Origin of the sequence: Nocardioides taihuensis, assembly GCF_042657275.1 — a bacterium.
In the GTDB taxonomy this organism is placed as follows: domain Bacteria; phylum Actinomycetota; class Actinomycetes; order Propionibacteriales; family Nocardioidaceae; genus Nocardioides; species Nocardioides taihuensis.
In genome coordinates this window covers 1-54,906 of sequence record NZ_JBHSKD010000028.1, presented here as the reverse complement: position 1 = coordinate 54,906, position 54,906 = coordinate 1, and the positions used below count along the sequence as shown (strand labels likewise).

Here is a 54,906-nt window from a genome sequence, read left to right as displayed (position 1 = left end):
GCGACCGGTTGCAGGACGGGCCCGCTCGACCTCATTCGACCTGGGCGGAAGGTCTTTCCGCGCCGACAGGCGGCGGTATGACGCGGGTCTTGAAGGGCACGACCAGGGGCGTGACCGGATGGCCGGTGGCGTGAGCGATGACGCTGCGACTACCCGTCCGCCGGCCGGCGGCGCCCCCGCCACAGTTGCACGATCGAGGCCGCGAGACCCACGACGCAGATCGCTACCAAGATCTCACCGAAGTCTGTCCATCCTCGCGAGATCATCCACGCGCCGACGAGGATCAGGAGCAGGTCGACGACGATCCCGACCCAGGCATAGGCCGCTTTCGACTCGGACGGCACGCGACGAACGCTAGCGTCCGACGTGATGGGGAGTCCAACGATCGCTCATCGGACACGGGGGGTCGCCCCCGGCCAGAGCGCGGCATGACGCTCCTGGTCCGAGAGCTGCCGGGGCGGAGATCCGGTACCTGATCGAGGGCGAGACCGGCAACATGATCCATTCCACCGGTCTTGCCAGGTCAGGTGAGCCGGGCGACCGTCCGCGCCACCGTGAGCGAGCTCTGGCACGTTCTCTCGGACGACGGGCAGATCTGGCGACGCGACGGCACCGGCGAGGAGAGGACGGTCCTGGGGAGAGGCGTCTCCATCGACATCCCTGTCGGGACGGCCTTCCAGTATCGCTGCACCGGTGTCGATCGGCTCGAGTTCCTCTGCATCTCCATGCCGTGCTGGCCCGGGGACGAGGAAGCGACGTTCACCGAGGGGCCGTGGACGCCGACTGCTCCCGGCAGTTGACTGCCGACACGCACCCGACTCGGCAAGAGCGGGAGGGCGCGGCCACGCCGGCCGGCGGGGGGATGACTCGCGCTGTCACCGGGCGTGGCTGGTCATTCGCCAGCAGCGACTCCGTCGGAAGCCAGCACGGCCTGGACCAGCTCGGTGAAGCTTCCACGCGCCAGGTCCAGCTCGTTCTCCACGACCGGGCCGACGATGGTGGCGAGCTCGTCACGCCCGATCAGGTCGAGAATGTGCATCATCGCGACCATGCCGTCGAGGACGAGGATGATGCGCCACGCCGACTCGCGAGGGTCCGGGCAGGCGAACTGCCCCACCTCGACGCCTGCGCGGACGAGCCCCTCCACGTGGGCGAGGTAGTCCTCGCTGAGGCTCCTCGCCCGCGCGCGCAGCTGCGAGTAGCGCGAGGCGGTGCTCAGCGCGTCGTGCCAGATGCGTTGGTCGGGTGACAGGTTGGCCACGGTGAGGGCCAGGGCGACCCGGGGGGAGGCGCCGGCCGAGATCTCCTGCAGCTGCCTGAGGGAGGAGTCCGCCCACGAGCCGAAGGATTCGGCGAGGAGCTCGTCCATGCTCGGGAAGTAGTGGTGGATCAGCCCCGGGGCGACGCCGCACCGCTCGGCGACGTCCCTCACGCTCACCGCGTCCAGGCCGCTGTCGGACCCGATGGCGATCACCGCGTCGAGGATCTCGCGCCGACGCACCTCGGGCGACTTCCGCTTCCGGCCAGCTGGCACGTCGCATCCCCTCGTAACTGGTTGTGTGTCCAACAAGGCTATCGCCCGACCGACCTCGCCACTGCGTGAACTTTGCATGAACCCCTTGACAGAGCCCGAGCGGGTGCGCACGATGACTCTACCTGATATTGGTCGGACGTCCAATAAGGAGTCGTGGTGGACAAGGTCTCGACGCAGAAGCGTGTTCTGGCAACCGTGGTCACGGTGGCTGCGCTCGCGGTCCTCGGTGGCTGTGGTGGCGGCTCCACCGACTCCCCGAGCGCCGACGGCGCCACCCCGACCCCAGGCGGCGACCTCGTGATCGTCCAGGGGAAGGGCACCAAGACGCTCGACCCGGTGGCCGCGATCTCGCCCGAGGACATCGCCCCGATGTACGAGCTCTACGACACGCTCTACCGCCTCTCGGCCGACGGGCAGGAGCTCCAGCCCTCCCTGGCTGCAGCGGCGCCCCGCAGCTCGGCGGACGGGACGAAGTGGACGATCGAGCTCCGCGACGACGCCAGCTTCTCCGACGGCTCCCCGGTGACGGCCGCCGACGTGGCGTATTCGCTGAACCGGGCACGGACGGCGAACGGTGCGTTCTCCTTCCTGCTCGGTGCCATCACCGCGGTCGACGCCCCCGACGACCACACCGTCGTGATCACCACCGGCGAGCCGAGCGCGACGCTCGAGGCCGTGCTCGGCTCCTGGATCGCGTCGGTGCTCCCTGCCGACCTGGGCGGCCAGCCGGAGAAGGCGTTCTTCGAGGACCCGGTCGGCAGCGGGCCCTTCCAGCTCGACGCGTGGGACCGGGGCCAGTCGCTGCGGCTGACCAAGAGCACCGACTACTGGCAGGAGGGCAAGCCCTACCTCGACTCGATCCAGTGGACGACGGTGCCCGACGCCAACACCCGGGTCTCCCAGGTCCAGAGCGGCCAGGCCGACGTCGCGAGCGACGTGCCGTTCTCCCAGGTGGCATCCCTGGAGTCGGCGGCCGACGTCACGGCCGGCACCTTCCCCGCCGCCTACACCTCGATGCTGATCTTCAACCAGGAGTACGGGCCCTTCGCCGACGTCCACGTACGGCGGGCGATCGCCCAGGCGATCGACCGCGAGGCGGTGACCACCAGCACGCTCTTCGGTGCGGGCGTGGCGGCGTGCTCGATCCTCCCGCCGTCGATGCGCTTCGCCTCGGAGCCCACCTGCCCCACCTACAACCCCGAGGCGGCGAAGGCCGAGCTCGCGAGGTCGGCGTACCCCGACGGGTTCGACGTCGAGCTCACCATCGACAACCTGCCCGAGTCCTCGACGGTCGCCCAGGCGGTCCAGTCCCAGCTCGCCGAGCTGGGGATCAACGTCGACATCAAGGTGGTCGACTCCGGCGAGCTGTACACCGTGTTCTTCCAGGAGGCCTACCAGATGGGGCTGGCTGCCTGGGCCTCTGACATCGCCGACCCCGACGAGCAGCTCTCCTACATGCTCGACCCCAACGCCGGGGGCAACGCCTACTACACGGGCTTCGACGACCCCGAGGTCACCCGGCTCATCGAGCAGGGCCGCACGACGCTCGACGACAGCGCGAGGGCCGACGACTACGCGCAGGTGCAGCAGATCGTGGCCGACCAGGTCCCGCAGCTCCCCATCTCCCACCGGGAGAACGCCTACGTCTGGAACCGCGACCTCGCCCAGTTCGAGGTCAACCCGATGGGGATGATCGACCTGGCCAGCGTCGGGATGGTGCAGCAGTAGCGACATGGGAAGTCCGATGTCGATCCACCGGCTCCTGCGGGCGCTGGTCGCGATCCTGCTGGTCGTCGTCGTGACGTTCCTGTTCGTCCACATCGTCCCCGGCGACCCGGCACGGGCGATCCTCGGGCCGCAGGCCTCACAGGCGTCGGTCACCGCGCTGCAGGAGCGCCTCGGCCTGCAGGACCCCCTGGCGACGCAGTTCCTCGACTACGTCTCGGGGCTCGTGCGCGGCGACCTCGGGACCTCGGTCGCCCAGGACGTGCCGGTCACGAGCCTGATGGCCAGCCGGACGTGGCCCACGGTCGCGCTGATCCTGTACGCGGCGCTGCTCACCGTCCTCCTGACGATCCCGGCCGCCGCCCTCGCGGCGCGCCGGCCGGGATCCGTCGTCGACCACGCCGTGCGCACCGTTCCCCTGCTGGGGCTGGGTCTCCCGGCCTTCTGGTTCGGCCTGGTGCTGATCCAGTTCTTCGCCGTCCGCCTGGGGTGGTTCCCCGCGGGCGGCTACGGCCAGACCCCTCTCGAGCACCTCCACGCACTCACCCTCCCGGCGCTGGTGACCGCGGTGTCGATCCTCCCCTTCACCATCCAGAGCCTGCGCGTCGCGATGATCGAGGCCCACGACGCGGACTACGTCGCCGCGGCCGAGGCCCGCGGCGTCCCTCCGCGCCGGGTCTTCACCCGCTACGTCTTCCGCAACGCCTGCATCCCCGCGGTCGTCGTCCTCGGCCTCAACATGGGCTGGCTGGTGGGCAACACGCTCATCGTCGAGAAGGTCTTCGCCATCCCCGGCATCGGGTCGCTGCTCGTGGACTCGACGCTGTCGCGTGACTTCCCCGTGGTCCAGGGGCTCGCCCTGGTGGTCGCGCTGCTCGTCATCGGCACGAACCTGCTCACCGAGGTCGCGCGGATCGGCCTCGACCCCCGGCTGCGCGTCTCGCGGGAAGGAGCCCGATGAGTGCCGGGGTCCTGGCGGTCGCGACCTACGAGCGGCGCCGGGCGCGGCGGCTGAACGGCACGCTGGTGGCGGCCCTCGTCTTCCTGTCGGTGATCGCGGTCGTCGTCCTCGTCGGCCCGCTGTTCCTGCCCTCGCCCACCCAGCAGGACCTCACCGACATCCTCGCCCCGCCCTCGCGGGAGGCGCCTCTGGGCACCGACCAGCTCGGGCGCGACGTGCTCTCCCGGGTCCTGGCCGCGATCCGCCTCGACGTTGCGATCGGCGTGGCCGCGCTCGTCGTGCCGTTCGTGCTCGGGTCGGTGCTCGGGGCGCTGGCGGCCTGGCGGCGGGGCTGGATCGACGAGGTCGTCGGCGTGGTCGGGGACGTCGTCCAGGCGTTCCCCTACTACCTCTTCATCCTCGTCCTGGCGTTCTTCCTCGGGGCGGGGGTGCCGAGCATCTTCGTCGCCGTCGCGGCGATCGCGTGGGTCTCCTACATGCGGATCGTCCGCGCGGAGGTGCAGTCCGCGATGCAGCAGGACTACGTGCAGGCGGCCGTCGGCGCCGGCTACTCCGAGCGCCGGGTGCTGCTGCGGCACGTGCTCCCGAACGTCTTCCGGCAGCCGCTGACCTACGCGGTCACCGACGTCGTCGTCGTGATCGTCAGCACGGCCACGCTGAGCTACCTCGGGGTCGGGGTCACCCCGCCGACGCCGGAGCTGGGCGCGATGGTCGCGGACGGCCAGCAGTTCGCGACCATCCGACCGCTGCTGACGCTGGCTCCCGGGTTCGCCGTCGTGCTCATCGGTGCCGCGCTCGCGTTGCTGGGCAATGGTCTCGCGCGTCAGCTGGACGAGTCGTGAACGCCCCGGCGCCGCTGCTCGAGGTCACCGGGCTCACCGTGGCGATCGACGCCCCGGGCGGGACGACGTACCCGGTCCACGACGTGTCGCTGCGCGTCGCGAACGGCGAGGTCGTCGGCGTGGTCGGTGAGTCGGGGTGCGGCAAGAGCACGCTCCTGCGCGCCGTCGCGGACGTCCTGCCCCGCGGCTTCTCGCCGGTCGCGGGAGAGGTCCGCCTCGACGGCCATCGGGTCGAGCGGCGCTCCGGTGCCGTGGCGATGATCTTCCAGGACCCGATGACCGGCCTGAACCCGGTCATGACGGTGGGCGAGCACGTGACGGAGGTGCCCCGGCGGCGCGACGGGCTCGGTCGGTCGCAGGCGCGGGACCTGGCGATCCACCTGCTCAGCGAGGTCGGCATCGAGGACGCGGAGGAGCGGCTGGGCGCCTACCCGCACCAGCTGTCCGGCGGGCTCCGGCAGCGGGTCCTGATCGCTGCCGCCCTTTCCGGCAACCCCGAGCTCCTGCTCTGCGACGAGCCGACCACGGCGCTCGACGTCACCGTGCAGGCGAGGTTCATCGCCCTGCTGCGTCGCATCGTCGCGGACCGTGGCATCGGCATCCTCTACGTCACCCACGACCTGCCTCTCCTCGGCACGATGTGCGACCGCATCAACGTCATGTACGCCGGCCAGGTCATCGAGCGCGGCTCGGCCATGGACGTGCTCCGGGACCCCGCCCACCCCTACACGGCGGCCCTGCTCGCGGCCGCGCCCCGGCTCGGCGCACGGGAGCAGGCGCTCGCCAGCATCCCCGGCCAGCCACCGGCCCTGACGGAGGGCCTGACCGGCTGCCGGTTCGCCCCGCGGTGCCCCCACGTCGCGGACGGGTGCGAGGCGGCCCGGGGTCTCGGCGCCCCGGGCGAGGGCCACGAGTCGGGCTGTGTCCGCGTGGCCGAGCTGGCTCCCCTGACCGGGCGGGGTGCGCGATGAGCGTCGTCGAGGTGCGGGGCCTGTGCGTCGAGTACGCGCCCCACGGGCGAGCCGCTCGCCGCTCGGGGCAGCAGACCCGGCTCGCGGTGCAGGGCGTGGACCTCACGCTCGAGCGCGGCGAGATCCTGGGTGTCGTCGGCGAGTCGGGATCGGGCAAGACGTCGGTCGCGCGGTGCGTGGCCGGCTACCAGACCGCCACGGCCGGGACCGTCGCCGTCGACGGCACGGTCCTGACCGCGCGGCGCGAGCCCCGCGACCGCCGTCGGGTGCAGATGATCTTCCAGGACCCGTACTCGTCGCTGAACCCGGCCATGACCCTGCGCCAGGCGCTGCGTGAGCCCATCGCGGTGCACGGGCTCCGGCCCCGGCAGGGGGTCGACCAGCGGGTCGAGGAGCTGATGACCCTGGTCGGGCTCGACCTGCGGCACCTGGACGCGAAGCCGCGCCGGCTCTCGGGTGGCCAGCGCCAGCGGGCCAGCATCGCCCGCGCCCTCGCCCTCGAGCCCGAGGTCCTGGTGGCCGACGAGCCCGTCTCCGCCCTGGACGTCTCCGTGCAGGCGGTGATCCTCAACCTGCTGGCCGACCTGCGGTCGAGGCTGGACATGTCCATCCTCTTCATCTCCCACGACATGTCGGTCGTCGCCCACCTCTGTGACCGGGTGGCCGTGATGACCAAGGGCCGGATCGTCGAGACCGGCCCCGTCGACGAGGTGTTCCGCTCGCCCCGCGACCCCTACACCCGGGAGCTCCTGGCCGCCGTGCCACCCCATCCCTGGGCCGAGGTGCCCGCAACCGACACCGACGCCGCTCTCCCCGATCCCACTGGCCAGTGAAAGGACGACCCCCCATGCGAGTCGCCATCGACGCCGGCGGAACGTTCACCGATGTCGCGATCATCGACGAGTCCGGCCGCATCTCCTCCCACAAGGTGCTCAGCCACCCGGAGGACCCCGCCATGGGGATGCTCCACGCCCTCGACGAGAGCGTGGACGTGCGCCATGCCTCCGCGGTCGTGAACGGCACCACCGCCGGCCTCAACGCCGTCCTCGCCCGCACGGGCACCCGGGTCCTGGTCGTCACCACGGCGGGCTTCGAGGACGTCGTCAGCATCGGCCGGGCCCACCGGGTCGACGTCTGGGAGCTGCGCTACCCGCGGCCCGAGCACCTGGTCGCCACCGGGGACGTGTGCGGGATCGGAGAGCGCATCCGCGCCGACGGCACCGTCGAGCGCGCGATCCCGGTCGACGACCTGGCGGAGGTCTCGTCCCGGGTCTCCCGCGAGGGCGTCCGGTCCGTGGCCGTCTGCCTGCTCCACGCCACGAGCAACCCCGCCCACGAGCTCGCCGTCCGGGACTTCCTGGCCGCCGAGCACCCGGGGCTGAAGATCTCGGTGTCGCACGAGGTGGCCCCGGAGGTGGGTGAGTTCGAGCGGTTCTCCAGCACCATCGTCAACGCGTACGTCGCCACCACGGTCGGCGAGTACCTCTCCCGCGTCACCGACGGCCTCGCGACCCGTGGCTACGACCGCCCGCTCCTGGTCATGCGCTCCAGCGGCGGGGTCACCTCCGCGGCGAGCGCGCAGCGACGCCCGATGCAGACGCTGCTGTCGGGTCCGGCCGGTGGAGTGATCGGCGCCCAGGCGATCTCCCGGCACCTGGGCCGGTCGCACCTGCTCGCCCTGGACATGGGCGGCACCTCGCTCGACGCCAGCGTGGTGGTGGACCAGCGGCTCGCCGTACGCGCCGACCTCGACATCGCCGGCATCCCCGTGCTGATGCCCGTGGTCGACCTGGTGACGGTCTCGGCGGGTGGCGGGTCGATCGCGTGGGCCCAGCACGGCGCCCTCCACGTGGGGCCGCAGAGCGCCGGGGGCAACCCCGGCCCGGCCTGCTACGGCCTCGGCGGCACCGAGCCGACCGTCACCGACGCGAACGTCGTCCTGGGACGGCTCGGCCACGCGGCTCTGGCCAACGACGCCGTCGCCCTCGACCGCACGGCCGCGGTCGGCGCGCTGGCCCCGCTGGCGACCGAGCTGGGCATGTCCGTCGAGGCCCTGGCGCAGGCGATCGTCGACATCACCGACGCCCGCATGTCCGACGCCCTCCGCACGCTCACCGTGCGGCGGGGCCACGACCCGCGGGACTTCTCCATCCTCGCCTTCGGCGGTGCCGGGCCGCTGCACGCGGCCGCGCTGGCGGACGAGCTCGGCATCACCTCGGTCATCGTGCCGCCGGCGGCGGGCGTGTTCTCGGCGTGGGGCATGCTGCACGCGCCGGTGCGCCACGACCTGTCCGAGCCCCTGCTCGTCGGCTCCGGCGACCTCGCCGACGCCGACCTGGAGGAGGTGCACGCCCGGCTCCTGGTGCGGGCGCGCGAGCTGGTCGCCGCGGACGGCGTCGACCCCGATGCGGCCGGCTACGTCACCTCGGCCGACGTGCGCTACGCGGGCCAGCAGTTCAGCATCACCGTCGAACTCCCGCTGGGCTCGCCGGTGGGGGCCTGGGACAAGCTGTTCCGCGAGCGCTACGAGCGGACCCACGGGACCGTCGCCGGCCACCCGTCGACCGAGTTCGTCAACGCCAGGGTCACCGCCGTCGGGCCGGACGTCGGGGAGTACGCCGCGGCGGAGCTGATGCCTGACAGCGTCGTCACGACCGGCACGGTCGTCCACCACGGGGCACCGGTGGAGGCCGTCTTCTGCAACCGCGGGCTCCTCGGCGACCGCCGCGAAGGGCCGGCGGTCGTCAGCGACCCCGGATCGACCATCTACGTCCCCCCGGGCTGGTCGGCCGCGGCCGGCCCGATGGGCACCGTGCTCCTGAGCCGAATCGAGGAACGACCGTGACCACGCCCGACCCCGCGACCCTCGAGATCATCCGCAACCGCCTGCTCGCGGCGGCGGAGGACATGCGCGTGACGCTCGTGCGCTCGGCGTACACCCCGACCATCTACGAGAGCGAGGACTGCGCGATCGGGTTGCTCGACCGCAACGCCGAGGTCATCGCGCTCTCCACCGGTCTCCCGATCTTCCTCGGGAACCTCGGCCAGGCGGTGGTCGAGTCGGTGAAGGTCCGGGGCGGGGCGCAGGCGATGCGGCCCGGCGACGTCTACCTCCTCAACGACGCCTACCTGCAGGGCGCCCACATGCAGGACTGCACGTCGTTCGCTCCCATCTTCTTCGGCGACGACCTGATCGGGTACGCCGTCGCCCGTGCCCACATGGTGGATCTCGGCAGCAGCGAGCCCGGTGGCGGGATGGCCGCGACGAGCATCTTCGACGAGGGGCTGCGGCTCGGGCCGGTGCGCATCTTCGAGGGCGACCGGCCCTGCGACGACATCTTCGACGTGCTGCGGCACAACACCCGCAGCCAGGACGAGCTGGTCGGCGACGTGCTCGCGATGGCGGCGGCGGTCCGGGCCGGTGCATCTCGCCTGACGGAGATCGTCGAGCGCTGGGGCATGGAGGTCTTCGACGCCGCGTGCGCCGCGATCTTCGAGTACAGCGAGCAGGAGACCCGGGCGGCCATCCGGGCGGTCCCGGACGGGACCTACACGGCGACGGGCGCGATGGACGACGACGGGATCGACGTCGGCGTTCCCGTCGTCATCAATGTCTCGGTGACGGTCGCGGGTGACCAGGTCAGCGTCGACCTGGCGGGGACGGGCCCGATGGTGCGTGGCGCCATCAACTGCGGCGTCGCGCAGACGGTCTCGTCGGTGCGGGTCGCCCTCCGGCTCCTCCTGGGCGGCACCCGGCCCCCGGACGGCGGCACCTTCCGCCCGGTGTCGGTCAGCGTCCCGCGCGGCTCGTTCCTCTACGCCGAGGAGCCGGCCGCGTGCGGCAACTACGCCGCCTCTGCCGTGCTGCTGATGGACCTGGTCATGCGCGCTCTCGCCGACGCCGTACCCGACCGGGCGTGCGCCGGGCAGTACGGCGACACGATCAGCGAGCTGGTGTGGACCGACGCCGCGGGCAAGCACCTGATGCTCGGCGAGGCGCACGCCGGCGGCTGGGGCGCGGGGGAGGGGTACACAGGGGCCGACGCGACGATCGACCTCACCAACGGCCAGTTCCGCAACTTCTCGGTCGAGCTCCTCGAATCGCGCTACCCCGTGGTCGTCGAGGAGTACGGCTACCGCGAGGGCTCGGCGGGCGCCGGCCGGTTCCGCGGCGGGCGCGGGATCGTGCGCCGCTACCGGCTCGAGGAGCCGGCGCTGTTCTACCTGTGGATGGACCGCGTGCACACGCCGCCGTGGGGGCTGCACGGCGGGCACGACGGGGCCACGGCGTTCGCGCGGCTGCGCACGGCGGACGGCGTCGAGGACGTGCTGAAGTGCGAGGGCCGCCAGCTCAGCGCCGGCGACGAGGTGACGATCTACACCGCCGGCGGAGGTGGCTACGGGACGCCCGTGGACGCCGAGGGAGGCGACGGCTCGGTGCCGCGCGAGGTGGCGACGACGGGGCGGGCGCGATGAGCACCGGCGTCCTGCTCGCCCACGCCCAGGTCATCACGGGTGCCGACGACGCACCGGTCCGCGACGGAGCTGTCCTCGTCGAGGGGGGACAGGTCCGCGCGGTCGGTGTGGACGTCGAGGCCCCGAGCGACGCCGTCGTGATCGACTGCACCGGCAAGACCGTGCTGCCCGGTCTCGTCGACTGCCACGACCACCTCCTGGGCCGCAGCAGGTATGCGGAGGGGACCAGCGACCTCGGGGAGCCCGACGCGACGTGGGCCGTGGTGCTCGCCCACTACGCGCAGCGCAGCCTCGACCAGGGGGTGACCACGGTGCGGGTGCCGGGCACCCGCCACGCCATCGACCTCGCCGTACGCCGGGCCTTCGACGAGGGCTTCCTGGCCGCACCCCGCATGGTGTGCGCGGGCGAGGCGATCACGATGACGGGAGGCCACGGCACCGGCGCCGGCGTCGAGGTCGACGGAGCCGTCGAGTGCACCCGGGCGGCCCGCGCCCAGCTCGCCGGCGGGGCCGACTTCCTCAAGGTGATGGCCAGCGGCGGCGTCGGCACGGTGCGCGTGGGCGAGGACCCGACCCACCCCGAGCTCGACGTCGAGGAGATGGCCGCCGTTGTGGCCGTCGCGCGGGCGGCGAGGAAGTACGTCACCGCGCACGCCGACGGGGTCGAGGGCATCGAGAACGCCCTCCGCGCCGGCGTGACCTGCCTCGAGCACGGCATCTACCTCACCGCCGAGCAGGCGGCCGACATGGCGGCTCGCGGCGTGCGCCTCGTGCCGACCCTGTCGACGATGGTCAACATCGCCCGCCGCGGCGCCGAGTGGGGCCTTCCCCCCGAGTGGATCGGGATCGCGGAAGGCGTCCTCGAGGTGCACCGCCAGTCCTTCCGGAACGCCCTCGACGCCGGAGTCGTCTTCGGCACCGGCACCGACGGCTACGGCGACATCGTCGACGAGATCATCGAGTTCACCACCTACGGGGTCTCGCCGATGCGGGCCCTGCAGGCCGCGACCCGTGACGCCGCGCAGATCGCCGTCCCCGGCGCCGAGTTCGGCGTCCTGGCGGCGGGTCGCCACGCCGACATCCTCGTCGTCGACGGCGATCCCCTCACCGACCTCACAACGCTTCGGCAGGTGGTGCTCGTCATGTCCGCGGGTCAGATCGTTCGGCAATCAGGCTGACCCCCGGCACCGATGAGCGCTGACGATCGGAGCATGGTGGACGTCATCGCCGAATCGCTGGCGCCGCCCAGATGGCGGGAGTCGGTGCTGTCGACGTCCAGGTCGTCCGTGGGGGCTGAGCACTTGCGGCGGAATGGGTCAGGTCGGTGCGTCAACCAACCCGGGCAGAGAGCGAACTCCAAGATATTGCTCAGGGAGCCTCCACAGCAAAGTCGACGTACTCATACGACGTTCCGCTGTGCTCGGTTGATGCTATGACCATCTCGGCTGGGCCGGCCGGCAGATCACTAGGCAAGGTGCAATCAATTACGAAAGCGCCCTCGCTTCCGACTTGGGTCGAACAAACGTCACTGAAGTCTTCTTCGGTCACCTCGGACGTGATGTCGACCGAGATCAGCGCACCGGCCTCGAAATTGGCGCCGATCACGCGCACCTTGGCTCCGACCGAGGGCAGTTTCGGGTTGATCGCGACCGATGGATCAAAGCTGAGGCCCGGGAGACGGTCGGCCAGGTCGTAGAAGGCGCCCGCAGCGAGGAGCCCTCCCGCCATAAGCCCAGAGATCGCGGCGATTGCCACGGGACGAACTCCAACTGGTTGCCTGAATCGTGCTGACTCGCCCGACGTAACGTCGACTCGTACGTCGACCAGATCGTGGCGAGCGTTTGGTTCCCGCTCGGTGGATGGTGGACCGGTCAATAGTTGGATGTGTATCGCCTGCCCGCGCGAGATCAGCCCCGGTCCAAGATCAATGCCTTCGCCGTTCGCCGTCACCGGGGGTGTTGTTCCTCGCTGTGGCGTCGCGGTCACACCGAGGACCTTGACGACTGGCGATCCGATCTCGAGGTGCAAAGGTCGTCCCGCCTCGAAGTTTGACGACGCAATGTCATGCCTGCCCTTAGCGGTCACGACAACGGTAACCATGTGTGGGTCAGGCTCGATGGTCTCTCCGTCGACCCGCAGCTCGAACCTGTTCGCAGAGGTCCCGGTGTCAAGGAGGCTTCGACTCGGAAGAACCGTGACGTCCAGAGCTCTAGCCGCCGGGAAAAGTGCGCGGTACGCAAAGAACGCTCCCAGTGCCGCGGCAACCAGACCTAATACGGTCAAGATCAGCGTGGTCATGGTCGACAGTCTGTCGGTGGGCGGTCCTCGCCGCATGCCATCGCGAATACCGACCATCGAGTGTCGGATCGATTTGGGAGGCGGGACGCCAGTCGCATCGGCCCCGAATGTTCGAGGCTGCTTGGGTGTTGGCAGGTTCGGAGTGTGATGCGGCGGAATGACGCTCCGCGCGCGGACTAGCATCCGAATGTGACGCGCGACGAGCGGACCGATTCTCGAACTGTTGGCTTTCTTCAGCTGGCCAAGTTCCTCGAGGGCGGGCGCCTCAAGGGAGTAGTCGCCGAACTGGAACACGAACTCGCGTCGGCGAGCGGCGCCGAGGTCAGCCAAGCGACGGAGGAGGTGGGCATGGGGGGTGAGCCGGGGATTGCACTGTTCACGGCAGCGGTTCAAACGCGTCAACGGCTCGGCCGCCTGAGCGACCTCATCCATGCGACCGGGATCGCCCTCATGCTTCCCGCCCTGCTTGAGCCAGACGAGCGGCTCACGAACCGGCCATCGCTTGCTGCCGGCAACGACCCTTCTCGCCCGTTCGACGTGGAGACTGACCGACGAATCATGGAGTTCAAGTTCGGTGTTTGGCAGCCAGGCTCAAATGCGGATCGGAAGCGTGGCGTCTTCCATGACCTCCTGCACCTCGCCGCGGATCCTTCTGGGCGACGGCCTGAGCTCTACGTCGTCGGACCGCAGGCTGAGAAGTTCCTTCTGGGGACCACCTCGAAGGTTGCTTGGGCCCTCAACCGGCAAGCCGAGAAGAGCCGACAGTTGTTCGAGGAACGGTTCGGCTCCGTCGACATTCCGATCCCGGAGTTCACGAGAGGGCCCGCGGCTCATGTCCAGATCGTCGATCTGGAACAGCGCCTGCCCGTGCTTGGCGCGGCCCTGAGTACCTAGCCGGACTCTCCATGGTCGGATTGGACGGTCGGTCCCCGGAGCGGCGGATAACGCATGTCCTAAGGGCAGGGCCGGGCTCGTCGAGGTCTGCGCGCCTGTCGCGCCTCTGAGCGGTGATGAGGGCCATCCGAGTCAATTTGCGACGAGGCTCGCTGCGGAGTGGCATCTCCAGGGGCGTGAACCCCGTCGACTCGGTCATCAAGGAGCGTGGCGCGGCCCTCGATGAAGACAGTTCACTGTTCCGCACGGCTGTCGACATCGCCACCCGCCAACCAGACCTCGACCCACGGATGTTTCAGATCCGCGTTGCCAATGCCGGTGGAGTCGAGAAGCGAGCTGTTCAGCGCTTGCTTGAGAACCGAAAGGACGTCTTCACGATCGGACCTGGGCGCGCGTCGAAGAGCTCGGTGCGCCTGCGTCCTGAATGGCGACCTTCGTCGGGGCAGTGGAACGTCATCCGTTCGAGGTTTCGGGACGGTAGGACCACCACCGCGATCCTCCATTTCCCCGCAGGGCGGCGTTTGATCCCGCCGGTGGTGACGATCGATCGCGTTGCTCACGATGACGAACTGGAGGCGTGGGTGACGATCCGAGTGCAGGAGGCGCTGCTTTGGGCACGTTGGTCAACGGGGGCCTGCTGTCCGAAGGGGACATGGAGTCTTGGCCTGCCTTTGGACCCGGCTCCAACCAACGGAATGCCCGGGCAGGAGGGCCTACTGTGCTGGCGAACGGCAAGCGTGGTCGCCGCCACGCAATATTTGCAGCGCATTCTCATCGAGGACCTCCGACTGTCTCCCGAGAACATGACCGTCTCGTACCGAATCCGCAGCGCCATGATCGGAGGGGCAACTAATGGTGGAGCTAGGCGGCGCAAGCGGCCCGGCAAGTGGTGCTCGGAGTGTGGACAACCGCTGACGACGCCTGCGTCGATTCGAGCGGGGATGGGACCGACGTGTTCGCACCGGGCACGGCACGGCGGGTCCAGGGAGGGCAGTCGGGGGGACACGGCATTGGGGCCGTCCGAATGGCAGCAGTCGATCGCCGCCGTGTGGGAATGATGACGCGCCAGCGTCGCGCCGGGGTTGAGCCAGGATCGGCCCCCGAAGGCCGCTGCTGGCGTGTGGCGCCTGCGGGTGCATGGCAGACGTCTGGCAGGCGGCGGAAAGACGCGAGGGCGAAGCGCGCCCTCAACGGCAGAGGTGTATCCGTGTGGGTGGGTGCGGGGGAATGCGGCAAGATCGTCGAGGTCGAGCCCAAGTACACATGTCTCGGTCGGCCCAGCGTGATCCAATGCAGTCCATGCCCAACGCAGCAAGCCTCTCGGTCATCTTTACGGGCAGTGTCGCGCTCGGCTCGCTGGCTGTGACCGCGCTCGGTGCGCGGGCCCAGCGCAAGCACGAGGCCGGGCTCGCCTACCAGGAGCGAGTGTGGGATGCCAAGAGCGAGGTGCTGCTCAACGCCATCCGCGTCAGCCTCTCCATCGTGCGCGTGGTCGGGGCTCGCGCGGAGATGAGGCATCTCGCCGAGTCATTGGTGGCGGCCAGGGAGTACATCGACGAGTTCTCGGCCGAGATCGAGGCGTACGGCTCCGAGGCGACCCGGAAAGCGCTGCGCGACCTAGAGGCCAAGATCCAACTGACCCTGATCCAGTCGAATTCGGCTGGGATGCTTCGATCGGTTCGCGCCTGGAAGCTCAGCAAGGTGGAAGAGCAGGACTACGACGAGGCGCGGAAGGCGAGCGCGGACGAGCGCAGCATGCTAGACGCGATCGCCCATAACCTGACCGAGGACCCGCCGGTCTACCGCGACGCAGCTCAAGCCCTCATCGACTCCGCCCGCAAGGACCTGCGGGACCCAGACGTGTGAGCCGAGGGTCGCTGTCAACGAGCCCTCCGCGTCCCACTCCACGATCCTCGGGTGCTCGAAGGGCGACGAAGCCGCGTACCAGCAATGCGTAGTTCCACGGCCCGAGCCGGCGCTGAAGGCCGCTAAGCCCCACGGCTACGTGGCGCGGACTTCGCCCGTACTTGTAGCTGGTGAAGATGGGCATTGGGACTGCTCTCGTTTGAGGTCAGTGTCTGGCGGGACGGCGCGCGCGCGAGTGCCACTCGAAGATCTCACACGGATCGATGCCTAGGCTCGGGGGAACCGATCAAGACATGCCCGGAGTCACCACATGGGGTGAGTCGCGGCCGGTTGTCGGGAGATCCGGGCGTGCGACAAGCCGTGCCGAGCCGTACAACGTTCAGGCGACAGTTGGCGGAGGCCTACTTGCGCAACGACAACGCCGCCCCCAATCAGTCCGTCTGCGCGTCCGAGACAGCTCTTCTCCGGCCCGAGACTGGCCGCTCCCGCAGCCACAGGAATCAATGTGGCTCGCCGAGGCTGCTGATCGCGCGGCCTTCGACACGTTCGCAGCCAAGGTCAGCTTCAAGGGCAAGAACGCGCTTGACCTGTTCATCTCGGTCAACGGCTTCACGAAACCCGCGCTTGATCGCTACTCCGAGAAGGCCCGTCCATTGCAATGGACGGTGGCGACCTGTTTGCGGTCCTTGACGGCCGCGTGCGACTGGACGATCTCGTGAAGGCCAAGTTGCGGTACCCAAACGAGACGGGATCGTGCTTTCTGCCAAGTTGGTCTTGTCGTCTGACTGACAATCCCAACCGCGCTTGTCCCTGGGATGTCGACGGGATGCTCGATACGCAGGCCGTTATGCCGAAAGGAGCACGTCGGCTAGTGCCTCGGGGAACTTGTCAATGGCTCCGCTCGCAAGGGAGATGGTTCGCAAGTTCCGCCAAAGGTTTGGTCTGACGTGCTCGACGGGCTCATTCCAGATCTCCGCAAGCAAGACCTCCAGCGCGTGGGTGTCGCCTGGCGCTACCGCGCCAACGCGCTTCGCAGGAAAGTCGGTCTCCGGCAGAATGCGGTCCCTTGGAAACGCGGAGATGAGATCACCTGGCATCGCTGAGTTCACGGAGAAATAGGCGCCCGCCTTGACTGCGCGTGTGCACAAGTCCTGAGCCCCGAGGAACCAGTGGAGGACTACGCCCTTGAGCGCGTGTTGCTCCACCCTCTCCACGACCTCGCGAGTCCGTCCGGTGGAGTGTACGGAGATCAGAACCGGCAGGTCCACGCATGCGGTTAGAACATCGTCGAAGACTCGCTCTTGGTCTTCGCGAACACCTCGTCGGTCAAGGCCAACCTCGCCGACTACTGCGAAGCGGGATGCGACAGAGCGGAAGAGCGTGGGGTTGTACTGCGCGAGAGCATCTGGCCGGCCGGGGTGTGCGCCGACCGCCCACGTGAGCTGGCGGTCCGAGCGGGTCGAGGCGTAGTTCGCTTCGGCCAGGCTGCGGGTCATCGCTACGACATGCACATCTCCGAGGCGTTCGATCTGCCGATCGGTGACGTCGGGCGCAATGTGGGCGTGACAGTCCAGAAGGGGGAGCCCTGCCGGGAATGTCACGGCAGGTCGACCATGCCAAGTTCGCGCAGGCCGCGGGCGACAAGATCTTCGGCTCGGTCAAGGTCGTACCCGACTGGCCACGTGCCGGCGTCGATCGCGTTGCCGTCGACGCCTGCAGCAGCGGCTGAGCGGACTGCCTCGATGTCGCCGCGGCGGACTTCGATGAGATGGCCTCTGGGTGCCCCGGTGATCTCGTTGACGAGGTACCGAGTGCTGTCCTTGACCCCGCTGGCGATAAAGGTGCCCCGGCGCACCAGGCAAGGCACGCAGAGGCCGCAGTTGATGTTCGGTGACCCTTCGAAGAAGTTCCCGCCCAGCTTCCCGCAGGAGACGGTCAGAGCGGCCATGGCGTCCCACCCTCCCGGCGGGTCGCCGGCGACGACGGCCGTCATCGCCTCGCCCTTGGTCATCCACTCGAAGGGGTTCTCGATGGTGACGTCGATGCCGAGTGCCCCAAGTAGCCGCTGAACGCGGTCGAACGTGACCGGGTGCGTCGAACGAGTGGAGAGCGCGCCACCGCGGTTCGCCCGAAGGGGAAGGTTGATGCTCGTGTAGCCGTTCTCGGCGACAACGAGGCGGTTCGTGGTCGTGCTTACTGCTGCGGCGACTCCGAGGCTCTGGAACATGAAGGCGCGGCTGCGGCTCGTAGGTTCCGGGCGGACTGTGCCGGAGATCGCGAACCTCGCGTACGACGGTGCCGGCGAGTACTGCTGGCCGAGCCACGTGCCGACCGCGCCCTGCGCGTGCCGGATGGCGGTCGAGGTGTCCTTGTGGCCGAGGAACATTGGCCGTGCTCCGGCGCCGAGGTGTGTGATAGCTCCGAGGAACGAGTCCAGACCGCCGCTGAGAAGGCTGACCGGCTCGAGCGTGGGCACGGAGAACGTGCCCGGGAGGTCGACCGGTGCGGCGGGTGTCACCGAGAGCTCCCACTCGTCGCCGGTGAGCCACGCGAGGAGGTCCGCCGCAGCTTCGAGCGTTGTGGAGTCCCAGAGGTCTGGGTCGAGGGCGGCCAGGCGCAGCGACAAGCTGCGCGAGAAGCGGACGCCCCTTCGCGTTCGACGGTCGGCGAGGTAGGCGCCAACGGCGAGGTGGACCAGGTCCGCGACGGCCGGCGTCACACCGGGGAGAGGGGTGAGGTCCCAGCCCAGGTCAGACTCGACCGCCTTGGTCGCGCTATTGGCGAGTCGTGGCCACGCCAGCGCGACGTAACCGGGTTCGTCTGCCGCATTGTCACTCGCGGCACGGATGGTGTACTTCCCGCCGGTCGCCATGTCATTTCCCCCTCAGGAGCCGGAGGACATCCGCGCTCATCTGCCGGGCCACCTGGTGCATGTCGCTGGTCGACACCATCCCGTACTTGGCAAGACTCAGGCCGCGTGCCTTCGCACGAACGAAGGTGCGCAGGCTCGCCTCTCGAGCGGCTACTTGTTGGGGAGTGAGTTCCTGGGCGAGGTACTGGTCGCGGAGCTCGATGATGCCGATGCGCACCAGCAGTTCGGAGATGAACCCTCTGATCGCCTCCAAACCAGAGACGGCTGGCGCGTCCGCGGGAGTGTTGAGGATGGCCTTCATCTGCTCAAGGGCGGCGTGCCGCATGGCCTGCTCGTCAGGATGGCCAGCTTCGCCGATGGCCACGTCCAGGATCCGCGCACACCGTTGTCGGGGCGAGAGAGCGTCGAGCTCCTGGAGCGTGAGACCGAAGCCGGCCAAAGCCTCGGCATCCCGGTCCCGGTACGCGGTCGCTGCGCCAATCGCGCTACCGCCCCGGGCCGCCTGGCTGGTGATTCGGCGACCGGTGCCCGATGATCCACTTCCCGAGCGGCTGCCGCCCCCGCCGCCCCCGCCGCCCCCGCCACCCCCTGAACTGCCACCTCGTCGCGGAAGGACCTGGGACAGCGGGACGGTCGGCACCTGGGGGCGTGCGGCGGCCGCGTCCTCGGCGATGAGGGCTTGGGCGATCGCTTCGATAAGGCTGTCGGCAGGACTCGGCACTGTCTGGTCATCGCCCGTGTCGGTTGACGTATCCGAGTCGGCGCTTCCGCCGCTGGAGGAGGCGTCGAGCGCCATCCACTCGTCGCGAACCGTCTCCCACGGCGCGGCCCCGCTTCCGCCGTAGGCGGCGTTGGTGCCCATCTAGTCCTCCAGGAACATGGTCGCGGCCGTTTGCACCATGTCGTCATGCCCGGTGTCCGCGGCGATGCGTTCGGCGAGCGGTCTGTAGCTGTCCACCTGTTGCGCTTGCGACATGTTGACGAGCGCTCCTGGCGTGAGGCGGTCGTAGTGCTCCTCAGCTGCTGCGAGGACGAGGTCAACCAACGCGGGCGTCCTGTCGGCCCACGTGATCACGACCTCGAACAGGCGGTCGAGGTCCTCGAGCTTCCGGCCCTGAAGGATCGCGAGCTCCATCGCCGCACGCTGCTCGGGCTCGGCAAGCTCGGATAACGTCACGGCGGCAGCTTCGCGGACGGAGTCGTTGGGGCCCAATAGATCGCCGACAAGCCGGATGGTCGCGTCACTGGCCTGGGCTCCGGAGCGCACGTTGAGCAGGGACGCGGCCAAGTCGATGTATGAGGCGAGGTCGACGTCGGCGAGCGAGGGCTCGGACGCAGCCCAGTGACGGGTGTCTTCCGCGATCCCGGCGGGCAGCTTCGGAGGAGCTGCGGGCTTGCTGGGCGTGGACTTCTTCACCGTCGGGGCGGTCGGTTTGCCGGTCGCCTTTGCCCACGCCTCCCAAGCGGTAAGCAGGGCGCCGCGCTCAGGTCGAGGAGTCGCGGCGAGAGTCTGGAAGGAGGTGCCGTGGAGGTCCTCGAGCAGAAGGAGCTTCATCAGTGCCGCCGGAGGGATAGGGACGCTTCGCGCGGTGGCGAGGGCCCGGCGCACCCCGTAGGCGTTGAGGAACCTCTTGACCTGGCGCGGGTTGGCGAGCCTGTCTGCGGAGAGTCCGTCGGTCAGTTGGGCCGCCAGCGCGAGGGTCGGGGCCGACGGTTTCCAGTCCAGCGTGTCGAGGCCGCCCAAGAACGGTGTGAGGCCGGCATCTCGCCGCTGTCCGCAGTGCTCCGCAAGCGCAAGTGCTTGCGCCGGGGTCGGGTCGTCCTCGGCCGCGAGGAGCATTCCGATGTACGCCTCGGCATCCAGTGGTCCGAGCCGTGGCAATGCGACGGGGAGCTGAACGATCTTCTCCAGGTAGCGCAGGGCGAACGCGGCGCTTCGGTTTGTCTCTCCGAGGCTGGCGGCGATCGATTCTCGGACCATGTCCTGGTCGGCGGCGATCACGAACACCATCCGGGGAACCGCGAGGAAGAGCTTGATGCCTTCGAGGGTTGCCATCACGGCGGCGGGTATGCACCGGTCAAGGTCGTCGACGAGAACGACTACTCGGTCGACGTCGGGGAGCGCGTCGACGAGCTCGGCGAACTCCTTCTTGAAACCGGCCATTGACCGGTCGTCGGCACGTCCTCGTGGCGAGAACGCGTCGACGAGCTCTTCAGGATTCCACTGCATGAGTAAGGCGCCCTTGCCGAGAGCCATCCCGATGCGTCCCCAGCTCAGGCGTTTCCGCAGGTCGTTCAGTTTGGCCTTGACTGTCGCGTCTTCTTTGAACGCGGCCGCGACCTGGTCAAGGATCTCGGCAATCAGGTCGCCGCGTACGTCGTGGTGGTTGTCGTACTGCCACGGGTCGGAGCGGACAACGAGCACCTTCGCGTCCTCCCGGAGGGCGTTCTCCAAGAGGTTGAGGACAGTGGACTTGCCGCCTCCCCATGGGCTGTGAACTCCAATCGCCAAAGGCCCAATGTCTGGGGTTCGGCTGGCCTGCAGGACGGGCTGGACGACCGCGTCAAAGCCCAGCAGGTCGATTGGGCTCGGATTGTCGTCCCAGATGCGAAATGGTGATGCGCTCATTGGTCGCCGTTCGGGTTGAGGTCCGTCGGTGAGTGGGTGCCGCCACGGTAGACCGTGGGACGGACACCCTCGGGACATTCAGCGTGCCGCTGTCTGACTGGTCGATGCGACCGGGCACCGCTGGTCCGGAAACGCCAGCTGGGCGGGTGCGTCTTTGTGGGCGATAGGGGCTCCTCCGAACCAGTCGTCGACGGGTCCCGGGCAGTGGCCCTGTCACCCCGAGCGTCCCGACTGGTAGGAACGACGCATGGGAGTTCCTGGTAATCCGCCGCCGGCTGGGCTGGCTGAGACCGAGCTGTTCGCAGTCGATGCGTATCGCACCGAGTTCGACGCGACCGTGGTCGAGGTCGACCGCGAGGGTGGGCGGCTGCGGCTGGCGCGGACGGCGTTCTACCCCGTCGGCGGTGGGCAGCCGGCGGACACCGGCACGCTGCAGACGCCGGGAGGAGCGATCGCGGTGACCGGCGTACGGCGGGAGAAGGGCGCGATCTGGCACACCGTCGACGTCGGGGACGTCGGGCTCCCGGACGTCGGGGCGGAGGTGCAGGGGGAGATCGACTGGGACCGGAGGTTCCGGTTGATGCGCACCCACACGGCGCTGCACGTGCTGTGCGGGGTGATCTGGGCCGACTACGGGATCCCGGTGACCGGCGGCAACATGGAGCCGATGAAGGGGCGGCTCGACTTCCCGTTCCCCCACATGTCGGCCGACCTGGGGGCGCAGGTCGAGCGGCGGATCAACGAGGAGATCGCGAAGGCGCACGAGATCGTGGTCGACTTCCTGCCGCGCTCGGTGGCCGACAGCGACCCGGCGCTGATCCGTACGAGCGCCAACCTGATCCCGCAGGAGATCGACCCGCTGCGGGTGATCGACATCGTCGGGCTCGACCGGCAGGCCGACGGCGGCACCCACGTGCTGTCCACCGCCGAGGTCGGCAAGGTCCGGGTCGCCGGCACCGAGAGCAAGGGCAAGGACAACAAGCGGATCCGGCTCGAGGTCCTCGACCCCGAGGAGTAGCCACTCAACCTTTCCGGGGTCCCGTTCGTGGAAGCAGGTGAGGGGCCACCAGCGGCCCCGGACCCGAGGAGCACGATGAGTGCGGACGCTGACGCCGAGTTCGAGGCGTTCGTGCGCGGCACGTGGCCCACGCTGCGGCAGGCCGCGTTCGCGCTGACCCGCGACCGCACCCAGGCCGAGGACCTGCTGCAGGACGTGCTGACCCGCACCTACGCCCGCTGGCGCACGGTCGGGCGCGGCGACCCCGTCGCGTACGTCAGGCGCGCGCTCGTCAACGCGTACGTCGACACCTGGCGCCGCAGTCGTCGGATCCGCGAGGAGCCGACCGACCCACCGCCGGACCGCCCGGCGCACGACGGCACCGACGACCGCCTCGCCGCGCGGGCCGACGTCGAGGACCTGCTGGCCAACCTCACCCCACGCGAGCGGGCGATCGTGGTGCTGCGGCACTACTTCGACCTGCCGGAGGCGGAGGTGGCGGCGACGTTGGGCTGCTCGGTCGGCACGGTCAAGAGCACCTGCTCGCGCGCCCTGCAACGGCTCCGGGTCCTCGCCGCGCCCAGCCAGGAGGAGCTGTCATGACCGACCTCGAGCACCGCTTCCGCGCGGGCGTCGACACTCTCGACTCCGGTCTGCCCGCGGAGCCCGACATCGACGCCCTCCGCGCCGGCGGGCGCCGGCTGCGCCGCCGGCGTGCCGCGCTGGTGGCCATCGCCGTCGCGTCGGTCGCCGTGGCGCTCGCACTCCCCTTCGCCCTGGTCGGTGGCACCGACGGGCCGGACAGGGCCCCGGTGGCCACGGACCCGACGCCGAGCCAGACGCGCATCCCCGACCCGGGAGACGCCAACAACCCGCCGAGTGCCGAGGCCATGTCGGCCGCGGTCGTCGAGCGCGTCCCCGAGGCCGAACCACGCGGGGAGCTCGCGCCGGTGCACAGGTACGCCGTGATCCAGGACGGACCCCTCCACTGGACGGGCACCTTCGACTGGGAGCAGCCGTACGACGTCACGGGGCTGTTCGACCTTCGGGTCACGGTACGGCGGCTCGCGCCGGGCGACGTGCGCGAGGACCCGTGCACCGCCTCGGCCCCGCTCGGGGGTGTGTGCTCGTCGGAGACGGTCCAGCAGGGCACCGTCTTCACCCGCGAACGCGCCCACCTGCCCGGCGACGGCTTCGAGAACTACTGGACGCGGCAGGTCACGTTCCTGCGGGTCGATGCCGCGACGGGAGTCGCCACCCTCGTGCAGGTGCGGGCGACCGCGGTCGTGGACACCTGGCGGGGTGCCGAGCGCCTGCTGCCCCCCCGCGAGGCGATGGTGGCGCTGGTGACCGACCAGCGGTTCGACCCGCCAGTGCGCACCGGGGTGGACCCGCCCGGCAACGGCTGAGCGGCGGGTGCCGCACCGCGCGGCCATGTGCAAAAGTGCGGGCATGAGCGACCGCGCGCACCTGATCGGCCTGCTGCTCGGCGCGGAGGAGGACTGGCCGCGCGCCTTCGAGACCCTGCTGCGCCGCGTCGGCCCGATCACCCAGGACGGCGTCACCCACACGCTGGCCACCGAGCGGCTCACCATCGAGCCCTTCCGCCTCGACGACCCGGTGCGCACCGAGCTGGTCATCGACCGTCTCGCGCACTGGTACTACCACCCCCGCGAGTGGCTGAAGAAGGCCGCGCTCGTCAACGGCACCTACCTGCTCAACAGCCCCTTCACCTTCCAGGCCATGGAGAAGCACAGCGCCTACTGCGCGCTGGTCCGCCTCGGCCTGCAGGTCCCGCCGACGACGCTGGTGCCCTACAAGAACCCCGTCGACAACGTCCGCTGGGCCTACACCTCGGAGAAGTACAACCAGTCCTTCGACCTCGACCGGCTCGCCGACGAGCTCGGCTACCCGCTCTACATGAAGCCCTTCGACGGCGGCGGCTGGCGCGGCGTCTCGCGGGTCAACGACCGCGCCGACCTCCACCGGGCGTACGACGAGTCCGGCGAGATGCTGATGCACCTCCAGGCCACCGTCGACTACGAGCACTTCGCCCGCGCGCTCTCGATCGGGCCGGAGACCATGGTCATGGACTTCCGCCCCGACCAGCCGATGCACCGGCGGTACGCCGTGTCCCACGACTTCCTCACCGAGAAGGCCGGGCACCAGGCGGTCGCGATCAGCCGCATCGTCAACGCCTTCTTCCGCTGGGAGTTCAACTCCGCGGAGATGCTGGTGACTGGCGACGACGTCTACCCGATCGACTACGCCAACGCCTGCCCCGACGTCGCGGTCACCTCGCTGCACTACTACTTCCCGTGGGCGATGACGGCACTGGTGCGTTGGACGACGTACTGCGTGGTCACCGGGCGGCGTAGCGGCGTCGACCTCGAGAGCGCGCGCTACTTCGAGATCGCCGACGACGACGCCCTCGACTACGACGCCAAGCTCGAGGCCTACCTCGCGCTGGCCGACGACTACTTCGAGACCGACCGCTACTGGGAGTGGTGCGCCGAGCACCTGCCCCACCTGCCCGAGCAGGTGCACGACTGGGTGACGTCGGAGGAGTTCGACCGGCTCCTGCGCGACACCGTCGCCGCGACGTACCCGCCGCACGAGCACGACGAGTTCATGGCCCACTTCCGTGGCCTGATCGGGCTGTGGGCCGACGACCAGGCGGCTGGCGCACCGACCTCCTGAGTCAGTGGCGGCGCGTGCAGCCGCAGCCGTTGTCGGCCTTGGCGGCGGCGAGTGCCGCCCGCTCGATGTGCTTGCGCTTGGCCGGTGTGGTCTGGGAGTCGGGGCCGGTCTTGTCCCAGGTCGTCTCGCCGGCGCGGAAGGTGCGCACGACGTTGGCGAGGGCGAGCTTGCGCATCGGCACGACCGTCGCGTCGACGTCGAGGATCTGCAGGTCCGCGTCCTTGCCGACGACGACCGTTCCGGTGACGGCCTCCTGGTACATCTGGTGGGCGGAGCCGCGGGTGTGCATCGCCAGCGAGGCGTCCAGGGGGAGCGCCTGGTCGGGATTGAGCGGTAGGCCGGTGCCGCCGGCACCGCTGGAGGGCAGGCCGCCGAGGCCGATCCGGTCGACGGCGGTGGCGACCTGGTTCCACGGCGCCAGCGGGTCGACCGGCCAGTCCGAGCCGCCGGCGAGCGCGCCGCCGGCGTTCCAGACGCTGCGGGCGGGGTAGAGCCGCGCGTAGCGGTCGTCGCCGATGTAGGGGTGGAGGGCCTCGTTGGTCCAGTAGTCGCTGCAGGCCCACTGCAGCTGGAAGTCGGGGATCACGCCGAGCGTGGCGAACCGGCCGTAGTCGGCGGGGTCGATCAGCTGCAGGTGCGCGATCGTGTGGCGTACGGCGGAGCCGTGGTTGGCCGCCCGGGCCGCGGCGACACCGTCGAGACCGGTGCGTACGGCGCGGTCACCGATCGCGTGCATGTGCACCTGCCAGCCGGCCCGGTCGAAGACGGTGATGATGCGCGACAGCGTCGCGGTGTCGACGTACAGGTTGCCGCGGTTGCTCGTCGGCGTGCCGTCGGCGTCGAGGTAGGGGTCGATCAGCGCGGCCGTCTGGGCGGGGTACTCCATCACCCCGTCGAGGAAGATCTTGATCGTCCGGATCGAGAGCCAGGGCGTGCCGGCGTACGCGGAGGCGAGCCCCTCGGCCCAGGCCAGGCCGCCGGCCGGGTCGTCGAAGTACTCCTCGGGCAGCAGCAGCATCGCCTGCGCCCGCTGCCGCAGCAGGCCCTGCGCGCCGGCGAGCGCGTAGAGGTCGAGCTCGGCCGGGGTGACGTAGGCGTCCTGGAACGACGTGATCCCCATCGACGCCATGTAGCCGGAGATCGCGCCGAACCACGGCAGCTGCTCCTCGGCCGACAGCGACGGGATCTTCGCCATCACGAGGTCCTGCGCGGTGTCGACGAGGACGCCGGTCGGCTCGCCGCTGGAGTCGCGCACGATCACGCCTCCCGCCGGGTCGGGGGTGTTGCGGTCGATGCCCGCGATCTCGAGGGCGCGGCTGTTGACGAAGGAGTTGTGGCCGTCCGAGCCGCGCAGGATGATCGGCCGGTCCGACGGGTTGGTGAGCTCGTCGAGGTACTGCTTGACCGCGGGCAGTGCGTCGACCGGGCAGGCGACCGGGTTCCAGCCGAGCACGAAGAGCCAGTCGCCGCGGTAGACCGTGCTCGGGCTCGCCAGGAAGCCGTTGAGCGCCGACTGCATCTCCGCGAGGGTGAGCTGGGCGTCGTCGAGCGTCGGGTAGATCAGGTACTGCACGACGGCCGTGGGGTGCACGTGCCCGTCGTGGATGCCCGAGATCACGGTCCGGCCCGCGGCCGAGAGCACGACGGTGCGGTTGCCGACGTACCGGCCCATCGCCCGGCTGGTGCCGACGCCCATGATCCTGCCGTCCTCGCCGATCGCGACCGCCTCGGCGATGCCGCCGGTGCCCGTCCACACCCGCGCGTTCTTGATGACCGTGGCGGCCTGGGTCGAGCCCGGCCCGGACGAGGCGCGCGCCGCCGTACCCGTCGCGGTGGTGAGCGTGGTCGCGGCGGCGCCGGTGGCGGCGGCGCCGAGGAGGTGGCGACGGGTGAGCTGGGTCATGGGGTTCTCCTGCTGGGTGGGGCTATGCGGGGCGGTGGGCGGCGATGCGGGCCTCGATGCCGTCGAACACCAGGTCGAGCGCGATGTCGAAGGCGTCGTCGAACTCGTCCAGGTAGGGGCGGGCGGCGTGGAGGTGGGGGAACTGCTCGGGCGGCAGGGTGCGGTACGTCGTGTCCCACGCGGCGGCGTCGCGCGACTTCGCGCTCTCCGGCAACGCCTCGAAGGCAGCCGTGAACGCCGACCACGCGAGGATCGTGTCCGCGAGGGCGCGCTGGACCGCGACGACCTCGCGCGTCGGCAGGCCGGTCGCCGCGAGCGTGGCGAGGCCGCGCTCGATCGCGACCGCCTCGTTCGCGCCCTGGGTGATCCGGATGCTGACCAGCCGGGCCAGCTCGGGGTGGCGCACGAGGGTGTCGCGGATGCTGTGGGCCGCGACGCGGTTGACCGTGCGCCAGTCGGCATCGGGAGGCGTGGCGGTCAGCACCGGGTCGAGAGCCTCGCCGAGCAGGCGGTCGCCGAGCGCGAGCAGCAGCTCGTCCTTGTTGCGGAAGTGCCGGTAGGCGGCGGTGGGGTCGGCGCCGAGCTCGGCCCCGAGGCGCCGGAAGGTCAGGGCACCGTCGCCCTCGCGGTCGATGAGCGCCTGGGCCGCGTCGAGGATGCGCTCCCGTGAGAGCTCGGGGCGCGGGGCGCGCTCCGGGGCGCGGGAGGGTCGGGTGGTGGCGGCCACCACCGGAGTCTCGGGGTGGTCACCGGTGGAGTCAACGCTGTTGACTCGGCGGTCTGGACGCCCCTGGCGTCAGCGCAGCGCGCGGTGCACGGCGATCGCGCCGAGCGCGCAGACGACCCCGGCGGTGACCAGCCCTGCCGGCACCTGGCCCCGGGTCCGTCGGCCGAGCAGGGCGCGCCGGGCCTGGCTGGAGAGGACGGACCCGTCGCTCTGGTGGGAGAACGCCGAGCCCCGGCACTGGTGGGAGAACAGCGACGTCACCGACATCGATGACCCGATCGAGCCGGCCGACGCGAACGAACCGATGCTCGCGAACGACGCCACCGAGGCTGCGCTGCCGATCGAGAGCACGGAGTCCTGCGAGGCGATCGACAGCAACGAGTTCTCCGACCAGATCGACCACACGCCTGCGAGCGTAGTCGCGGCTAGGCCCCGCCCTCGTGCTGGCGGCGCTCGTGCAGGCGCTGCTGCGCGGCGGGCAGGTAGGCCAGGCACGGCGCCTCGGCGTCCGGGTGCTTCTCGACGAGGTGGAAGATCCAGCGGTCCATCGCGGCCATGAAGCCGTTGTCCTGGCCGGCGCGGTAGGTCGCCCACGGCCGGTCGCCCTTGGTGGTGCAGGTCGTGCAGGTGACCTTGTAGACGTACTTGTCCTGGGCGTCGACCTCGATCCGCACCGTCGCCAGCGGGCCCGCCTCGACCGCGGCCTTCCGCTCCCGCGCGGACCGGCTCGCCACCATCTCGTGCTCCTTCTCCTCGGCCACGGGGAGCCTACGCGCCGGCGGTGGTCCAGCCCGGCGGGCGTCAAACGGTGCGTCAAACGGTGTCGCGGTCTGCTGGTGCCACGACCACCGGCGGACCGCGCCGGCGGCGTGATCAGAAGGAGGAGCACGATGCCGTTGTTCATGGACGTCCACACCGTCCCGGGTGGCGTGGCCGCCGGAGACGTCGCCCAGGCCCACCAGGCCGACCTCGCCACGCAGGGCGCGTTCGGCGTCGACTACCAGCGCTACTGGGTCGACGAGCAGGCCGGGAAGATCTTCTGCCTGGTCGAGGCGCCCGACGCCGAGGCCGCCCACGCCGTGCACCGCGAGGCGCACGGGCTCGTGGCCGACGAGATCTTCCCGGTGAGCGAGCACGCCTGACGGCCGGCCGCCGACAGGAGACCATGGGGCATGAGCGCGAGCCGGGTCGGGACGACGTGAGCCTGGTCGTGCAGCTGCTGGGGCAGCCGGCCATCACCCGCGACGGCGACGAGGCCTACCAGCCGCGCAGCCGCAAGACGTGGTGCGTGCTGGCCTACCTGCTGCTGTGCCAGCGTCCCCCGACCCGGGCGCAGCTCAGCTCCCTGCTCTTCTCCGGCGCCGACGACCCGGCCCGGGCCCTGCGCTGGAGCCTGACCGAGATCCGGCGCGCGCTCGGGCCGGGCGCGACCGTCGACGGCGACCCCGTCGTGCTCCGCCTGCCGGACCACGCGGTGGTCGACGCGTCGCTGCTCACCCGCGGGGCCTGGCTCGAGGCGGTCGACCTGCCCGGCCTGGGCCTCGACCTCCTCGAGGGCACCAGTGTCCGCGACGCCCCGGGGTACGACGCGTGGTTGCTCGCGCAACAGAGCCATCTGCGGGCCGCGGGGGAGGCGGTGCTCCACGAGGCGGCGCTCGGGTCGATGGCCGTCTGCCAGCTCGACACCGCGCTCCGGCACGCGACGCGCCTCGTCACGCTCGACCCCCTCGACGAGGGCCACCAGGCGCTGCTGATCCGGCTCTACCGGATGACCGGCGACGACGACGCGGCCGCCCGCCAGCTGGCCTCGGTCCGCGAGCTCTTCGACCGCGAGCTCGGCGTGGAGCCGGGCGACGTGGTCGAGCGGGCCGGCCGCGCCGGCCGGCAGGACTCCGCGACCGCCGCCGACACCGCCTCCGTCGACGCGCTGCTCGAAGCCGGCTCTGCCGCGATCTCCGCCGGCGCCCACGACGCCGGGATGGCCGCGCTGACCGCGGCGGTCGCGCAGGCCGACGCCACCGGTGATGCCGTACGACGGGTCGCTGCGCGCGTCGCCCTTGCCGAGACCTGCATCCACGCGCTACGGGGCCTCGACGAGGAGGGGCTGCCCCGGCTCTTCGAGGCCGACCGGATCGCCCACGACCACGGCCTGCGGCAGGGCGTCGCCGACGCGCGCTCCGAGCTGGGCTACGTCGACTTCCTGCGCGGGCGCTACGACCGGGCCGAGCGATGGCTCGGCGAGGCGCTCGTCTACGCCGGCGGCGCGGTCGCCCCCACCGCCCGCGCGCTGGCCTACCTCGGCTCCGTGGTGAGCGACCAGGCCGACTACCCGCGCGCCGTCGGGCTGCTCGCCGAGTCGGTGGCCCTCGCCGAGGAGGCGGGGGAGCCCCGGCGCGCGGCGTACGCCCTGTCGATGCTCGGCCGGGTCGCGATGCTGCGCGGCGACACCGCGGAGGCGGCGACGCAGCTCGACCGGTCGATCGCCGTGGCGGAGGCCGACCGGTGGCTGGCCCTGCTGCCGTGGCCGCAGGCGCTACGGGGCGAGCTCCACCTGCTCGCCGGCGACCGGGACGCCGGCGCCGCGATGATCGAGCAGGCCTTCGCCCGCGCCTGCCAGCTCGGCGACCCGTGCTGGGAGGGGACGGCGACCAGGGCCCGGGCCCTGGTGGCGGAGGACGCCGGAGACGCCGACGAGGCCTTCCGGCTGCTCGGCGAGGCGCGCGTGAGAGCCAACCGGCTGGCGGACCCCTACGTCTGGCTCGACGGCCACCTCCTAGACACGCTCTGCACCCTCGGGCGGCGCCACGGCCACCCCGACACGCGGGCGTGGGCCGAGGCGCTGCGCGGCGTCGCCGCGCGCGGCGGCATGCGCGAGCTCGTCGTCCGCTGCGCCCTCCACCGCGCGGCGCTGGGCGAGCCCGGCGAGGCCGACGCCGCGGCCGTGATCGCCGCCGAGATCGACAACCCGGTGCTGGCGCGGCTGGTGGAGGCGGCGCTGCCTGTCGGAGGCACGACCTAGGGTCGGGCGCGTGGTCCTCCAGCTCACGCAGGCCGACGCGCGCCGGGTCGCGGTGCAGGCGCAGTGGCTCGCGCTGCCGCGCCCGCGCGCGGTGATGGAGGTGCTGCGCCACCTGACCGTGCTCCAGCCCGAGCCGACCCGGCCCGTCGCCCCGAGCGCCGACCTCGTGCTGTGGAGTCGGCTCGGCTCGTCGTACGACCCCGGCGAGCTGGTCGCGGCGGTCGAGCAGCAGGAGCTGCTGGAGCACCAGGGCTACCTCCGCCCGGCGGAGGACCTCGCGCTCTACCGCGCCGAGATGGCCCACTGGCCCGGGCTGCCGCCGCGCAAGCAGTGGCAGGACGACAACCTCGCCTGGGTCGAGGCCAACGACGCCTGCCGCCGCGACATCCTCGAGCGGCTGCGGCAGGACGGGCCGCTCCCGCTCACCGAGCTGCCCGACACCTGCGAGGTGCCGTGGAGGTCGTCGGGATGGAACGACGACCGCAACGTGCGGATGCTGCTCAAGCTGATGGTCGCCCGCGGCGAGGTCGCCGCCGCGGGTCAGGAGGGCCGCGTACGGCTCTGGGACCTCGCCGAGCGGGTCTACCCCGACGACCCCGTGCCCGACGTCCACGACGCGCTGCGCATCCGCGACGAGAAGCGGCTGCGCGCCCTCGGCATCGCCCGCGCCCGGGGCACCGCACTCCCCGGCGAGCCGATCCACGTCGGCCGGGCGGGCGAGGCGGCCGTCGTCGAAGGAGTCCGGGGGGAGTGGCGGGTCGAGCCGTCGCTGCTCGACGGGCCGTTCGCCGGCCGGACCGCGCTGCTCTCGCCGTTCGACCGGATGGTCCAGGACCGCAAGCGCCTCGCCGACCTCTTCGGCTACGACTACGCGCTCGAGATGTACAAGCCCGTCGAGCAGCGGCGTTGGGGCTACTACGCCCTGCCGGTGCTCCACGGCGACCGCTTCGTCGGCAAGCTCGACGCCACCGCCGAGCGCGACGAGGGCGTGCTGCGCGTCGACGCCGTCCACCGCGAGCCCGCGTGGGAGCACGGTTTCGACGACGACATCGCCGCCGGCGTACGTGCGGAGATCGAGGACCTCGCCCACTGGCTCCGCCTCGAGCCGATGTGGCCGGACGGGTGGGAGTGAATGTTCGCCCGGACGGGGTAACGGCGGCGTGAATTCTTTCTCCGTCGACGCGACATGACACAGTCCGCGGCAGCGCGACGGCCCTGCAGGGAGGTCCTCTTGCTCGTCTCACCCCGGTTCCTGGTGCCGGTGGCCGTCCTCGGCCTGCTCGTCCCCGCCGCGCCCGCGACCTCCGTCGGTGGCCGGTCCACGATCACGACCGTCGCCGGCTCGGGCGGCGGGTTCCGCGGTGACGGCGGGCCGGCGTCGCAGGCCGAGCTCGAGCAGCCGCGCGACACGGCGCTCGCCCCCGACGGGTCGGTCTACGTCACCGACACCTTCAACCACCGGATCCGCAGGATCGCCCCCGACGGCACCATCACCACGATCGCCGGGACCGGTTCGCAGGCCTGGAACGCGGACGGCATCGCGGCGACGTCGGCCAGCCTCTCGATGCCCCACGACGTCACGGTGCGCCGCAACGGTGTCGTCTACATCGCCGACTCGGGACACCACCGGATCCGGCGGGTCGGCCTCGACGGCACCATCACCACCGTCGCCGGCACCGGCAGCGCCGGCTCGACCGGCGACGGCGGACCCGCCACGCAGGCGCAGATCCGCAGCCCCAAGTCGGTGGCCCTCTACGACGGTGGCCTCTACTTCTCCTCCCTCGAGGACAAGATCCGGCGGGTCGACCTCAGGACCGGGACGATCACGACGGTCGCGGGCACCGGCGAGCCCGGCTACTCCGGGGACGGGGGCCCGGCCACCGCGGCCCGCCTCCACTCGCCCCAACGCATCGCGATCGACTCCCGCGGCACCATCTACGTCGCCGACAGCGACAACAACGTCGTACGCCGCATCGGCGCCCGCTCCGGGGTGATCACCACCATCGCCGGGACCGGCGTCGCGGGCTCCTCGGGCGACGGCGGCGCGGCCGGCAGCGCGCTGCTCGACCACCCGCGCGGCCTCGCCCTCGACGGCGACGACCGGCTCTACGTCGCCGACTCCAACAACCACCGGGTGCGCCGGGTCGACCTGACCACGGGGACGATCCGGCTGGTGGCGGGCACGACGCGGGGCTTCTCGGGCGACGGCGGCGCGGCCGGCAGCGCGCAGCTCTACCAGCCCCGCGGCCTCACGGTCCTCGCCGACCACAGCCTGCTGGTCGCCGACTCGTTCAACAACCGGCTCCGACTGATCGCCTCTCCCTGACATCCCCCAGCCGGGCTGTCGACCGCCCTAGGCTGCGGCCGTGATCCGCGTCGTGGTGCTCCTCGCGGTGCTGGTGCTGTGGTTCCTGCTCGGCCCGTGGGTGCTGGTGGCCGCGCTGGCCTCGCTGCTGGTGCCGCGCGTGCGCGCCTTCCTGCGTCCGGAGCACCCGTGGCGCGGGCTCGGCATCGCCCTGGCCGTCGTCCTCGTGCTGGGCGGCATCGTCTGGCTGATCCCCGACGGCCGGCTCCCGCTGCCGCCGGGTGCGGGCGTGCTCGTCTCCCCGTCGTACGTCGGGCGGCCGGCGATGGCGCGACCGATCGACGGCGTCGAGGTGCCGCAGAACCCCCACCTCGCCCCCAACGGCGCGAGCTCGATGCACGACGACGCGTGGGCCACCGACTCCTACGCCTGGCCGGGTCCGCTCGGCGAGAAGCCCGAGGTCGACACGGCCTGGTACGGCATCGAGGAGTGCGCCAGCCTCGCCTTCGACACCCAGGAGCGGATCATCGCGCTCTGCGGCGACCTCTCCGGCCCGCGCCTGCACGTCGTCGACCCCGAGACCCTGCGCTTCCTCACGACCAAGGACCTGCCCGACCGCGTCGACGTCGAGGGCAAGGCACCGTGGGAGAACCTCTGCGGCGGCGCCTACTTCTACCTCGACCAGGACGACCGCGCGGTCGTCGCCACCACCGACCGGCAGGTGCTGGCCGTGGCGACCTCCGACGGCGACGGCAACGCCGACCTCACCGTCGACGACTCCTGGGACCTCGCCGACGACATCCCGTCCGACGACTGCATGATCGCGTTGCTGCCCGACTGGGCCGGGCGGATCTGGTTCGCGACCTCGAAGGGCCGCGTGGGCGTGGTCGACCCCGAGACCGACGAGGTGCAGGTCGAGGCGCTGGGCGAGGAGATCGCCAACTCCATCGCGACCGACGAGACCGGCGGGGTGTACGTCGTGACCACCGGCGCGCTCTACCGGCTCTCGGCCGACGCGGGCGGGCGCCCGCGCGTCGACTGGCGCCAGCAGTACGACGCCGGCAGCGAGCAGAAGCCCGGGCAGCTCAGCCAGGGCAGCGGCACCACGCCGACCCTCCTGCCCGGCGGGCTGGTCGCGATCACCGACAACGCCGACCCCCGGATGCACGTGCTCTTCCTGCGCCGCGACACCGGCGAGGAGGTCTGCGAGGCACCGGTCTTCGACGACGGCGCGAGCGCCAGCGACAACTCCCTCGTCGTGGTCGGCCCGGCGAGCGTCGTGGTCGAGAACAACTACGGGTACGCCAGCCCGCTGAGCACCGTGCTCGGCCGCACCACCACGCCGGGCTTCGCGCGCGTCGACCTCGTCGACGGCCGCTGCAAGGTCGCGTGGACCAACGACGACATCGTCGGCCCGACCTCGGTCGCCAAGTCGTCGCTGGCCACCGGCCTCGTCTACGCCTACACCAAGCGCCACAGCTGGTGGGGCGCCAGCGCCTGGTACCTCACCGCCCTCGACGCCACCACCGGCCGCCACGTCTTCAGCGTCCGCACCGGCACCAGCATCTTCGCCAACAACCACTACTCCGCGGTGACGATCGCGCCCGACGGCTCGGCGTACGCCGCGACCCTCGGCGGCCTGGTCCGCGTCCGCGACGGCGGGTAGCCGAGGTCGGACGGGAGCGCACCCGATTTCCGGACGCTCGACGTCCGGTGCCCGTCGTACCGTCGTGGCATGGACATGATCGGCGGGGACCAGATCACGGCAGCCCGGCTCACCGACTGGCGCAAGCTGGCGCAGGGCCTGCACGCGCGCTACGTCGTCGACGACTTCGCCTCCGGTGCGGCCCTGGTCGCGGCCGTGGGCGAGGCCGTGGACGACGTGGGCGACCACCTCCGGGCGACCGTCGGTGACGGCTTCGTCGACCTCAGGCTGATCAGTCTCGACGCGGTCTACCGCGACGGCGACGGGGGTGAGCACGTCGTCGAGTGGGTGACCCAGCGCGACCTCGACCTGGCCGCGCAGATCACCGCCGTCGCGGCCGGGCTCGGCGCCCGCCCCGACCCCGCCGGCCTCGCCGCCGTCGAGCTGGCCCTCGACACCGCGCACGGCGACGAGGTCGCGCGCTTCTGGTCGGCGCTGCTCACCGGCGGCGACGAGGCGCTCGGCCGCGGCACCATCGGCAACGACGTCCGCGACGCCCAGGGGCGCGTGCCCTACCTGTGGTTCCAGGAGACCGAGGAGCACGAGGCACCTCGCCAGCGCTTCCACCTCGACATCTTCGTCCCCCGCGACCACGCCGAGGCCCGCATCGCCGCCGCGGTGGCGGCCGGGGGCACCGTGGTCAGCGAGAACGACGGCTACACGATCCTGGCCGACCGCGACGGCAACCAAGCCTGCGTCAACCTGTCCTCGCCGCTGGCCGAGTAGCGCCGGACCGGCCGTCCGCTACTCGGCGATCGGCTCCCAGACCAGCTCGGCGACGTCCATGACGAGGTCCGCCTCACCGTCCGGGTCAGCGGGTGCCCGCACCTCGCCGACGCACACGCACACCACATCGTTCAGGCGGCGGTATCGGTCGTCGTCGCTCAGGTGCAGCAGCGAGCCGACGATCTGCCGTCGCCCCGCGGGGTAGGCGCGCCCGTAGCCGTGGCTCTCGACCATCAGCGTCGCACCGTCGTCCGTCTCGATCACGGCGCGCAGGTCGGGGCAGAAGGGGCCGTCGGCGGTGCGGCGGCGCGGGAAGTTGGCCCCCCTGAACCTGCCGCTGACCGACCCCTCGCACCGCCCCTCGGCCATGAACAGGTACTGACTCCACCCGCCCTCCAGCTCGACTCCCCACTCCTCGGGGTAGGTGAAGCGCACGCGGTACAGCGGCTCGAGTCTCATGGTCCCTCCACTCGCGTCCGACGCCTGGTGCGGACCCGTGCCATGCTCACCGGATGATCCTGGCCTGTCACACCCTGGTCTACTCCGACGACGCCGAGGCGACCCGCGCGTTCTTCCGCGACGTGATCGGGTTCCCCCACGTCGACGCCGGCACCGGTGACGACGGCTGGCTGATCTTCGCGACCGGCCCGAGCGAGCTCGGCGTCCACCCGACCGGCCCGATGCACGACGGCTCGACCAGCGCGCGCCACCACGCGATCAGCTTCGTCGTCGACGACCTCGACGCGACGATGGCCGAGCTGCGCGACCGGGGCGCCGAGTTCAGCTCCGGGCCCGACGACCACGGCTACGGGATCGTGGCGATGGTGCAGGTGCCCGGCGCGGACGACGTCCAGCTCTACCAGCCGCGCCACCGCACGGCGTACGACGCGGCGGAGGCCTGACCGGGCTCAGGCGAGCCCGTCGAGGTGGGGCCGCACCAGGTCGACGAGTCGCGCGTGGGTCTCCGCGTCGGCCGCCGCGACCAGTCCGCGGCCGGTGCCGAGCGGCGCCCCGGCCAGGTCGGTGACGACGCAGCCGGCGCTGCGGCACAGGTCGATGCCGGCGGCGACGTGCACGTTGTCGGTGAAGGTCCCGTCGCTGACGTAGCCCGCCCGCCGTCCCGCCGCCACCCAGGCGAGCGCGAGGGTGCTCGACAGCACGCGCGGCCCGAACGCCGCGCGGAACGCGCCGTCGGTGAGCAGCTGCGCACCCCGGGACGGCCGGTCGGGCGGCCCGTCGCAGTTGACGTCGACCAGGCGCGACCTGCCCGACGGGAGCAGCGGCTCGTCGGCGCCCTCGACACGCACGCAGGTGCGTGAGCCGTCGGTCCAGAAGGCCTCGCCGGCGATCGGGTCCGCGCTCACGGCGGCAGGAGCGTCGGCACCGACGAGCGCGACGTTGACCGCGACGAGAGGCGTCCGCGCGGCGAAGTTGAGCGTGCCGCAGAGCGGGTCGACCAGCCAGCGGCGACCGGGGGCGGCGTCGCCGCCCGACTCCTCGCCGACCCGGGCGTCGTCGGGCCGCTCCCGCGCGACCACCTCGAGGATGGCGCGCTCGGCCTCGAGGTCGGTGTCGGTCGCGAAGTCGAGCCCCGCCTTGGCGTGCCGCACCACCGCGGCGCCGTAGGCCGCCCGGACGACCGCCGCCCCCGCCGCGGCCGCGGCCAGGGCGACCTCGATGTCCGTCGGTCTCGTCACCGTGCGCCCTAGGGGTAGGCGATCCCCGTGGCCTGCTCGCTGAGCTCCCAGAGCGCCCGCTGGGCGACCTCGTCGGTGGCCAGGCTGGTGCAGCCGACGGCCACCGGCAGTCCGCGGCTCTCCCGGAAGCCGCTCGGTCCGCAGTACGTCGACCCCGGCAGGTCGGCGACGCCGGCCATCAGCGTCGGCAGCGCGCCGTCCGCGGCCGGCTGCGCGACCGCACGGATCGTGGCGTCGAGGATCGTGGCGCGGCCGCCCTTCGCCCGCCCGTAGCGGCCGTTGGCCGCCAGGTGCGTCGCCGCGAAGCCGGGGTGGGCGGCCAGCGCCCGCACCGGCAGCGCCGCCTGGCGGCACCGGCGGTCGAGCTCGAAGGTGAAGAGCAGGTTGGCCAGCTTGGTCTGCGCGTAGGTCTGCCACCGCGAGTAGTGCCCGCTCCCCGGCTGCCGCGGGTCGCCCAGCGGCGCGCGCCGCGCGACCCGGTGCATCGGCGACGACACCGTCACCACGCGGCCGTCGTCGCTGGCCACGAGCTGGGGCAGCAGCAGGCCGGTCAGTGCGAAGGGGCCGAAGTGGTTGGTCGCCATCTGCAGCTCGAAGCCGTCCACCGTCCGTGCGTACGGCGGAGCCATCACGCCGGCGTTGTTCACCAGCACGTCGACCGGCCCGTACGACGCGGCCCGGGCCGCCGCGAGCCGCACGGAGCCGAGGTCCGCGAGGTCGACGGACAGCGGGGCCAGGTCGGCCTGCGGCACCTCGGCGCGGATCGCCGACTCCGCGTCGTCGACCTTGCTCGCGGAGCGTCCTGCCAGCACCACGCTCGCGCCGGCACGGGCGAGCTCGAGGGCCGTGAACCAGCCGATCCCGCCCGGCGTCACGCCGGTGACGACCATCCGGCGGCCCGACAGGTCGGGCATCTCGGTGAGGTCCCAGACGTCGGTGGCGACCCTCACGGCGTCACCGCCAGCGCGTCGACGACCTGCCGGGCGAGCGCCACGTCACCCCGCAGCGACACCGCGCGGTCCTCGGCCCGGCGCCGCCCGCCGGCGAGCACGACGAAGGTCTCGCGGTCGCAGGCGATCGTCGCCGTCGGCTCGGTCGGGGCCTCGGCCAGCCGGACGCCGCGACCCGCCTCGTCCACGGCGTAGGCCACCGGGGCGTGGCCGTGCACGAGCAGCAGCACGGTGGTGCCCGGCGCCGCGCCCACCTTCTTGGCCAGCACGAAGCCGAGGCTCTCGGCGAGGTAGTCGGCCACGTGCACCGCCGCCGCGCCGTCGAGTCCGCCGGGGCGGCCGACCGCGCGGCGTACGTCCTGGTCGTGCATCCAGACGTCGAGCGGCCGGTTGCGCAGCAGCCGCTCCCAGCTCCAGCCGACGCCGCCGAACATCCGCGGCGGGGATGCACCGGCGTCGGTCGGCGGGTCGGCGAGCAGAGCGGTGTGCCGGGCGGTCGCGGACTCGCGGATCTCGGTGATCAGCTCGTCGGGCGTGCGGTCCTTGCGGGCGACGACGCCCTGCTCGGTGTAGAGGCCGAGCAGCCCGGTCACGTGTGGCGGCTGCCCGACGTCGACGGTCTCCTCCGGAGCCCCGGCCAGCACGGCCTCGAGGTGGGCGGTGTGCGCGGCGACGTCGTGCACGTCCCAGCCCGGGAGGTCGGTGGGCCGGTGCCAGTCCTCGTCGGAGAGCTCCTCGAGCAGCCGCGTGAAGTCGTCCACCGCCTGCCACCAGACCTCGACGTAGCCCGCCAACCGCGCGGCGTCGCTCCCGCCGGTCGAGCCTGCTCCGTCGGTCCAGCCTGCTCCGTCGGTCGAGCCTGTCGAGACCACGGCCCCATCCGTCATGGCCTCCACCCTAGGGGCCGGCCCACGCGCCGCCCGGCCGGGTCTCAGCCCAGCGCGAGGCTGACCGCGATCGCCAGCATGGTCAGGCCGATCACGACGTCGAGCACCTGCCACGACCGCGGCCGCGCCAGCAGCGGCGAGGCCGTCCGTGCGCCGTAGCCCAGCCCGCAGAACCACACCGCGCTCGCCACCGACGCTCCGAGCGCGAACCACCACCGGTCCTGCGGACCGTGCTGGTTGGCGATCGAGCCGAGCAGCAGCACCGTGTCGAGGTAGACGTGCGGGTTGAGCCAGGTCAGCGCCAGCGCGGCGAGCACGACGCCGCGGCGGCCTCCGCTCCCGACCGCGGCCCGCAGCGCCTCCGGGTGCCGGGCGCGCAGCAGCGACCGCACGCCGTACGCCGTGAGGAAGGCGACGCCGAACCACCGCACCGCCTCGACCGCCCACGGCGCCCGCTCGACGAGCGTGCCGATGCCGGCCACGCCCGCGACGATCAGCACGACGTCGGAGACCGTGCAGATCGCGACGACCACGCCGACGTGGTCGCGGGTCAGTCCCTGTCGCAGCACGTACGCGTTCTGCGCGCCGATGGCCACGATCAGCGACAGGCCGGTGAGGAGACCGGCGACGGCGGCGGCGAGCACCGCACGACCGTAGCGGTCAGGCGATCCGGCGCCGGTACGTCGCCATCGCCAGGACGTAGGCGACGACCAGGATCCCGACGCACCAGGAGAGCGCCACCCACGCGTCTCCGCCCACGGGCTGCTCGGCCAGCAGGTCGCGGAGGGTGTCGACGACCGACGTCACGGGCTGGTGCTCGGCGAAGGCCCGCACGGGGCCCGGCATGCTCTCGGTGAGCACGAAGGCCGAGCTGATGAAGGGCAGCAGGATCAGCGGGTAGGAGAACGCCGCGGCCCCGTCCACCGACGTCGCCGACAGCCCCGCGATCACCGCGAGCCAGGTGAGGGCGAGGGTGAACAGCACCAGGATCCCCACGACGGCGAGCCACGCCAGCGGGCCCGCTCCCGACCGGAAGCCCATCAGGAGGGCGACCAGCACCACCACGGCGAGCGAGACCAGGTTGGCCACCAACGAGGTCAGCACGTGCGCCCAGAGCACGGCCGAGCGCGCGATCGGCAGCGACTGGAACCGCTCGAAGATGCCGCTGCGCATGTCGAGGAACAGCCGGTAGGACGTGTAGGAGATGCCCGAAGCGACCGTGATCAACAAGATCCCCGGCAACAGGTAGTCGACGTACGGCTCCGAGCCGGTCTCGATCGACCCGCCGAAGACGTACACGAAGAGCAGCAGGAAGGCGATCGGCATCACCGTCGTCGTGATGATCGTGTCGGGGCTGCGCGCGACGTGCTTGAGCGAGCGCCCGAGCAGGACCCGGGTGCCGCCGACGAAGTGCCCGGTCATCGCGGTCCCCTGCTCGTTCCGCTCCCGGCGCCGACCACCGCGAGGAAGACCTCCTCGAGCGTCGGCTGCTTCTCGACGTACTCCACCTCGGCCGGCGGCAGCAGTGCCTTCAGCTCCGTGAGCGTGCCGTCCGCGATGATCCGTCCCTCGTGGAGGATCGCGATCCGGTCGGCGAGCTGCTCGGCCTCCTCGAGCTGCTGCGTCGTCAGCAGCACCGTGGTTCCCCGCCCCGACAGCTCGCGCACGCTGTCCCACACCTCGAGCCGCGACTGCGGGTCGAGCCCGGTCGTCGGCTCGTCGAGGAACACCACCGGCGGGTCGCCGACCAGGCTCATCGCGATGTCGAGCCGTCGTCGCATGCCTCCGGAGTACGTCGCGACGCGACGCCCGGCCGCCCCGGTCAGCCCGAAGCGGGCCAGGAGCCCGTCCGCGACCCGGCCGGTGTCGGGGAGGTGGCGCAGCCGCGCCACCAGCACGACGTTCTCGCGGCCGGTCAGGGTCTCGTCCACCGCCGCGAACTGGCCGGTGAGGCTGATCGAGGCCCGCACGTCCGCAGGGTGTGCGGCGACGTCGAAGCCGGCCACGGTGGCCGAGCCCGCGTCGGCGCGCAGCAGGGTGGAGAGGATCCGCACCAGCGTGGTCTTGCCGGCGCCGTTCGAGCCGAGCAGGGCGACGATGCTGCCCGGTGGCACGTCGAGGTCCACGCCGCGCAGCACGCGCAGGTCGTCGTAGGACTTCTCGATGCCCTGCACCTGGATGGCCGCGGCGGTCACGGCCGCTCGCCCCGCTCCGCGTCCTCGACCGCCTGCGTCAGGCGGGCACGCTCCTTGTCGATCCACCGCTTGCCGGTGTAGGCCGCGGCGAAGGTCTCGGCGAACTCGACCGGGTCGTCGCCGACGATCGCGCGGACCGGCGTACCGTCCACGGCGGCCCGCTCCCAGAGGTCGGCGAAGTCGTCGAACATCGTCAGCGAGGTCTCACCGTCCGTGATGCCCGCGCAGTACATGAGGTAGCGCTGCACCGCCTTCGCGACGGAGCCGTAGGGCTCGGGAAGCGCCTCGATCCGGGCCTTGTACTGGCGGTACTGCTTCTTCTGCTCGAGCGAGCCGGTGACCAGCTCGATCCATCGTGCAGCCATGGCTACCTGCCTCCTTCGCGGAGCTGGTCGAGACGTCCTGCGAGGAAGCTCCAGGTCCTCCAGAACTCGTCGAGGTGGTCGCGCCCCCGGGCGTTGAGGGAGTAGACCTTGCGCGGCGGCCCCTTCTCGGAGGGCACCTTCTCGACGTCCACGAGGCCGCGCTGCTCGATGCGCACGAGCAGCGCGTACACCGTGCCCTCGGCGATGTCGGTGAAGCCCTGCTCGCGCAGCCACGCGGTGATCTCGTAGCCGTACGCCGGGCGGCCGGCGAGGATCGCGAGCACGATCCCCTCCAGCGTGCCCTTGAGCATCTCGGTGACCTGCTTGCCCACCGCCGACTCCCTGCTACTCAGTGTTGCTGACTACCACTAGATAGTAACACTGAATACCGGTCCTGCCAGGGTCCGGACACGACTCCGGCACGCCTGCGGGGGTCAGGCGTGCCGGAGAGGTGCGGAGGTCGGGGTCAGAGCTCGCGGCGCTCCTCGACGTGGGTGGTGCGCGAGCGCTGCTGGTTCATCACCAGCGCGAGCACGATGGCCAGGATGCCGACGACGAGGCAGATCCAGCCGAGCGTGGAGACGTCGACGTAGTCGGCCATCGAGGCGGGCGTGTCGATCGCGCCGAGGACCAGGATCAGCCCGATGACCAGAAGGACGATGCCGATACCGATGCCCATGGTGGGTGTGCTCCTCGTGTGAGTCGGGGGAAACAGGCTCGACGGAGGGGGTACCCGCTCGGGCGGCTCGTCAATCAGCAGGTCTGGACAGCCGACGGCCCCGACCGGCGGGAGCCGGTCGGGGCCGTCGGTGGGCCTGGTGTCAGGAGGGCGTCAGAACGCCTCCTCCGGGAGGTCCATCAGCGCGAGGTCGGTGCTCTCGGCGAGCGCCCGCTCGGAGGCGATCTTCGGCAGCAGGTTCTGCGCGAAGAACTGGGCCGCCGCGATCTTGCCCTCGTAGAAGTGGCGGTCCTTCTCGGACACGTCGCCGCCCAGCTTGTCGAGGGCGACCTCGGCCTGCCGCAGCAGCAGCCACGCGCAGACCAGGTCGCCGAGCACCATCAGCAGGCGCGTGGTGTTGAGGCCGACCTTGTAGATGTTGCGGATGTCGCCGCCCTCGGCCGCCGCGTCCGCGGACATCAGGTCGTTGATCATGTGCCCGACGATCGCGTTGGCGTCCTCGAGGGCCGCGCCGAGCAGGCCGCGCTCGACCTTGAGCCGGCCGTTGCCGGCGTCGCTCGCGGCGAAGGCGCCGATCTCCTGCGCGAGGTGGCCCAGCGCGCGGCCCTGGTCCTTGACGATCTTCCGGAAGAAGAAGTCCTGGCCCTGGATCGCGGTGGTGCCCTCGTACAGGGTGTCGATCTTGGCGTCGCGCACGTACTGCTCGATCGGGTACTCCTGCAGGAAGCCGGAGCCGCCGAAGGTCTGCAGCGACTCGGTGCCGAGCAGCACCCACGAGCGCTCCGAGCCGTAGCCCTTCACGATCGGGAGCAGCAGGTCGTTGACCGCGGCCGCGAGCTGGGTGTCCTCACCGGACGTGTCCCCGGCGTGCTCGGCCGCCATCACCTTGTCCTGCCAGGTGGCGGTGTAGAGCACGAGCGCGCGCATCGCCTCGGCGAACGACTTCTGCGTCATCAGCGAACGGCGCACGTCGGGGTGGTGGGTGATGGTCACGCGCGGCGCGGTCTTGTCGGAGGCCTGCGTCAGGTCGGCGCCCTGCACACGCGACTTGGCGTACTCCAGCGCGTTGAGGTAGCCGGTCGACAGGGTCGCGATGGCCTTGGTGCCGACCATCATGCGGGCGTTCTCGATGACCTGGAACATCTGCGCGATGCCGTCGTGCACCTCGCCGAGCAGGTAGCCCACGGCGGGCTCGTCCTCGCCGTAGGTCACCTCGCAGGTGTTGGAGACCTTGATCCCCATCTTGTGCTCGACGTTGGTGACGTGGACGCCGTTGCGGCGGCCGGTCAGCTCGCCGGTCTCGAGGTCGAAGTCGTACTTCGGCACGATGAACAGCGAGAGGCCCTTGGTGCCCGGGCCGCCCACGCCCTCGACGCCCACCGGGCGGGCGAGGGTCAGGTGGATGATGTTCTCGGTCAGGTTTGACTCGCCCGAGGTGATGAAGCGCTTGACGCCCTCGATGTTCCAGGTGCCGTCGTCGTTCTGCGTCGCCCGCGTGCGGCCGGCGCCGACGTCGGACCCTGCGTCGGGCTCGGTGAGCACCATCGTGGTGTTCCAGCCGCGGTCGACGATCAGCTGCGCGATCTTCTTGTCGCGCTCGTTGCCGTTGCGGTGCACGACGCCCGCGAAGGCCGGGCCCGCGCCGTACATCCAGACGGGGGCGTTGGAGCCGAGCACCATCTCGGCGATGGCCCAGTTGAGGCTGGAGGGGGCGGGGGTGCCGCCGAGCTCCTCGACGATCTGGAGGCGCCAGTACTCGGCGTCCATCCACGCGTCGTAGGACTTCTTGAACGACTCCGGCACGTCGGCGGTGCCGGTCTGCGGGTCGAAGACCGGCGGGTTGCGGTCGCTGTCCTCGTAGGACGCCGCGATGTCCTCGCGGGCGAGGCGGTCGACCTCGGCCAGGATCGACCGGGCGGTCTCGCCGTCGACCTCGCTGAACGGGCCCTTCCCCAGGACCTCGTCGCGGCCGAGCACCTCGAAGAGGTTGAACTCGATGTCGCGGAGGTTGCTCTTGTAGTGGCTCACGTCCCCACCTTCTGTCTCTGCTCAGCGTTTCCGGTCGGTGACCGCCAGGGGCGCAAACGACTGTCCTACTGGCCGGTAACTTAATGATACGAACCCTCGCAAGGGACGCGCAAGGAATCCGGGAGGGGACGTACGTCACCGTGACCCGGGCGGGGCCGGATCGCACGGCGGTCAGGCGCGGCGGGCCACCCAGACCTCCTCGGCCGGCCAGCGCGTGGACCAGTCCGGCGTGACGATCTCGTAGAAGGGGTGGTCGTCGCGGCCGGCCGGTGCGAAGAGCTCGTGGAGCGCCTCGACCACGAAGCCGGCGCCGCCCAGGTGTCGCACCCAGTCCCCGTGCGAGGGGTGGAACTCCGTGCCGCCGCCGGGCCAGTGGACGCGCGCCGCCTCGCCGTACCCGCGCAGCAGCCGGTCGCCGGCGACGCCCTCCTCCTCGGGGACGCAGAGCGCGGAGAGGTGGGAGTTGGTGAGGAAGACGAGCCGGCCGCCGGGCCGGAGCACCCGCGCCGCCTCGGGCAGCCACCGCTCGGGGTCGCACCACGCGGCGGCGCCGTGCTCGCTCACCACGAGGTCGGCGCACGCGTCGGCGAGCGGGAGCCGCTCGGCGTCGGCCTGGAGGAGCGGGAAGCGGGGGCCACTGCCGTCCTGGAGGCGCCGCGCCGTGGCCAGCTGCTCGCCGGAGAGGTCGACCGCGACCGGGCGGGCGCCGGCGCGGTGCAGCCAGGCCGAGACGTACGCCGTGCCGCACGCCAGCTCGACGACGTCGCGGCCGCGCACCTCGCCGAGCAGGCCGAGCTCGCTCTCGGGGAGCTCGAACAGGCCCCAGACGGGTTCGGACCGGGCCCACATGCCGGGAGCCGCGGCGTCGGTCCACCGCTCGTTGACCACGGCCCAGAGCGCCCGGTTGTGGGCGACCTCGGCGGCTCGCTCGTCGGTCACGCGCCCACTCTAGGGCCGGGTCCGGGGGGTGCCCGGGGGCGTGTGACGCGCCGTACCGCATCTGGGAGTTGACTTCGACCGAGATAATCAAGTCTACTGGACCTATCAAGATAGCGTCTTGATGGACTTCAGTATCCAACTCACTCGGTGGATGTGCGACCACCGAGCGACCGAAGGGTGTTTCCCCATGGACAAGCTGCTCGTGCTGGGCTTCGTGGGCTTCCTGGCCCAGCTGATCGACGGCTCCCTCGGCATGGCGTACGGCGTCACCTCGTCGACGCTGCTGCTCGCCGCCGGTGTCGCTCCGGCCGCGGCCTCCGCCGCCGTCCACTTCTCCGAGATCGGCACCTCGCTGGTGTCCGGCTTCTCCCACCACAAGCTCGGCAACGTCGACTGGCGGACCGTCTCGATCCTGGCGGTGCCGGGCTTCGTCGGCGCCTTCGCCGGTGCGACGTTCCTCGCCAGCCTCGACGGCGACTCGGCCAAGCCGTGGGTGGCGGGCCTGCTGCTCGCGCTCGGCCTCTACGTGATCTACCGGTTCCTGGTGCTCGGCGGCCGTCGCCCGACGTTCAAGCACCGCCCGCCGGTGGCGATGCTGGCCCCCATGGGTCTCGTCGGCGGCGCGCTCGACTCGATCGGCGGCGGCGGCTGGGGCCCCGTCGGCACCACCACGCTGCTCTCGTCGGGTCGTCTCGAGCCCCGCAAGGTGATCGGCTCGATCGACACCTCCGAGTTCGTGGTCGCCGTCGGCGGCTCGCTGGGCTTCCTCTTCGCGCTCGGTTCGCAGGGCATCGAGTGGGGCTACGCCGGCGCGCTGCTGGTCGGCGGCGTGATCGCCGCCCCCATCGCCGCCTGGCTGGTGCGCCACCTCGCGGCCCGCGTGCTCGGCGTCGCAGCCGGCGGCCTGATCGTGCTCACCAACTCCAAGACCATCGCCGAGGCCCTCGGGCTTGCCGGCAACGAGGTCGCGCTCGTGGCCGGGTCGATCGCCCTGCTGTGGATCGCCGGCATCATCTGGGCCGTCCGCCAGGAGCGTCGCTCGCGCGAGATCGAGGACCTCGAGGAGGAGCTCGCGACCGTCTGAGGCGTCGTGCCGGGGCGACACCGGGAGCGGAGGCCCGCTCCCGGTGTCGCCGCCTGAGTACCTGTAGTGATCAGATCGACCAATCTGACACACTGGACACATGCGAGTCTCCGCCAAGTCCGACTACGCCTTGCGGGCGCTGATCGAGATGGCCTCACGCGGGGACGGCCCCGCGGTGAGTGCCGAGGAGCTCGGCAAGCAGCAGGAGATCCCCCACGGGTTCCTCCAGGCGATCCTCGCCGACCTGCGCCGCGCGGGCATCGTGATCTCCCAGCGCGGTCAGTCCGGCGGCTGGCGGATGGCGCGCCCGGCGGCCGACGTGTCGGTGGCCGACGTGATCCGCGCGGTCGACGGCCCGCTGGTCTCCGTCTACGGCCTGCGCCCCGAGGCGGTCACCTACAACGAGACCGCCGACGTGCTCCAGCACGTCTGGATCGCCGCGCGCCGCTCGCTGCGCGACGTCTTCGAGAACGTCTCGATCCAGCAGCTCGCCGACCACAAGCTGCCCAAGCAGGTCACCCAGCGGACCGCCGACGAAGACGCCTGGCAGCCGCACTGACGCATCCTCCGGAGGAGGCGCGATGAGAGGCCGGTCCGTGCCGGCACGGTCTGCGGCTGCCTCCCTCGTGCTCGGGCTGGCGGTGAGCGGGTGCGACTTCTCCGACGAGGTCGAGCCGTCCGACGCGGGCATCGAGATCATCGCGAACGACGCCGCCAGCACCGCCTGCTCCATGAGCTGGGACGAGGTGGCGGCCGGGACGCACGACGTCGTCGTCATCACCGAGGGGAGCGGTGCCCGCGTCGTGCTCCGCGATCCCGACGGTGACGTGGTGGTCCGGCAGGGCGACGGATCGTCCTCCGAGAAGGCCGGCAAGGCGCTCGTCCCCGACGAGGTGGCGATGGTGGAGGGGACCTACGTCGCGACCTGTCGCTACCCCGACGGCAGCTCGGGCGAGGCACGGCTGATGGTGACCCGCTGAGCGTTACTAGAACACGTTCCAGTTTGGTCGTAGGATCCGCGAATGGACCTGCCCGACCACATCACCTGGGACGCGCCGGACGGCGACCACCCGGCGCGCCGCGCCTCGCAGCGGTCGTACGCCGCGGTCGGGACCGGTGACCTCGAGACCTGGTTGACCGTCTACGCCGAGGACGCCGTGATCGAGGACCCCGTCGGGCCGTCGATGTTCGACCCCGAAGGCCAGGGCCACCACGGGCACGAGGGCATCCGGAAGTTCTGGGAGCTGGCGATCGCGCCGATCGAGTCGTTCCACTTCCGCATCCACGACTCGCACGCCAACGGCAACACCTGCGCCAACGTCGGCACGATCACGACCACGTTCCCCGGCGGCGGGGTCGTCGACACCGACCTGGTCATGGTCTACACGGTGGCCGAGGACGGCCGGGTCGCCTCCATGCGGGCCTACTGGGAGCCCGAGCGCGCGATGGCCACGTACCGCAAGGGGTCGTGACTCACTCCACGACGGCGTGCGTCGCGACCCACGCGACGAGCGGGCGCAGGGCACGCCAGTCGGAGCGCACCATCTCGAGCACCTCGGGGGTGTGGATCACCGGCTCGAAGCCGTAGGGCTTGCCGGCGAGCAGCTGCTTGTGGCGCAGCAGCTCGATGCGGGGGTGGTCGGCGTCGTAGCCGCGCGGGCTCGTCTTCAGCCGCTCGCCGCTGATGTCGAAGCCGGCCCTGCGGAGCCTGGCGAGGATCCGCTCGAGACGCCGCCCTGTGGTGTCGTCAGCCATCGCGTCACGGATCGCCGCGAGCCGCGGGCCACTGGCGTCGTAGAAGCCGGCGCCGACGCGGACGCCGCGCGCCGAGACCTCGACGTACCACCCGGTCGCCTCGCCGGCCGCGACGAACGCACCCTGGTGGGTCTTGTACGGCGTCTTGTCCTTCGCGAAGCGCACGTCGCGGTAGGGGCGGAACACCTTCGCCGAGCCGAACTCCGGCTCGAGGGCCGCGCACAATGCGGTCATCGGGGCGCGCACGTCCGCGTCATAGGTCGGCTTGTGCTTCTCCCAGAACGAGCGGGTGTTGTCGACCTCGAGGTCGTCGTAGAAGTCGAGGGCGCTGACCGGGAAGCCGGCGAAGTCGGTCACCGGCCCAGCCTAGGAGGTGGCGCAGGGTGGTTCAGTCCACCGGGCCGTCAGCCGGATTCGGAGGCACGCTGGGTCAACCTCGGGCTGCGTTCGTCGTCTTGTCCCACATGGAGGCGGTGAGGCCGGTGCACCTGGTGCGGAGCGGGCCCCCGGCGTGGACCGGGCCGGAGGTGGACGTGCGCGACACGGTCGTCTCCGACCTCTTCCTGCTCCACCACCGACGCCTCGTCGGGCTGGCCTCGCTCCTCGTCGACGACCGGCAGACCGCCGAGGAGGTCGTCCAGGACGCGTTCGCCAACCTCTACCGGTCATGGAGGAAGCTGCGCGACCCGGACGCCGCGGTCGCCTTCCTCAACCGCAGCGTGGTGAACGCCGGACGCGACGCGCTGCGTCGCAAGCAGCGCGCGACGCGCGCCGTACGCCATCTCGTGCCGCGCTCGGAGCTGCTCGAGTCGGCGGAGCACACCGCCGTGCAGCACCAGGAGCACGACCGGCTGTGGGCGGCCGTCGCTGCGCTGCCAGGCCGCCAGCGACAGGTGCTGGTGCTGCGCTACTACCTCGACCAGACCGAGGCCGAGATCGCCGAGACGCTGGGGATCACCCGGGGCTCGGTCAAGAAGCACGCGAGCCGCGGCATCACCGCCCTCGCCCACGAGTGGGAGGACCTGCCGTGATCGGGCACGACACCGAGCGACGGCTCGCCGCCGTCCTCCATGAGCACGCGGAGGCCGCGATGAGCCAGACCGACACGTACGCGCAGCACGAGCTGCTCATGATCGGCCGGCAGGACGACCCCGGCGGCGGCCCCCACCGTCTGGTGGCTACCGCGGTGGCGGCCGCGGCCGTTGCCGCCGCGGGCACGGTCGTCCTCTGGTCAGCGGGGTCGGGCGACGACCAGTCGTCGCCCGACCCCGCAGGCACCGGGCAGGTGCAGGCGGTGGCGGTGGCGGACGCGTTCGTCCACGCGCTCGCCGCGAAGAACCCCCACGGCGCCTCCCTGTACGTCGCCCCGGGCCACGAGCCCTGGGCAGGCTGGACGGCGAGCGTGCGGCGCGACATCGCCTGGGAGGTGAAGTACGACCTCGAGCCGTGTGCCGTGGCGAACGGGGACGGTCCGGGTACGCGTGTCGACTGCCCCTACTCGATGCATCTGCTGGGCTCCGCCGAGGCTGATGCCGGGCCCTTCGCCGGCATCTGCAAGGTGCAGGTCGTGGACGGCAAGGTCGTCTGGGTGGAGAACACGGACGCGGCCGCCGTGGACGGCAGCGAGCTCAGCCGGTACCTCATCGACGTGCGCACCTGGATCGCTGAGCACCACCCCGACGACCTGGCGTTCCTGCTCGCCCACGAGCAGGACCTGGCCCACGACGACTGGACGCGGTGGACCGACCTCTGGCGGAAGTACGCCGCGGAGTACGTGGCCGCGCAGCGCTGACGCCGCCGCGTCGGCTAGCCTCCTCGACCATGCCTGACGACCAGATCGAGGACCCGGCCGCGAACACCCAGATGTTCCAGGCGTTCATGGACCGACCCCGGGAGCCCGACCCCTCGCCGTCGCGCGGTCTCGTGGTGACCCTCGTGGTCCTCGCCGTACTGGTCGTGGTGGCGATCGTCTGGTTGCTGGCCGGGTAGTCCGTGGTCGGCCCGTGGACTCGACAGGCTCGACCGACGTGGTCGTGAGGGCGTGGGCTCGACAGGGTCGACCGACGGGGAAGTGGGGCGGATGACGAGGCTCGAACTCGCGACATCGACGGTGGGCACAGCGTCGCGCTCTGGAGCGCGACCCTGGGCGGACCGAGGGGAGAAGTGGAGCGGATGACGAGGCTCGAACTCGCGACATCGACGGTGGGCACAGCGTCGCGCTCTGGAGTGCGACCCTGGGCGGACCGAGGGGAGAAGTGGAGCGGATGACGAGGCTCGAACTCGCGACATCGACGATGGGCACAGCGTCGCGCTCTGGAGTGCGACCCTGGGCGGACCGAGGGGAGAAGTGGAGCGGATGACGAGGCTCGAACTCGCGACATCGACGATGGGCACAGCGTCGCGCTCTGGAGCGCGACCCTGGGCGGACCGAGGGGAGAAGTGGAGCGGATGACGAGGCTCGAACTCGCGACATCGACCTTGGGAAGGTCGCGCTCTACCAACTGAGCTACATCCGCGTGCAGCGAGGCCCGGGGGCCTGCGGCGAACGCGATGCTACCCCAGCGCTGCGGGCGGTAGGTTACGACCCGTGCTGATGAGCGACCGCGACATCCTGACCGAGATCGAGAAGGGTCGGATCGCGCTCGAACCCTGGGAACCGGCGATGATGCAGCCGTCGTCGATCGACGTGCGCCTCGACCGGTTCTTCCGGGTCTTCGAGAACCACCGCTATCCCCACATCGACCCGGCTGCCGACCAGTCCGACCTGACGCGGATGGTCGAGCCCGAGGGCGACGAGCCCTTCATCCTGCACCCGGGCGAGTTCGTGCTGGGCTCGACGTACGAGGTCGTGACGCTGCCGGACGACGTCGCGGCGCGCGTGGAGGGCAAGTCGTCGCTCGGGCGGCTCGGGCTGCTGACCCACGCGACGGCCGGCTTCGTCGACCCGGGGTTCTCCGGCCACGTCACGCTCGAGCTGGCCAACGTCGCCACCCTGCCGATCAAGCTCTACCCCGGCATGAAGATCGGGCAGTTCTGCTTCTTCCGGCTCTCCTCGCCGTCCGAGCACCCCTACGGCTCGGAGAAGTACGGCTCGCGCTACCAGGGCCAGCGCGGCCCGACGCCGTCGCGGTCGTTCCAGAACTTCCACCGCACCCGGATCTAGGCCCGTCCGCGGGCGACGCGGGACGGAGGCCCCTAGCGGCGGGGTGCCCCGGCAGGCAACCATTCGGCTCAGGCACGCGTCTACAGCGTGAGTCGACCTCGAGGGGGACCCGTCATGCCCACGACCCGCCGCGCCGTCCGAGCAGCCTTGGCCGCTGCCGTGATCGGAGCGCTCACGCTCACCGCCGGCCCCGCGCCGGCCTCCTCCCCGCCCGACGCGCGTGCGCGGGCCGGAGCGAACGACGACGCGGCCGGGAGCCTCGGGCGCTGGCGCGTCCAGCCCGCCGGCACCGGCATGTGGGAGGTGAGCTGGCGCTCGCCGTCGCGGCTCCCCGTGACCTCCGACCGGCCGACCGTCGTCCAGGACGGCGTGCCGCTCGGCGTCCCGACCGTCCGCGCTGACGGGCGCACGGTGGTCACCTCCGTCAGCGCGCGCACCCGCCCGGACCCGGCCACCCTCGACGTGGTGCTCTCCGGCGACCGGCTCGACGAGCCCGGGAGCGACACCGCTGACGAGAGCGCCGCGCCCACCAGCCCCCGGCGGCCGGCGGACCTCGCGCCGCAGCTGTCGGTCGACCCGGCCGAGCCCGGTCCCTACGACGTGGTCAGCAGCGACTACCAGCTCGACCCGGTGAAGCTGCCGCGGATGCGCGAGCCGATCGAGATGGTCGGCCACGTGGTCGAGCCGGCCCCGGAGGCCACGACCGGGCCGCGACCGCTCGTGCTCTTCCTGCACGGGCGCCACTCGTTCTGCTACGACCCGACCGGCGAGGGCGGGGACGAGTGGAACTGGCCGTGCCAGGCGCCGCTGGAGGAGATCCCCAGCCACCTCGGGTACGACTACATCCAGCAGGTGCTGGCCTCGCAGGGCTTCGCGACCGTCTCGGTCCGGGTCAACGGCATCAACGCCCAGGACTACCGGCTCAGCGACGGCGGCGCCGACGCGCGCGCCCAGATCGTGCAGCGCCACCTCGACTACTGGGTCGGGCTCGCGGACGAGCACCAGGTCGACCTGTCCCAGGTCGTGCTGGTCGGCCACAGCCGCGGCGGCGAGGGCGTCGACCGCGCGTCGATCCAGATCCAGCCCGACGCGCCGTACACGATCGCCGGCCAGGTGCTGCTGGCGCCGACCGACTTCGGCACGCAGACCGCGCCGTACGTCCCGACCGTGACGGTGCTGCCCTACTGCGACGGCGACGTCTACGACCTGCAGGGCCAGCGCTTCACCGACAGCAGCCGCGACCTCCTCGACGACGACACCTCGCTGAAGAGCTCGGTGCTGGTGATGGGCGCCAACCACAACTTCTTCAACACCGAGTGGACCCCCGGCATCGCCCAGGCCCCGGCGTGGGACGACTGGTGGAGCAGCAACCCCCGCACCGTGTGCGGCGAGGGCTCGCCGACGCGCCTGACCGCCAGTGAGCAGCGCCGGGTCGGCGTCGCGTACGTCGCGGGTGCGGTGCAGCTGTTCACGCGCGACGACCAGTCGGTGCTGCCGATGTTCGACGGGTCGGTCGTGCGGCCGCCCTCGATCGGAGCGGCGGAGGTCTACTCCCACGCGATCGGCGGGGGTCGCGACGAGCGTCGGCCGGCGATCGACACCGGGCTCTCGCTCGCCCAGGGCGCCCGCACGTCGTTCTGCCTCGGCGTCGTCGACCACCGGTCCGTGGATGCCTGCGGGCAGGGCGACGACCTGTGGGGCAACGTCCCGCACTGGTACGACGCGGGCGAGCTCGCGCCGCCGCGGCGTGAGCTGGAGATGACGTGGACCGACGTCGGCCAGTCCGGCGGGCTCGTCCTCGACGACCCGCTCGACCTCTCCGACGGCCGGCTCGAGATGCGCACGATCGTCGACCCGCTGCGCGGCAACGTCCGGCTGCACCTGCGGCTGACCGACGCCGACGGTGCGACGGCGACCGTCACCCCGGCCGACGACGGCCTGGTGCGCGCGCTGCCCCTCGACCGCTTCGTCGGCAAGAGGTGGGCGCAGACGGTCCTGGCCGACCCGCAGGACGCGGCCGGCATCGACCTGACCCGGATCACCCGGATCGACGTCGTCGGCGACAGCGAGGACGGGCACATCTGGGTGCTCGACGTCGCCTCCGCCCCCGCCACACTGGCGCCGGTCCCCGACGAGCGGGCACCGCTGTTTAGCCTCGGGTCGCTCAAGGTCGAGGAGGGTGACGGGCCCGGGACGGTCACGGCGGAGGTGCCGTTCACGATCACGGGCACGCTCACCGAGCCGGCCCAGCTCAAGGTCGGCACGGTCGACTACTACTCGCGTGGCGGCGGCTCGTCGTTCCGCCTCGACCTCGCGCCGGGCCAGACCTCGGGCACGATCCCGATCGAGTACGAGGCGAACAAGGCGGACGACCCGGGCCGTCGGATCACGATGCTGCAGGCCTTCCCGGTGCGCGGCGTGATGACCGACCACTACGACGGCACGCTGCGGATCATCGACGACGACCCGGCGCCGCGTGTCAGCGTGAGCGCGCCGCGCCGGGTGTCCGAGGGCGACCCGGTCAGGATCGACATCAGCCTCGAGGGTGAGACCGCCTACCCCTACTACGTCGAGGCCCAGGTGGTCCGCTCCGGCGGCGACGTCGAGCCGCTGCGCGTCGGCGACGTCCCCACGAAGTGGCTGCGCGACCACCACGTCTCGACCAAGCACCCGCGGCAGGCGCTCTACCGCGCGGACGTGTTCCTGTGGACACGGATCCGGCCGGGCGGTCACAGCGCGGCGCTGACGATCCCGACCCTGCGGGACGGGAAGCGTGAGGGCGTCGAGGCGGTGACGGTGGAGATCTACCGCGACCGGCACGACCCGATCAGGCGCACGGTGCGGGTGGTCGACTAGAGCGCGGCGCGCACCTCGGGCCGGCCGAGGACGGCCACGCACCAGGCGGCGTGGCCGTCGCTGCCGGACGCGCTGAAGCAGGTGGCGGTGACGAGCGCGTACGCCGCGCGGTAGAGGGCCAGCGTCGACCGGTCGTGGTCGAAGCGGGCCACGACCGCGTCGTCGAGCAGCGCCTCGTTGACCCGGGCCCGCGGGCCGTACATGTCGTGGATGCTGGCGGCGACGGCCGCGTCGAACGCCGGGTCGCCGACCACGGTGAGGAAGCCGAAGTCGAGCACGGCCGGAGCAGCGCCGTCGTCGCGGACGAGGACGTTGGCCGGGATCAGGTCGCCGTGCACGAGCCCGGTCGGCCCCGGGGGGAGGTCGCGCAGCCGGGCCACGACCGCGGCCACCAGGTCGTCGAGGTCGGGGACGCGGGGGAGGAGGGAAGCCCGTGACCGGCGGGCGCGACGTACGACGAGGTCGGCGAGCGCCGGCCCGAACGGCACGTCCACCGCCAACGGCGGCTCGTCCTCGAGCGCCGGGAGCGTGGCCAGGGCGGGGTCGGGGGGTACGGCGGCCAGCGCGGCCAGGACCTCGAGCAGGGCCGCGACCTGCTCGTCGGTGACGTGGTGGGCGATGTCGCCCATCCCGGCCCGCAGCGGCCGGCCCTCGAGCCGCTCCTCGACGGTGACCCGTTGGTCCGCGGCGTCGAGGACCTCGAGGATCCGGGGCGTCGTCACGGCCGGGCGGGCGGCGTCGAGGGCGTCGTAGAAGTCGCGGAGCCGCTCGAGCTGGGCCCGGGGACGGGAGTGCCAGGCCTTGGCGACGAGGCCGCCGCCGAGGTCGAGCACCACGCCCTCCATGCCACGGCCGAGCTCGCCGCGCGGCTGGTGGCCGGCGGCGAGCAGGGCGTGGGTCACGGCGTCGGAGGGCGGTCGGGTGGGGTCCACGGGCCGCCACCCTGCCCTACGGGGCCTCAGAGGTCGATCGCGTCGGCGAGGCGGCGCAGCCGCAGGGCCATCAGGTGGCGGCGGGGGACGGGCGGCAGCTGGTGCGCGGAGGCCCGGGTGACCCGCTCGCGGATCAGGTGGTGGGCGCTGGCCTGGTTGAGGTCGGGGGTGTCGTGCCAGACGGTCATGGCGATGCTCCTGGTCGGTCGGGTGGGCGGTCGGGTGG

At 71.5% G+C, this 54,906-nt stretch carries 59 protein-coding genes and 1 tRNA gene; 33 read left to right on the top strand and 27 right to left on the bottom strand.

Annotated elements, in window-relative coordinates:
- Window positions 1-149 precede the first annotated feature (149 nt).
- A complete protein-coding gene (locus ACFPGP_RS22625) occupies window positions 150-344 on the bottom strand; it encodes a hypothetical protein (RefSeq protein ID WP_378593712.1) in 195 nt (64 codons plus the stop codon).
- 210 nt (window positions 345-554) lie between these two features.
- Here ACFPGP_RS22625 and ACFPGP_RS22620 point away from each other — a divergent pair, with 210 nt between their 5' ends.
- A complete protein-coding gene (locus ACFPGP_RS22620; RefSeq protein ID WP_378593710.1) occupies window positions 555-800 on the top strand; it encodes a cupin domain-containing protein in 246 nt (81 codons plus the stop codon).
- Window positions 801-892: 92 nt separating this feature from the next.
- Here the strand turns inward: ACFPGP_RS22620 and ACFPGP_RS22615 are convergent, their stop codons facing one another.
- Window positions 893-1,534 (bottom strand): TetR/AcrR family transcriptional regulator, encoded by a 642-nt coding sequence (locus ACFPGP_RS22615; RefSeq protein WP_378593708.1) that lies wholly within the window; start codon window positions 1,532-1,534, stop codon window positions 893-895.
- Window positions 1,535-1,690: 156 nt separating this feature from the next.
- Here ACFPGP_RS22615 and ACFPGP_RS22610 point away from each other — a divergent pair, with 156 nt between their 5' ends.
- From ACFPGP_RS22610 to ACFPGP_RS22575, 8 genes are read left to right on the top strand one after another with little or no spacing between them, the layout of a single operon-like run.
- Window positions 1,691-3,262, top strand: coding sequence for an ABC transporter substrate-binding protein (locus ACFPGP_RS22610; RefSeq protein ID WP_378593706.1), 1,572 nt, complete (start codon window positions 1,691-1,693; stop codon window positions 3,260-3,262).
- 4 nt (window positions 3,263-3,266) lie between these two features.
- On the top strand, window positions 3,267-4,220 hold the full coding sequence (locus ACFPGP_RS22605) for an ABC transporter permease (protein WP_378593704.1): 954 nt from the start codon (window positions 3,267-3,269) through the stop codon (window positions 4,218-4,220).
- Window positions 4,217-5,062: an ABC transporter permease gene (locus ACFPGP_RS22600; protein ID WP_378593702.1), complete on the top strand. Its 846-nt coding sequence runs from the start codon at window positions 4,217-4,219 to the stop codon at window positions 5,060-5,062. Before ACFPGP_RS22605 ends, ACFPGP_RS22600 begins: the two co-directional genes overlap by 4 nt.
- Window positions 5,059-6,033, top strand: a complete 975-nt coding sequence (locus ACFPGP_RS22595; RefSeq protein ID WP_378593700.1) for an ABC transporter ATP-binding protein — start codon at window positions 5,059-5,061, stop codon at window positions 6,031-6,033. The genes ACFPGP_RS22600 and ACFPGP_RS22595 overlap by 4 nt, the downstream gene beginning before the upstream one ends.
- On the top strand, window positions 6,030-6,866 hold the full coding sequence (locus tag ACFPGP_RS22590; RefSeq protein ID WP_378593698.1) for an ATP-binding cassette domain-containing protein: 837 nt from the start codon (window positions 6,030-6,032) through the stop codon (window positions 6,864-6,866). The genes ACFPGP_RS22595 and ACFPGP_RS22590 overlap by 4 nt, the downstream gene beginning before the upstream one ends.
- Before the next feature lie 14 nt (window positions 6,867-6,880).
- A complete protein-coding gene (locus ACFPGP_RS22585; RefSeq protein WP_378593697.1) occupies window positions 6,881-8,878 on the top strand; it encodes a hydantoinase/oxoprolinase family protein in 1,998 nt (665 codons plus the stop codon).
- Window positions 8,875-10,509 (top strand): hydantoinase B/oxoprolinase family protein, encoded by a 1,635-nt coding sequence (locus ACFPGP_RS22580; protein WP_378593695.1) that lies wholly within the window; start codon window positions 8,875-8,877, stop codon window positions 10,507-10,509. The genes ACFPGP_RS22585 and ACFPGP_RS22580 overlap by 4 nt, the downstream gene beginning before the upstream one ends.
- Window positions 10,506-11,687, top strand: a complete 1,182-nt coding sequence (locus ACFPGP_RS22575) for an amidohydrolase family protein (protein WP_378593693.1) — start codon at window positions 10,506-10,508, stop codon at window positions 11,685-11,687. The genes ACFPGP_RS22580 and ACFPGP_RS22575 overlap by 4 nt, the downstream gene beginning before the upstream one ends.
- A 190-nt stretch (window positions 11,688-11,877) precedes the next feature.
- Here the strand turns inward: ACFPGP_RS22575 and ACFPGP_RS22570 are convergent, their stop codons facing one another.
- The gene (locus tag ACFPGP_RS22570; RefSeq protein ID WP_378593691.1) at window positions 11,878-12,807 is read right to left on the bottom strand and encodes a hypothetical protein; all 930 of its coding nucleotides are present in this window, start codon (window positions 12,805-12,807) and stop codon (window positions 11,878-11,880) included.
- A 189-nt stretch (window positions 12,808-12,996) separates the two neighbouring features.
- Here ACFPGP_RS22570 and ACFPGP_RS22565 point away from each other — a divergent pair, with 189 nt between their 5' ends.
- From ACFPGP_RS22565 to ACFPGP_RS22550, 4 genes are all read left to right on the top strand, one after another.
- A complete protein-coding gene (locus ACFPGP_RS22565; RefSeq protein ID WP_378593689.1) occupies window positions 12,997-13,701 on the top strand; it encodes a hypothetical protein in 705 nt (234 codons plus the stop codon).
- Between the two features lie 176 nt (window positions 13,702-13,877).
- A complete protein-coding gene (locus ACFPGP_RS22560) occupies window positions 13,878-14,759 on the top strand; it encodes a DUF6011 domain-containing protein (protein WP_378593687.1) in 882 nt (293 codons plus the stop codon).
- 241 nt (window positions 14,760-15,000) lie between these two features.
- Complete coding sequence (locus ACFPGP_RS22555; protein ID WP_378593686.1) at window positions 15,001-15,567, top strand: hypothetical protein; 567 nt, start codon at window positions 15,001-15,003, stop codon at window positions 15,565-15,567.
- 503 nt (window positions 15,568-16,070) lie between these two features.
- Window positions 16,071-16,286, top strand: coding sequence for a hypothetical protein (locus tag ACFPGP_RS22550; RefSeq protein ID WP_378593684.1), 216 nt, complete (start codon window positions 16,071-16,073; stop codon window positions 16,284-16,286).
- Window positions 16,287-16,412: 126 nt separating this feature from the next.
- Here the strand turns inward: ACFPGP_RS22550 and ACFPGP_RS22545 are convergent, their stop codons facing one another.
- From ACFPGP_RS22545 to ACFPGP_RS22530, 4 genes are read right to left on the bottom strand one after another with little or no spacing between them, the layout of a single operon-like run.
- Complete coding sequence (locus tag ACFPGP_RS22545; RefSeq protein WP_378593682.1) at window positions 16,413-17,168, bottom strand: TatD family hydrolase; 756 nt, start codon at window positions 17,166-17,168, stop codon at window positions 16,413-16,415.
- Window positions 17,165-18,439: a hypothetical protein gene (locus ACFPGP_RS22540; RefSeq protein WP_378593680.1), complete on the bottom strand. Its 1,275-nt coding sequence runs from the start codon at window positions 18,437-18,439 to the stop codon at window positions 17,165-17,167. Before ACFPGP_RS22540 ends, ACFPGP_RS22545 begins: the two co-directional genes overlap by 4 nt.
- A gap of 1 nt (window position 18,440) precedes the next feature.
- On the bottom strand, window positions 18,441-19,301 hold the full coding sequence (locus tag ACFPGP_RS22535; RefSeq protein ID WP_378593679.1) for a hypothetical protein: 861 nt from the start codon (window positions 19,299-19,301) through the stop codon (window positions 18,441-18,443).
- Complete coding sequence (locus ACFPGP_RS22530; RefSeq protein ID WP_378593677.1) at window positions 19,302-21,068, bottom strand: KAP family P-loop NTPase fold protein; 1,767 nt, start codon at window positions 21,066-21,068, stop codon at window positions 19,302-19,304.
- A gap of 247 nt (window positions 21,069-21,315) precedes the next feature.
- On the opposite strand from ACFPGP_RS22530, the gene ACFPGP_RS22525 reads away from it, so the two are divergent.
- The 4 genes from ACFPGP_RS22525 to ACFPGP_RS22510 all read left to right on the top strand — a co-directional run bounded on the left by ACFPGP_RS22525 (window position 21,316) and on the right by ACFPGP_RS22510 (window position 24,765).
- Window positions 21,316-22,086 (top strand): alanyl-tRNA editing protein, encoded by a 771-nt coding sequence (locus tag ACFPGP_RS22525; protein ID WP_378593675.1) that lies wholly within the window; start codon window positions 21,316-21,318, stop codon window positions 22,084-22,086.
- 75 nt (window positions 22,087-22,161) lie between these two features.
- Window positions 22,162-22,668: a SigE family RNA polymerase sigma factor gene (locus tag ACFPGP_RS22520; protein ID WP_378593673.1), complete on the top strand. Its 507-nt coding sequence runs from the start codon at window positions 22,162-22,164 to the stop codon at window positions 22,666-22,668.
- Window positions 22,665-23,474, top strand: coding sequence for a hypothetical protein (locus tag ACFPGP_RS22515; RefSeq protein ID WP_378593671.1), 810 nt, complete (start codon window positions 22,665-22,667; stop codon window positions 23,472-23,474). The genes ACFPGP_RS22520 and ACFPGP_RS22515 overlap by 4 nt, the downstream gene beginning before the upstream one ends.
- Before the next feature lie 43 nt (window positions 23,475-23,517).
- The gene (locus ACFPGP_RS22510; protein WP_378593669.1) at window positions 23,518-24,765 is read left to right on the top strand and encodes an ATP-grasp domain-containing protein; all 1,248 of its coding nucleotides are present in this window, start codon (window positions 23,518-23,520) and stop codon (window positions 24,763-24,765) included.
- A gap of 1 nt (window position 24,766) precedes the next feature.
- On the opposite strand, the gene ACFPGP_RS22505 is transcribed toward ACFPGP_RS22510, so the two are convergent.
- The 4 genes from ACFPGP_RS22505 to ACFPGP_RS22490 form a co-directional block, all read right to left on the bottom strand.
- A complete protein-coding gene (locus ACFPGP_RS22505; RefSeq protein ID WP_378593667.1) occupies window positions 24,767-26,668 on the bottom strand; it encodes an amidohydrolase in 1,902 nt (633 codons plus the stop codon).
- Window positions 26,669-26,690: 22 nt separating this feature from the next.
- Complete coding sequence (locus ACFPGP_RS22500; protein ID WP_378593665.1) at window positions 26,691-27,395, bottom strand: TetR/AcrR family transcriptional regulator; 705 nt, start codon at window positions 27,393-27,395, stop codon at window positions 26,691-26,693.
- Between the two features lie 69 nt (window positions 27,396-27,464).
- Window positions 27,465-27,800 carry a hypothetical protein gene (locus ACFPGP_RS22495; protein ID WP_378593663.1) on the bottom strand — a complete coding sequence of 112 codons (336 nt, stop codon included), beginning with the start codon at window positions 27,798-27,800 and terminating at the stop codon, window positions 27,465-27,467.
- 20 nt (window positions 27,801-27,820) lie between these two features.
- The gene (locus ACFPGP_RS22490; RefSeq protein WP_378593661.1) at window positions 27,821-28,156 is read right to left on the bottom strand and encodes a hypothetical protein; all 336 of its coding nucleotides are present in this window, start codon (window positions 28,154-28,156) and stop codon (window positions 27,821-27,823) included.
- A 129-nt stretch (window positions 28,157-28,285) separates the two neighbouring features.
- On the opposite strand from ACFPGP_RS22490, the gene ACFPGP_RS22485 reads away from it, so the two are divergent.
- From ACFPGP_RS22485 to ACFPGP_RS22460, 6 genes are all read left to right on the top strand, one after another.
- Window positions 28,286-28,537 carry a DUF4242 domain-containing protein gene (locus ACFPGP_RS22485; RefSeq protein ID WP_378593659.1) on the top strand — a complete coding sequence of 84 codons (252 nt, stop codon included), beginning with the start codon at window positions 28,286-28,288 and terminating at the stop codon, window positions 28,535-28,537.
- A 23-nt stretch (window positions 28,538-28,560) separates the two neighbouring features.
- A complete protein-coding gene (locus ACFPGP_RS22480; RefSeq protein WP_378593657.1) occupies window positions 28,561-30,414 on the top strand; it encodes an AfsR/SARP family transcriptional regulator in 1,854 nt (617 codons plus the stop codon).
- Between the two features lie 10 nt (window positions 30,415-30,424).
- Window positions 30,425-31,546, top strand: coding sequence for a DNA glycosylase AlkZ-like family protein (locus tag ACFPGP_RS22475; protein ID WP_378593655.1), 1,122 nt, complete (start codon window positions 30,425-30,427; stop codon window positions 31,544-31,546).
- Between the two features lie 99 nt (window positions 31,547-31,645).
- Entirely contained in the window at window positions 31,646-32,740 is a 1,095-nt protein-coding gene (locus ACFPGP_RS22470; RefSeq protein WP_378593653.1) for an NHL domain-containing protein, read from the top strand.
- A 40-nt stretch (window positions 32,741-32,780) separates the two neighbouring features.
- On the top strand, window positions 32,781-34,385 hold the full coding sequence (locus ACFPGP_RS22465) for a PQQ-binding-like beta-propeller repeat protein (RefSeq protein ID WP_378593651.1): 1,605 nt from the start codon (window positions 32,781-32,783) through the stop codon (window positions 34,383-34,385).
- 69 nt (window positions 34,386-34,454) lie between these two features.
- The gene (locus ACFPGP_RS22460; protein WP_378593649.1) at window positions 34,455-35,150 is read left to right on the top strand and encodes a VOC family protein; all 696 of its coding nucleotides are present in this window, start codon (window positions 34,455-34,457) and stop codon (window positions 35,148-35,150) included.
- 18 nt (window positions 35,151-35,168) lie between these two features.
- Here the strand turns inward: ACFPGP_RS22460 and ACFPGP_RS22455 are convergent, their stop codons facing one another.
- Window positions 35,169-35,609 (bottom strand): DUF3237 family protein, encoded by a 441-nt coding sequence (locus ACFPGP_RS22455; RefSeq protein WP_378593647.1) that lies wholly within the window; start codon window positions 35,607-35,609, stop codon window positions 35,169-35,171.
- A 53-nt stretch (window positions 35,610-35,662) separates the two neighbouring features.
- Between ACFPGP_RS22455 and ACFPGP_RS22450 the strand changes: the two genes are divergently transcribed.
- Window positions 35,663-36,052 carry a VOC family protein gene (locus tag ACFPGP_RS22450; protein WP_378593645.1) on the top strand — a complete coding sequence of 130 codons (390 nt, stop codon included), beginning with the start codon at window positions 35,663-35,665 and terminating at the stop codon, window positions 36,050-36,052.
- A gap of 6 nt (window positions 36,053-36,058) precedes the next feature.
- Here ACFPGP_RS22450 and ACFPGP_RS22445 read toward each other — a convergent pair whose 3' ends face one another.
- From ACFPGP_RS22445 to ACFPGP_RS22395, 11 genes are all read right to left on the bottom strand, one after another.
- Window positions 36,059-36,847: an inositol monophosphatase family protein gene (locus ACFPGP_RS22445; protein ID WP_378593643.1), complete on the bottom strand. Its 789-nt coding sequence runs from the start codon at window positions 36,845-36,847 to the stop codon at window positions 36,059-36,061.
- A gap of 8 nt (window positions 36,848-36,855) precedes the next feature.
- Entirely contained in the window at window positions 36,856-37,797 is a 942-nt protein-coding gene (locus ACFPGP_RS22440; RefSeq protein ID WP_378593641.1) for an oxidoreductase, read from the bottom strand.
- Entirely contained in the window at window positions 37,794-38,684 is an 891-nt protein-coding gene (locus tag ACFPGP_RS22435; RefSeq protein WP_378593640.1) for a maleylpyruvate isomerase family mycothiol-dependent enzyme, read from the bottom strand. The genes ACFPGP_RS22440 and ACFPGP_RS22435 overlap by 4 nt, the downstream gene beginning before the upstream one ends.
- Before the next feature lie 44 nt (window positions 38,685-38,728).
- Window positions 38,729-39,328, bottom strand: a complete 600-nt coding sequence (locus ACFPGP_RS22430; protein ID WP_378593638.1) for a LysE/ArgO family amino acid transporter — start codon at window positions 39,326-39,328, stop codon at window positions 38,729-38,731.
- Between the two features lie 16 nt (window positions 39,329-39,344).
- On the bottom strand, window positions 39,345-40,106 hold the full coding sequence (locus ACFPGP_RS22425; RefSeq protein ID WP_378593636.1) for an ABC transporter permease: 762 nt from the start codon (window positions 40,104-40,106) through the stop codon (window positions 39,345-39,347).
- Entirely contained in the window at window positions 40,103-40,879 is a 777-nt protein-coding gene (locus tag ACFPGP_RS22420) for an ABC transporter ATP-binding protein (protein ID WP_378593634.1), read from the bottom strand. Before ACFPGP_RS22420 ends, ACFPGP_RS22425 begins: the two co-directional genes overlap by 4 nt.
- The gene (locus ACFPGP_RS22415) at window positions 40,876-41,244 is read right to left on the bottom strand and encodes a DUF1048 domain-containing protein (RefSeq protein WP_378593632.1); all 369 of its coding nucleotides are present in this window, start codon (window positions 41,242-41,244) and stop codon (window positions 40,876-40,878) included. The genes ACFPGP_RS22420 and ACFPGP_RS22415 overlap by 4 nt, the downstream gene beginning before the upstream one ends.
- Window positions 41,245-41,246: 2 nt before the next feature.
- Window positions 41,247-41,576 (bottom strand): PadR family transcriptional regulator, encoded by a 330-nt coding sequence (locus ACFPGP_RS22410; protein ID WP_378593630.1) that lies wholly within the window; start codon window positions 41,574-41,576, stop codon window positions 41,247-41,249.
- Window positions 41,577-41,710: 134 nt separating this feature from the next.
- Window positions 41,711-41,923: a DUF6458 family protein gene (locus ACFPGP_RS22405; protein WP_378593628.1), complete on the bottom strand. Its 213-nt coding sequence runs from the start codon at window positions 41,921-41,923 to the stop codon at window positions 41,711-41,713.
- Window positions 41,924-42,076: 153 nt separating this feature from the next.
- On the bottom strand, window positions 42,077-43,951 hold the full coding sequence (locus ACFPGP_RS22400) for an acyl-CoA dehydrogenase (RefSeq protein WP_378593626.1): 1,875 nt from the start codon (window positions 43,949-43,951) through the stop codon (window positions 42,077-42,079).
- A gap of 171 nt (window positions 43,952-44,122) precedes the next feature.
- Complete coding sequence (locus tag ACFPGP_RS22395; RefSeq protein WP_378593624.1) at window positions 44,123-44,890, bottom strand: class I SAM-dependent methyltransferase; 768 nt, start codon at window positions 44,888-44,890, stop codon at window positions 44,123-44,125.
- Window positions 44,891-45,077: 187 nt separating this feature from the next.
- On the opposite strand from ACFPGP_RS22395, the gene ACFPGP_RS22390 reads away from it, so the two are divergent.
- The 4 genes from ACFPGP_RS22390 to ACFPGP_RS22375 all read left to right on the top strand — a co-directional run bounded on the left by ACFPGP_RS22390 (window position 45,078) and on the right by ACFPGP_RS22375 (window position 47,446).
- The gene (locus tag ACFPGP_RS22390) at window positions 45,078-45,974 is read left to right on the top strand and encodes a sulfite exporter TauE/SafE family protein (RefSeq protein WP_378593622.1); all 897 of its coding nucleotides are present in this window, start codon (window positions 45,078-45,080) and stop codon (window positions 45,972-45,974) included.
- 100 nt (window positions 45,975-46,074) lie between these two features.
- Entirely contained in the window at window positions 46,075-46,533 is a 459-nt protein-coding gene (locus ACFPGP_RS22385; RefSeq protein WP_378593620.1) for an RrF2 family transcriptional regulator, read from the top strand.
- Between the two features lie 37 nt (window positions 46,534-46,570).
- Window positions 46,571-46,954 (top strand): hypothetical protein, encoded by a 384-nt coding sequence (locus ACFPGP_RS22380; RefSeq protein WP_378593618.1) that lies wholly within the window; start codon window positions 46,571-46,573, stop codon window positions 46,952-46,954.
- A 42-nt stretch (window positions 46,955-46,996) separates the two neighbouring features.
- Window positions 46,997-47,446: a nuclear transport factor 2 family protein gene (locus tag ACFPGP_RS22375; RefSeq protein ID WP_378593616.1), complete on the top strand. Its 450-nt coding sequence runs from the start codon at window positions 46,997-46,999 to the stop codon at window positions 47,444-47,446.
- A gap of 1 nt (window position 47,447) precedes the next feature.
- Here the strand turns inward: ACFPGP_RS22375 and ACFPGP_RS22370 are convergent, their stop codons facing one another.
- The gene (locus tag ACFPGP_RS22370) at window positions 47,448-48,086 is read right to left on the bottom strand and encodes a DUF2461 domain-containing protein (protein WP_378593614.1); all 639 of its coding nucleotides are present in this window, start codon (window positions 48,084-48,086) and stop codon (window positions 47,448-47,450) included.
- Between the two features lie 107 nt (window positions 48,087-48,193).
- Between ACFPGP_RS22370 and ACFPGP_RS22365 the strand changes: the two genes are divergently transcribed.
- From ACFPGP_RS22365 to ACFPGP_RS22355, 3 genes are read left to right on the top strand one after another with little or no spacing between them, the layout of a single operon-like run.
- Entirely contained in the window at window positions 48,194-48,760 is a 567-nt protein-coding gene (locus tag ACFPGP_RS22365; protein WP_378593612.1) for a SigE family RNA polymerase sigma factor, read from the top strand.
- On the top strand, window positions 48,757-49,521 hold the full coding sequence (locus ACFPGP_RS22360) for a hypothetical protein (RefSeq protein ID WP_378593611.1): 765 nt from the start codon (window positions 48,757-48,759) through the stop codon (window positions 49,519-49,521). Before ACFPGP_RS22365 ends, ACFPGP_RS22360 begins: the two co-directional genes overlap by 4 nt.
- A gap of 29 nt (window positions 49,522-49,550) precedes the next feature.
- A complete protein-coding gene (locus ACFPGP_RS22355) occupies window positions 49,551-49,718 on the top strand; it encodes a hypothetical protein (RefSeq protein WP_378593609.1) in 168 nt (55 codons plus the stop codon).
- Window positions 49,719-50,169: 451 nt separating this feature from the next.
- Here the strand turns inward: ACFPGP_RS22355 and ACFPGP_RS22350 are convergent.
- Window positions 50,170-50,245 (bottom strand) — tRNA-Gly (locus ACFPGP_RS22350).
- 71 nt (window positions 50,246-50,316) lie between these two features.
- On the opposite strand from ACFPGP_RS22350, the gene dcd reads away from it, so the two are divergent.
- Window positions 50,317-50,892 carry a dCTP deaminase gene (dcd, locus tag ACFPGP_RS22345; protein WP_378593607.1) on the top strand — a complete coding sequence of 192 codons (576 nt, stop codon included), beginning with the start codon at window positions 50,317-50,319 and terminating at the stop codon, window positions 50,890-50,892.
- A gap of 114 nt (window positions 50,893-51,006) precedes the next feature.
- Window positions 51,007-53,748, top strand: coding sequence for a hypothetical protein (locus ACFPGP_RS22340; protein ID WP_378593605.1), 2,742 nt, complete (start codon window positions 51,007-51,009; stop codon window positions 53,746-53,748).
- Here the strand turns inward: ACFPGP_RS22340 and ACFPGP_RS22335 are convergent.
- Together ACFPGP_RS22335 and ACFPGP_RS22330 are read right to left on the bottom strand one after the other, a co-directional pair.
- Entirely contained in the window at window positions 53,745-54,680 is a 936-nt protein-coding gene (locus tag ACFPGP_RS22335) for a phosphotransferase family protein (protein ID WP_378593603.1), read from the bottom strand. The two genes, ACFPGP_RS22340 and ACFPGP_RS22335, sit on opposite strands and share 4 nt — an antisense overlap.
- A 26-nt stretch (window positions 54,681-54,706) precedes the next feature.
- A complete protein-coding gene (locus ACFPGP_RS22330; protein WP_378593601.1) occupies window positions 54,707-54,868 on the bottom strand; it encodes a hypothetical protein in 162 nt (53 codons plus the stop codon).
- Between the last annotated feature and the right edge of the window lie 38 nt (window positions 54,869-54,906).

What these genes read in the sequence shown, in the direction of transcription:
- ACFPGP_RS22605 (WP_378593704.1), top strand. Translation starts at nt 3,267, where the DNA reads ATGGGAAGTCCGATGTCGATCCACCGGCTCCTGCGGGCGCTGGTCGCG.
- ACFPGP_RS22600 (WP_378593702.1), top strand. Translation starts at nt 4,217, where the DNA reads ATGAGTGCCGGGGTCCTGGCGGTCGCGACCTACGAGCGGCGCCGGGCG.
- ACFPGP_RS22590 (WP_378593698.1), top strand. Translation starts at nt 6,030, where the DNA reads ATGAGCGTCGTCGAGGTGCGGGGCCTGTGCGTCGAGTACGCGCCCCAC.
- ACFPGP_RS22585 (WP_378593697.1), top strand. Translation starts at nt 6,881, where the DNA reads ATGCGAGTCGCCATCGACGCCGGCGGAACGTTCACCGATGTCGCGATC.
- ACFPGP_RS22575 (WP_378593693.1), top strand. Translation starts at nt 10,506, where the DNA reads ATGAGCACCGGCGTCCTGCTCGCCCACGCCCAGGTCATCACGGGTGCC.
- ACFPGP_RS22570 (WP_378593691.1), bottom strand. Translation starts at nt 12,807, where the DNA reads ATGACCACGCTGATCTTGACCGTATTAGGTCTGGTTGCCGCGGCACTG.
- ACFPGP_RS22555 (WP_378593686.1), top strand. Translation starts at nt 15,001, where the DNA reads ATGCCCAACGCAGCAAGCCTCTCGGTCATCTTTACGGGCAGTGTCGCG.
- ACFPGP_RS22550 (WP_378593684.1), top strand. Translation starts at nt 16,071, where the DNA reads ATGTGGCTCGCCGAGGCTGCTGATCGCGCGGCCTTCGACACGTTCGCA.
- ACFPGP_RS22540 (WP_378593680.1), bottom strand. Translation starts at nt 18,439, where the DNA reads ATGGCGACCGGCGGGAAGTACACCATCCGTGCCGCGAGTGACAATGCG.
- ACFPGP_RS22535 (WP_378593679.1), bottom strand. Translation starts at nt 19,301, where the DNA reads ATGGGCACCAACGCCGCCTACGGCGGAAGCGGGGCCGCGCCGTGGGAG.
- ACFPGP_RS22530 (WP_378593677.1), bottom strand. Translation starts at nt 21,068, where the DNA reads ATGAGCGCATCACCATTTCGCATCTGGGACGACAATCCGAGCCCAATC.
- ACFPGP_RS22525 (WP_378593675.1), top strand. Translation starts at nt 21,316, where the DNA reads ATGGGAGTTCCTGGTAATCCGCCGCCGGCTGGGCTGGCTGAGACCGAG.
- ACFPGP_RS22520 (WP_378593673.1), top strand. Translation starts at nt 22,162, where the DNA reads ATGAGTGCGGACGCTGACGCCGAGTTCGAGGCGTTCGTGCGCGGCACG.
- ACFPGP_RS22515 (WP_378593671.1), top strand. Translation starts at nt 22,665, where the DNA reads ATGACCGACCTCGAGCACCGCTTCCGCGCGGGCGTCGACACTCTCGAC.
- ACFPGP_RS22510 (WP_378593669.1), top strand. Translation starts at nt 23,518, where the DNA reads ATGAGCGACCGCGCGCACCTGATCGGCCTGCTGCTCGGCGCGGAGGAG.
- ACFPGP_RS22505 (WP_378593667.1), bottom strand. Translation starts at nt 26,668, where the DNA reads ATGACCCAGCTCACCCGTCGCCACCTCCTCGGCGCCGCCGCCACCGGC.
- ACFPGP_RS22485 (WP_378593659.1), top strand. Translation starts at nt 28,286, where the DNA reads ATGCCGTTGTTCATGGACGTCCACACCGTCCCGGGTGGCGTGGCCGCC.
- ACFPGP_RS22480 (WP_378593657.1), top strand. Translation starts at nt 28,561, where the DNA reads ATGGGGCATGAGCGCGAGCCGGGTCGGGACGACGTGAGCCTGGTCGTG.
- ACFPGP_RS22460 (WP_378593649.1), top strand. Translation starts at nt 34,455, where the DNA reads ATGGACATGATCGGCGGGGACCAGATCACGGCAGCCCGGCTCACCGAC.
- ACFPGP_RS22455 (WP_378593647.1), bottom strand. Translation starts at nt 35,609, where the DNA reads ATGAGACTCGAGCCGCTGTACCGCGTGCGCTTCACCTACCCCGAGGAG.
- ACFPGP_RS22450 (WP_378593645.1), top strand. Translation starts at nt 35,663, where the DNA reads ATGATCCTGGCCTGTCACACCCTGGTCTACTCCGACGACGCCGAGGCG.
- ACFPGP_RS22435 (WP_378593640.1), bottom strand. Translation starts at nt 38,684, where the DNA reads ATGACGGATGGGGCCGTGGTCTCGACAGGCTCGACCGACGGAGCAGGC.
- ACFPGP_RS22425 (WP_378593636.1), bottom strand. Translation starts at nt 40,106, where the DNA reads ATGACCGGGCACTTCGTCGGCGGCACCCGGGTCCTGCTCGGGCGCTCG.
- ACFPGP_RS22415 (WP_378593632.1), bottom strand. Translation starts at nt 41,244, where the DNA reads ATGGCTGCACGATGGATCGAGCTGGTCACCGGCTCGCTCGAGCAGAAG.
- ACFPGP_RS22405 (WP_378593628.1), bottom strand. Translation starts at nt 41,923, where the DNA reads ATGGGCATCGGTATCGGCATCGTCCTTCTGGTCATCGGGCTGATCCTG.
- ACFPGP_RS22390 (WP_378593622.1), top strand. Translation starts at nt 45,078, where the DNA reads ATGGACAAGCTGCTCGTGCTGGGCTTCGTGGGCTTCCTGGCCCAGCTG.
- ACFPGP_RS22385 (WP_378593620.1), top strand. Translation starts at nt 46,075, where the DNA reads ATGCGAGTCTCCGCCAAGTCCGACTACGCCTTGCGGGCGCTGATCGAG.
- ACFPGP_RS22375 (WP_378593616.1), top strand. Translation starts at nt 46,997, where the DNA reads ATGGACCTGCCCGACCACATCACCTGGGACGCGCCGGACGGCGACCAC.
- ACFPGP_RS22365 (WP_378593612.1), top strand. Translation starts at nt 48,194, where the DNA reads ATGGAGGCGGTGAGGCCGGTGCACCTGGTGCGGAGCGGGCCCCCGGCG.
- ACFPGP_RS22355 (WP_378593609.1), top strand. Translation starts at nt 49,551, where the DNA reads ATGCCTGACGACCAGATCGAGGACCCGGCCGCGAACACCCAGATGTTC.
- ACFPGP_RS22340 (WP_378593605.1), top strand. Translation starts at nt 51,007, where the DNA reads ATGCCCACGACCCGCCGCGCCGTCCGAGCAGCCTTGGCCGCTGCCGTG.
- ACFPGP_RS22330 (WP_378593601.1), bottom strand. Translation starts at nt 54,868, where the DNA reads ATGACCGTCTGGCACGACACCCCCGACCTCAACCAGGCCAGCGCCCAC.